This window comes from Chryseobacterium sp. IT-36CA2, assembly GCF_949767875.1.
In the GTDB taxonomy this organism is placed as follows: Bacteria; Bacteroidota; Bacteroidia; order Flavobacteriales; family Weeksellaceae; genus Chryseobacterium.
The window spans coordinates 1-57,671 of the sequence record NZ_CATKPG010000022.1 but is presented as its reverse complement, the minus strand read 5'-3'; the positions used below and the strand labels follow the sequence as shown (position 1 = coordinate 57,671).

At 34.6% G+C, this 57,671-nt stretch carries 54 protein-coding genes and 1 riboswitch (1 of these 55 running past the window's edge); of the genes, 20 read left to right on the top strand and 34 right to left on the bottom strand.

Going from position 1 to position 57,671, the window contains the following annotated elements; all coding sequences use genetic code 11:
• From ACM6F9_RS15160 to dnaA, 5 genes are all read right to left on the bottom strand, one after another.
• Positions 1-296 carry the start of a lytic polysaccharide monooxygenase gene (locus tag ACM6F9_RS15160; RefSeq protein ID WP_414846476.1) on the bottom strand. 1,507 nt of this gene lie to the left of the window's left edge, so the window shows 296 of its 1,803 coding nt (coding positions 1-296); the start codon lies at positions 294-296; its stop codon lies off the left edge, out of view.
• Positions 297-784: 488 nt separating this feature from the next.
• Positions 785-1,483 carry an SAM-dependent methyltransferase gene (locus ACM6F9_RS15155; protein WP_105701542.1) on the bottom strand — a complete coding sequence of 233 codons (699 nt, stop codon included), beginning with the start codon at positions 1,481-1,483 and terminating at the stop codon, positions 785-787.
• A 4-nt stretch (positions 1,484-1,487) separates the two neighbouring features.
• Positions 1,488-1,988 (bottom strand): nuclear transport factor 2 family protein, encoded by a 501-nt coding sequence (locus ACM6F9_RS15150; protein WP_414846475.1) that lies wholly within the window; start codon positions 1,986-1,988, stop codon positions 1,488-1,490.
• 5 nt (positions 1,989-1,993) lie between these two features.
• Complete coding sequence (locus tag ACM6F9_RS15145) at positions 1,994-2,443, bottom strand: low molecular weight protein-tyrosine-phosphatase (RefSeq protein WP_414846802.1); 450 nt, start codon at positions 2,441-2,443, stop codon at positions 1,994-1,996.
• Positions 2,444-2,541: 98 nt separating this feature from the next.
• Positions 2,542-3,996, bottom strand: a complete 1,455-nt coding sequence (gene dnaA / locus ACM6F9_RS15140; RefSeq protein WP_105701539.1) for a chromosomal replication initiator protein DnaA — start codon at positions 3,994-3,996, stop codon at positions 2,542-2,544.
• A gap of 135 nt (positions 3,997-4,131) precedes the next feature.
• On the opposite strand from dnaA, the gene ACM6F9_RS15135 reads away from it, so the two are divergent.
• The 5 genes from ACM6F9_RS15135 (at position 4,132) to ACM6F9_RS15115 (ending at position 9,625) form a co-directional block, all read left to right on the top strand.
• The gene (locus ACM6F9_RS15135) at positions 4,132-4,548 is read left to right on the top strand and encodes an acyl-CoA thioesterase (RefSeq protein ID WP_414846801.1); all 417 of its coding nucleotides are present in this window, start codon (positions 4,132-4,134) and stop codon (positions 4,546-4,548) included.
• 261 nt (positions 4,549-4,809) lie between these two features.
• The gene (gene pheA / locus ACM6F9_RS15130; RefSeq protein ID WP_414846474.1) at positions 4,810-5,658 is read left to right on the top strand and encodes a prephenate dehydratase; all 849 of its coding nucleotides are present in this window, start codon (positions 4,810-4,812) and stop codon (positions 5,656-5,658) included.
• A 364-nt stretch (positions 5,659-6,022) separates the two neighbouring features.
• Positions 6,023-6,733, top strand: coding sequence for a hypothetical protein (locus ACM6F9_RS15125; RefSeq protein ID WP_414846473.1), 711 nt, complete (start codon positions 6,023-6,025; stop codon positions 6,731-6,733).
• Positions 6,734-6,845: 112 nt separating this feature from the next.
• Positions 6,846-9,071, top strand: a complete 2,226-nt coding sequence (locus tag ACM6F9_RS15120; protein WP_414846472.1) for a DUF2339 domain-containing protein — start codon at positions 6,846-6,848, stop codon at positions 9,069-9,071.
• A 116-nt stretch (positions 9,072-9,187) separates the two neighbouring features.
• Positions 9,188-9,625 (top strand): hypothetical protein, encoded by a 438-nt coding sequence (locus ACM6F9_RS15115; RefSeq protein ID WP_414846471.1) that lies wholly within the window; start codon positions 9,188-9,190, stop codon positions 9,623-9,625.
• A gap of 49 nt (positions 9,626-9,674) precedes the next feature.
• On the opposite strand, the gene ACM6F9_RS15110 is transcribed toward ACM6F9_RS15115, so the two are convergent.
• Positions 9,675-10,952: a replication-associated recombination protein A gene (locus ACM6F9_RS15110; RefSeq protein WP_414846470.1), complete on the bottom strand. Its 1,278-nt coding sequence runs from the start codon at positions 10,950-10,952 to the stop codon at positions 9,675-9,677.
• Positions 10,953-11,053: 101 nt separating this feature from the next.
• On the opposite strand from ACM6F9_RS15110, the gene yidD reads away from it, so the two are divergent.
• On the top strand, positions 11,054-11,305 hold the full coding sequence (gene yidD, locus ACM6F9_RS15105) for a membrane protein insertion efficiency factor YidD (protein WP_047423501.1): 252 nt from the start codon (positions 11,054-11,056) through the stop codon (positions 11,303-11,305).
• A 449-nt stretch (positions 11,306-11,754) separates the two neighbouring features.
• A complete protein-coding gene (gene lgt / locus ACM6F9_RS15100; RefSeq protein ID WP_414846800.1) occupies positions 11,755-12,621 on the top strand; it encodes a prolipoprotein diacylglyceryl transferase in 867 nt (288 codons plus the stop codon).
• A gap of 87 nt (positions 12,622-12,708) precedes the next feature.
• On the opposite strand, the gene ACM6F9_RS15095 is transcribed toward lgt, so the two are convergent.
• On the bottom strand, positions 12,709-14,226 hold the full coding sequence (locus ACM6F9_RS15095; RefSeq protein ID WP_414846469.1) for an NAD(P)H-hydrate dehydratase: 1,518 nt from the start codon (positions 14,224-14,226) through the stop codon (positions 12,709-12,711).
• A 246-nt stretch (positions 14,227-14,472) separates the two neighbouring features.
• Here ACM6F9_RS15095 and mscL point away from each other — a divergent pair, with 246 nt between their 5' ends.
• Entirely contained in the window at positions 14,473-14,850 is a 378-nt protein-coding gene (gene mscL, locus ACM6F9_RS15090; protein WP_414846468.1) for a large conductance mechanosensitive channel protein MscL, read from the top strand.
• Between the two features lie 68 nt (positions 14,851-14,918).
• Here mscL and ACM6F9_RS15085 read toward each other — a convergent pair whose 3' ends face one another.
• Positions 14,919-15,878, bottom strand: coding sequence for a D-2-hydroxyacid dehydrogenase (locus ACM6F9_RS15085; RefSeq protein ID WP_414846467.1), 960 nt, complete (start codon positions 15,876-15,878; stop codon positions 14,919-14,921).
• Between the two features lie 86 nt (positions 15,879-15,964).
• Complete coding sequence (locus ACM6F9_RS15080) at positions 15,965-16,375, bottom strand: phosphoheptose isomerase (RefSeq protein ID WP_089695560.1); 411 nt, start codon at positions 16,373-16,375, stop codon at positions 15,965-15,967.
• Positions 16,376-16,703: 328 nt separating this feature from the next.
• Between ACM6F9_RS15080 and idi the strand changes: the two genes are divergently transcribed.
• The 3 genes from idi to gcvT are packed head-to-tail and all read left to right on the top strand — an operon-like array spanning position 16,704 to position 18,772.
• Positions 16,704-17,213 (top strand): isopentenyl-diphosphate Delta-isomerase, encoded by a 510-nt coding sequence (gene idi, locus ACM6F9_RS15075; RefSeq protein ID WP_414846466.1) that lies wholly within the window; start codon positions 16,704-16,706, stop codon positions 17,211-17,213.
• The gene (locus ACM6F9_RS15070; RefSeq protein ID WP_414846465.1) at positions 17,213-17,686 is read left to right on the top strand and encodes a hypothetical protein; all 474 of its coding nucleotides are present in this window, start codon (positions 17,213-17,215) and stop codon (positions 17,684-17,686) included. The genes idi and ACM6F9_RS15070 overlap by 1 nt, the downstream gene beginning before the upstream one ends.
• A gap of 9 nt (positions 17,687-17,695) precedes the next feature.
• On the top strand, positions 17,696-18,772 hold the full coding sequence (gcvT, locus tag ACM6F9_RS15065; protein WP_414846464.1) for a glycine cleavage system aminomethyltransferase GcvT: 1,077 nt from the start codon (positions 17,696-17,698) through the stop codon (positions 18,770-18,772).
• A gap of 56 nt (positions 18,773-18,828) precedes the next feature.
• Here the strand turns inward: gcvT and ACM6F9_RS15060 are convergent, their stop codons facing one another.
• Together ACM6F9_RS15060 and ACM6F9_RS15055 are read right to left on the bottom strand one after the other, a co-directional pair.
• A complete protein-coding gene (locus ACM6F9_RS15060; RefSeq protein ID WP_414846463.1) occupies positions 18,829-19,017 on the bottom strand; it encodes a hypothetical protein in 189 nt (62 codons plus the stop codon).
• Positions 19,018-19,175: 158 nt separating this feature from the next.
• The gene (locus ACM6F9_RS15055; protein WP_414846462.1) at positions 19,176-19,532 is read right to left on the bottom strand and encodes an arsenate reductase family protein; all 357 of its coding nucleotides are present in this window, start codon (positions 19,530-19,532) and stop codon (positions 19,176-19,178) included.
• Between the two features lie 121 nt (positions 19,533-19,653).
• On the opposite strand from ACM6F9_RS15055, the gene ACM6F9_RS15050 reads away from it, so the two are divergent.
• The 5 genes from ACM6F9_RS15050 to ACM6F9_RS15030 all read left to right on the top strand — a co-directional run bounded on the left by ACM6F9_RS15050 (position 19,654) and on the right by ACM6F9_RS15030 (position 24,722).
• Positions 19,654-20,121 (top strand): acyl-CoA thioesterase, encoded by a 468-nt coding sequence (locus tag ACM6F9_RS15050; protein ID WP_414846461.1) that lies wholly within the window; start codon positions 19,654-19,656, stop codon positions 20,119-20,121.
• Between the two features lie 109 nt (positions 20,122-20,230).
• Complete coding sequence (locus ACM6F9_RS15045) at positions 20,231-21,067, top strand: GLPGLI family protein (protein WP_414846460.1); 837 nt, start codon at positions 20,231-20,233, stop codon at positions 21,065-21,067.
• An 80-nt stretch (positions 21,068-21,147) separates the two neighbouring features.
• A riboswitch (Fluoride riboswitch) is annotated at positions 21,148-21,215 on the top strand.
• Positions 21,216-21,246: 31 nt separating this feature from the next.
• A complete protein-coding gene (locus ACM6F9_RS15040) occupies positions 21,247-22,554 on the top strand; it encodes a voltage-gated chloride channel family protein (RefSeq protein WP_414846459.1) in 1,308 nt (435 codons plus the stop codon).
• Positions 22,555-22,744: 190 nt separating this feature from the next.
• On the top strand, positions 22,745-23,620 hold the full coding sequence (locus ACM6F9_RS15035; protein ID WP_414846458.1) for a LysR substrate-binding domain-containing protein: 876 nt from the start codon (positions 22,745-22,747) through the stop codon (positions 23,618-23,620).
• 166 nt (positions 23,621-23,786) lie between these two features.
• Positions 23,787-24,722, top strand: coding sequence for a YeiH family protein (locus tag ACM6F9_RS15030; RefSeq protein ID WP_414846457.1), 936 nt, complete (start codon positions 23,787-23,789; stop codon positions 24,720-24,722).
• Between the two features lie 81 nt (positions 24,723-24,803).
• Here the strand turns inward: ACM6F9_RS15030 and ACM6F9_RS15025 are convergent, their stop codons facing one another.
• From ACM6F9_RS15025 to ACM6F9_RS14990, 8 genes are all read right to left on the bottom strand, one after another.
• Positions 24,804-24,992 carry a hypothetical protein gene (locus ACM6F9_RS15025; RefSeq protein ID WP_105701521.1) on the bottom strand — a complete coding sequence of 63 codons (189 nt, stop codon included), beginning with the start codon at positions 24,990-24,992 and terminating at the stop codon, positions 24,804-24,806.
• A gap of 169 nt (positions 24,993-25,161) precedes the next feature.
• Positions 25,162-26,403, bottom strand: a complete 1,242-nt coding sequence (locus ACM6F9_RS15020; protein ID WP_414846456.1) for an MFS transporter — start codon at positions 26,401-26,403, stop codon at positions 25,162-25,164.
• Positions 26,404-26,476: 73 nt separating this feature from the next.
• Positions 26,477-28,042 carry a ribonuclease Y gene (gene rny / locus ACM6F9_RS15015; RefSeq protein WP_185146783.1) on the bottom strand — a complete coding sequence of 522 codons (1,566 nt, stop codon included), beginning with the start codon at positions 28,040-28,042 and terminating at the stop codon, positions 26,477-26,479.
• A gap of 234 nt (positions 28,043-28,276) precedes the next feature.
• A complete protein-coding gene (locus ACM6F9_RS15010; RefSeq protein ID WP_414846455.1) occupies positions 28,277-28,564 on the bottom strand; it encodes a cell division protein ZapA in 288 nt (95 codons plus the stop codon).
• Positions 28,564-28,953, bottom strand: a complete 390-nt coding sequence (locus tag ACM6F9_RS15005; RefSeq protein WP_414846454.1) for a hypothetical protein — start codon at positions 28,951-28,953, stop codon at positions 28,564-28,566. Before ACM6F9_RS15005 ends, ACM6F9_RS15010 begins: the two co-directional genes overlap by 1 nt.
• 52 nt (positions 28,954-29,005) lie before the next feature.
• Positions 29,006-29,788, bottom strand: a complete 783-nt coding sequence (locus tag ACM6F9_RS15000) for a porin family protein (RefSeq protein WP_414846453.1) — start codon at positions 29,786-29,788, stop codon at positions 29,006-29,008.
• Between the two features lie 3 nt (positions 29,789-29,791).
• The gene (ubiE, locus tag ACM6F9_RS14995; RefSeq protein ID WP_034695974.1) at positions 29,792-30,523 is read right to left on the bottom strand and encodes a bifunctional demethylmenaquinone methyltransferase/2-methoxy-6-polyprenyl-1,4-benzoquinol methylase UbiE; all 732 of its coding nucleotides are present in this window, start codon (positions 30,521-30,523) and stop codon (positions 29,792-29,794) included.
• Positions 30,524-30,526: 3 nt separating this feature from the next.
• Complete coding sequence (locus tag ACM6F9_RS14990; RefSeq protein WP_414846452.1) at positions 30,527-31,096, bottom strand: hypothetical protein; 570 nt, start codon at positions 31,094-31,096, stop codon at positions 30,527-30,529.
• Between the two features lie 101 nt (positions 31,097-31,197).
• On the opposite strand from ACM6F9_RS14990, the gene ACM6F9_RS14985 reads away from it, so the two are divergent.
• Both ACM6F9_RS14985 and ACM6F9_RS14980 read left to right on the top strand, forming a co-directional pair.
• Positions 31,198-32,271, top strand: a complete 1,074-nt coding sequence (locus ACM6F9_RS14985) for a 3-oxoacyl-ACP synthase III family protein (protein ID WP_414846451.1) — start codon at positions 31,198-31,200, stop codon at positions 32,269-32,271.
• A 64-nt stretch (positions 32,272-32,335) separates the two neighbouring features.
• Positions 32,336-33,541: a metallophosphoesterase gene (locus ACM6F9_RS14980; RefSeq protein ID WP_414846450.1), complete on the top strand. Its 1,206-nt coding sequence runs from the start codon at positions 32,336-32,338 to the stop codon at positions 33,539-33,541.
• A 208-nt stretch (positions 33,542-33,749) separates the two neighbouring features.
• On the opposite strand, the gene ACM6F9_RS14975 is transcribed toward ACM6F9_RS14980, so the two are convergent.
• Positions 33,750-34,502: a polysaccharide deacetylase gene (locus ACM6F9_RS14975; protein WP_414846449.1), complete on the bottom strand. Its 753-nt coding sequence runs from the start codon at positions 34,500-34,502 to the stop codon at positions 33,750-33,752.
• An 84-nt stretch (positions 34,503-34,586) separates the two neighbouring features.
• Positions 34,587-35,552 carry an NAD-dependent epimerase/dehydratase family protein gene (locus ACM6F9_RS14970; protein ID WP_414846448.1) on the bottom strand — a complete coding sequence of 322 codons (966 nt, stop codon included), beginning with the start codon at positions 35,550-35,552 and terminating at the stop codon, positions 34,587-34,589.
• 202 nt (positions 35,553-35,754) lie between these two features.
• Here ACM6F9_RS14970 and ggt point away from each other — a divergent pair, with 202 nt between their 5' ends.
• Together ggt and ACM6F9_RS14960 are read left to right on the top strand one after the other, a co-directional pair.
• Complete coding sequence (ggt, locus tag ACM6F9_RS14965; protein WP_414846447.1) at positions 35,755-37,443, top strand: gamma-glutamyltransferase; 1,689 nt, start codon at positions 35,755-35,757, stop codon at positions 37,441-37,443.
• A 186-nt stretch (positions 37,444-37,629) separates the two neighbouring features.
• Positions 37,630-38,910, top strand: coding sequence for a dicarboxylate/amino acid:cation symporter (locus ACM6F9_RS14960; RefSeq protein ID WP_414846446.1), 1,281 nt, complete (start codon positions 37,630-37,632; stop codon positions 38,908-38,910).
• Positions 38,911-39,014: 104 nt separating this feature from the next.
• Here ACM6F9_RS14960 and ACM6F9_RS14955 read toward each other — a convergent pair whose 3' ends face one another.
• The 13 genes from ACM6F9_RS14955 to ACM6F9_RS14895 form a co-directional block, all read right to left on the bottom strand.
• A complete protein-coding gene (locus ACM6F9_RS14955; RefSeq protein ID WP_414846445.1) occupies positions 39,015-39,905 on the bottom strand; it encodes a diacylglycerol/lipid kinase family protein in 891 nt (296 codons plus the stop codon).
• A gap of 4 nt (positions 39,906-39,909) precedes the next feature.
• The gene (locus ACM6F9_RS14950; protein ID WP_414846444.1) at positions 39,910-40,734 is read right to left on the bottom strand and encodes an RsiV family protein; all 825 of its coding nucleotides are present in this window, start codon (positions 40,732-40,734) and stop codon (positions 39,910-39,912) included.
• Between the two features lie 737 nt (positions 40,735-41,471).
• Positions 41,472-42,215 carry a hypothetical protein gene (locus ACM6F9_RS14945; protein ID WP_414846443.1) on the bottom strand — a complete coding sequence of 248 codons (744 nt, stop codon included), beginning with the start codon at positions 42,213-42,215 and terminating at the stop codon, positions 41,472-41,474.
• Between the two features lie 100 nt (positions 42,216-42,315).
• Positions 42,316-43,059 (bottom strand): hypothetical protein, encoded by a 744-nt coding sequence (locus ACM6F9_RS14940; RefSeq protein ID WP_414846442.1) that lies wholly within the window; start codon positions 43,057-43,059, stop codon positions 42,316-42,318.
• 307 nt (positions 43,060-43,366) lie between these two features.
• Entirely contained in the window at positions 43,367-44,056 is a 690-nt protein-coding gene (locus ACM6F9_RS14935) for a hypothetical protein (protein ID WP_414846441.1), read from the bottom strand.
• Positions 44,057-44,899: 843 nt separating this feature from the next.
• A complete protein-coding gene (locus ACM6F9_RS14930) occupies positions 44,900-46,378 on the bottom strand; it encodes a transcriptional regulator (RefSeq protein ID WP_414846440.1) in 1,479 nt (492 codons plus the stop codon).
• A gap of 845 nt (positions 46,379-47,223) precedes the next feature.
• The gene (locus ACM6F9_RS14925; protein WP_414846439.1) at positions 47,224-48,132 is read right to left on the bottom strand and encodes a hypothetical protein; all 909 of its coding nucleotides are present in this window, start codon (positions 48,130-48,132) and stop codon (positions 47,224-47,226) included.
• Between the two features lie 158 nt (positions 48,133-48,290).
• Positions 48,291-49,772: a tetratricopeptide repeat protein gene (locus ACM6F9_RS14920; protein ID WP_414846438.1), complete on the bottom strand. Its 1,482-nt coding sequence runs from the start codon at positions 49,770-49,772 to the stop codon at positions 48,291-48,293.
• Positions 49,773-50,441: 669 nt separating this feature from the next.
• The gene (locus ACM6F9_RS14915; protein ID WP_414846437.1) at positions 50,442-51,911 is read right to left on the bottom strand and encodes a tetratricopeptide repeat protein; all 1,470 of its coding nucleotides are present in this window, start codon (positions 51,909-51,911) and stop codon (positions 50,442-50,444) included.
• A 246-nt stretch (positions 51,912-52,157) separates the two neighbouring features.
• Entirely contained in the window at positions 52,158-52,868 is a 711-nt protein-coding gene (locus tag ACM6F9_RS14910) for a hypothetical protein (RefSeq protein ID WP_414846436.1), read from the bottom strand.
• Positions 52,869-53,157: 289 nt separating this feature from the next.
• Entirely contained in the window at positions 53,158-55,092 is a 1,935-nt protein-coding gene (locus ACM6F9_RS14905) for a transglutaminase domain-containing protein (protein WP_414846435.1), read from the bottom strand.
• Positions 55,093-55,094: 2 nt separating this feature from the next.
• Positions 55,095-56,987: a DUF3857 domain-containing protein gene (locus ACM6F9_RS14900; protein WP_414846434.1), complete on the bottom strand. Its 1,893-nt coding sequence runs from the start codon at positions 56,985-56,987 to the stop codon at positions 55,095-55,097.
• A 425-nt stretch (positions 56,988-57,412) separates the two neighbouring features.
• Positions 57,413-57,671 (bottom strand): helix-turn-helix domain-containing protein (locus ACM6F9_RS14895; RefSeq protein WP_414846433.1); only part of this gene is annotated, 259 nt, incomplete at its 5' end.

The window sequence follows — 57,671 nt, the reverse complement described above, 5'->3', positions numbered from 1 at the left end:
GTCTGGAGATCCAGTGTAGTGTCTCCCCCTATGCTTCCATTAGCGGAAGCAATCTTTCCGTCTATAGGGCCAGATACAGGAAATCCTTTTGGCGCTTCCAGTGAACCTGGTTCATTAATTACAGAACCATATTTTCCAAACGCTACAGAATAGCCAAGTGCAGCCTTATCCAGGCTTCCCTGATATCCTCGTGAGGCCGGGCTCATAACATATCCGTGTGCAGACAGATGCATTAAAGAAGGTACCAGCATAGCCAACATCAGCAATACCGGAAAAAAAATTTTACGTGTCTTCATATTTAAATATTTAGGGTTGATTGTATCGGATCAATTTTCTATAAAGCTAATTTTTCAAACCCCTGCCCTCTAAATCATTAAAGAAACACAAAAGGGATTAGCTTAAATTCAGTAAAAAATTTAAATTATAAACTTTTTAATAAAAATCAAATTAAACAAAATAAATTAGTTAATATTTCAAATTAAAACATAAAATAATAATTCATAACATATTATTATTAACATATAATCACAACATGTTAAAGCATAAAAATAGTGAAAATTAAATAAATTAATCACTTATTATTGAAATAAATTTTATTTGATTCCACATTTAAAAGAATAAAGAGAGAAAATAAAGAGGTAAAGTATTGTTATTGATATGACTGCTAATGAATTACCGAAAATTCTCTTAAATCAAAAAAAGAAAGGCTGAGAGAATATTTAATTCTCTCAGCCTGTAAATTGTAAAGATTCTTAAGATTACGTTGAATCAAAAAGAATAAAGCTTATTTCCCAAGGACAAATACTGCAGGAATTTTATGAAGTTCCGGCTTTTGTTTTTGCCAGTCTTTTATTGTTTTTGTCTTGATAAATTCATGTTCAGGATCGTTGATATTGGCTGCAATACAAAGCTTTGTATTGGGTGATAAAAACTTACATAAATCTTCAAAAAGCTGATTATTTCTGTAAGGAGTTTCCATGAAAATCTGCGAATATCCGGTTTTCTGAACAAGACTTTCGAGATTCATAATATGTTTCTTTTTCTCTCCTTTATCGATGGGAAGATAGCCATGGAAAGTAAATTCCTGCCCGTTGAATCCACTGGAAATCAAAGCAAGAATAATGGATGAAGGACCTGAAATCGGGATCACCCTGATATTTTTCTCATGACACCATTTCACAATCAGGTTTCCGGGATCTGCAATACATGGCAATCCGGCTTCTGACAACAATCCAAAGTCCTGCCCTTTCAGCATTAGTTCCTGAGCCTCTTTGATATCTGCATTTTCCGTGTATTTATCCAATAAGAACAACTTCAGATCAGCCTGCTTTTTTTCCGGAGCAAAAAACTTAACAACCTTTCGTGCTGTTTTCTCATTTTCCACAAAGAAATAATCTGTTTGCATGATATAATCCTTCAAAACAGGTGAAAAGTGGTTGATAGAAGTATTTTCTGATAAGTAAGCAGGGAGTAAAAAAAGCATTGTATTATTTTTTAGTTCTTTCGTTTAATGTAGGTTGTGGGAAATATTTTGTCAAATCCATAGAAAAGGTAACAGAGGTGATTTTCCAGGTTCCGTTGATCTTCATTAATGTCCAGATCTCCTTTCCCCAGTTTTCCATTTTACCGTCGTACCAAAAGCTGTAATCAAAATTGGCAGAGGCTATTGCTCCATCTTCCACAATCTTAATATTGTCAAATTTTTCTTCAGATTTATCATCCTTAAAACTTTTGATAAAAGCTTTATAATCATCGGCAAAATAGTAATCCGCTTTAGGATTTTTCTCAAGACGTTTGGCCTGTGTTCTGTCTTTATAAATACCGGTCCAGAGCACCGGCTCCTGGAACAATGCAAGATATTTGGCTTCATCTCTGGATTTAATACATCCCATGAAGTCATCCATTACTTTACGGATTTCTGTTTCATCTTTGGTTTGAGCAAAGGAAAAATTAATGCTTAATAAAAGCAGTAAAAACAGCTTTTTCATGATTATTATTTTGAAATTTGGTTTCTGATAGCGTCGCATCCTTTATCCAAAAGCTGGAAAACACTTTCAAAATCTTTCATGTCGCCCCAATACGGGTCCGGAACCTCAGCATTTTTGTGATCTCCCAATGTTTCTAAGAATAATGATACTTTCTGGCGTTCTTCTCCATTTTTAGTTTTTGAAACTACATCTTCCAATACATCAATATCCATACAATAGATCTTATCAAAGATTGCAAAGTCTTTCCTTGTGATAGGTCTTGATCTTTGGCCGGATATATCAATATTATGATTGGCTGCAGTTTTAATGGCTCTTTTATCAGGATGCTCACCTTCATGCATTGAAATGGTTCCCGCTGAATCTACCGTATAACCATCCGGTAATTTTGTTTTCATAATTCCTTCTGCCAGCGGACTTCTGCATATATTCCCCAGACAAACCATTAATATTTTCATATGCTGATATTTAAAAGAGTCTTTTGCCATGACAAAACTAAATAAAAAATGAAGAATAAAACTATCCTTCATTTTAATTTATTTTCAGTTCAAACTGTTTATTGTTTGATTCTTTCTGTAAGATCTTTTACGTACTTTTTGATTTCTTTATCAATTTTCGATACGTCTTTAATAGTATCACAAGCATACATTACTGTAGAGTGATCTTTTCCTCCCATCTCCTCACCGATTTTACTAAATGTAGAATTGGTTAATTCTTTGGAGAAATACATAGCAAGCTGTCTTGGTAATGCAATCTCTCTTTTTCTTGTTTTTGACAGTAACTGCTCTTTTTTGATTCCAAAATAATCACAAACAACTTCCTGAATATAAGGAATGTTAATGACTTTCTTCTGGTTAGCAGCAATTCTGTTGATGGTTTCCTTCAATAATTCAAGACTCAAGTCTCTCTTATATACTGTAGAGTAAGCGATCACCGAATTGATCACTCCGATAAGTTCTCTTACATTGGTTTTTGTTTCAACAGCAAGGAAATCAAGCATATCTCCCGGAAGAATGATACCATCTCTACTTAGTTTATCTTCGATGATCTGTCTTCTTGTGGATAGATCCGGAGATTTTATTTCCGCAGAAAGCCCCCATTTGAAACGGGAAACAATTCTGTCCTGAATATCCATAATATCTGCAGGCGCTTTATCGGAAGTAAGGATGATCTGTTTTCCGTTCTGATGCAGGTGATCAAAAATATGGAAGAAACTATCCTGTGTAGCAGATTTTCCTGACAAGAACTGAATATCATCAATAATCAGAACATCTACCATTTGATAAAAATTAGCAAATTCAGTCTGCTTATGAGCTTTAGCAGCAGAGATAAACTGCTGGATAAACTTTTCCGAAGACAAATAAAGAACTACTTTATCAGGAAACTGATTTTTTACTTCAAGACCTACAGCCTGTCCTAAGTGGGTTTTTCCAACTCCATAACCTCCATATAAAAATAACGGGTTGAAAGCTGTTGCACCAGGTCTTTTTGCAATGGATCTGGCTACAGTGGCTGCAAATTTATTGCTTTCCCCCTCTACATAACTATCAAATGAATAGTCAGGCTTCAGGTTAGAATCTATATTTACTTTTCTAATTCCAGGAACTACAAACGGGTTTACAATATTAGCAGAAAAGCCTTGTGGCATTGTTTCCTGTGTTTTTGGAGTAGGAACGCTTTGTCCCTTGATATTCATGGTAACTGGTTTTTCTTCACCTTTTGGTCTGTTTTCCATCACAGAATACCATAATTTCACTCCTTTTCCAATATTTTTCTTCAGGGCAGCAGAAAGTAAGGACAGGTAATTGTCCTCTATATATTCCTTGTAAAAATCACTCGGTACGATCAACGTAAGGTTGTTAGCTACTAATGAAAGTGGCTGAACCTTGTCGAATAACATATCGAAAGATTTTTCAAGTTTTTTCAGGTCAGAATTGTCTTCAGCTGCGTTCAGGTTATCACGCATAAACTGAAGGCATTTCTGCCATATCATCATTAAATTGTCATCCATTTTTATGCCCCGATTATTCTTTGTTTGTACTGTGTTTAGAAGGAAGACAAAGGTCCAATTTTTTCTTTTCAAAAAAAAATATTGCAGGTATTGATTATTTAAAAATATATTTGTATGTATAATTTAAGACCTAAAATGATACACACAACACACTCAATACGAGTACGTTACGCAGAAACAGACCCGATGAAATATGTATACTATGGTAATTACGCAACGTACTTCGAAGTAGCGAGAGTTGAGCTCTTCAGAACCATAGGAATTTCATACGATGAAATTGAAAACCAAGGAATTTGGCTCCCTGTTTCAGACTACAAAATTAAATATATCCGTCCGGCTTTGTATGACCAAAAATTAGAAATTCATACTTATGTAAAAAAAATTCCGGGTGTAAGAATTGAATTTGAATATGAAATTTACAATGAAGAGCATATTAAAATAACAGAAGCTTCTACTACTCTCTTCTTTTTGGATGCGAAAACCAACAAAGTTATCAAGTGTCCGGAATTCCTCATGGAAATGATTGAGAAGAACTGGGTTGAAAGGGAGTAGTTAGTAGGTGGCAGGGATTAGGGATTTGTGAGGTGTTCAACAAAATACAGGTAGAGGCTATTAAAGTCAATAGTGAATTTTGCTTCGCAAGTGTAGAGTGAATTCTTTAATACAGTTAAAATACCTATCTCTACTTAACCCATAACAAAATAAACCAGCAACTCGCAACCCATAACAAAACAAAATCGCAACACATACTCTATTTATGAATTAATTCGCACCTTTGTACCTTTATTTTAATCATCCCTTATATATTATATTATGAAGATTGCATTTTTGGGACCTCATGCCAGTTTCACCCAGCTTGCCACCGCACAGCTTTTTCCTAATGACGAGCTATTACCACAAGCCAGTATTCTGGATTGTTTTAATGTTGTTGAAAATGGAGAGGCAGTAAAAGCGGTCGTACCTTTGGAAAACTCTATCGAAGGAACCGTTTCTATGACGTTGGATTATTTATATAAAACCCCGTCTATTAAAATTGAAGCAGAAGCAGTAATGCCTATTGCCCATCACCTGATGATTCACCCGGAAAACTCCATTGAGAATATTGAAAGAATATATTCACATCCGCAGGCACTAGCACAGAGCTTTCACTTTCTGGATACTCATTATAAAGAGATCCCTAAACAAGACTTCTCCTCTACAGCCGCGGCGGCAAAATTTGTTTCAGAAAATCCAGCCACTACTATTGCAGCAGTAGCCAATCAATTTGCAGCTAATTTATACGGATTAAAGATCATCAACCGTGATATTCAGGATTTTGAACAGAATCACACCCGATTTATCATCATCTCCAAACAACAGAACAAGTACCAAAATGACAAACTGGAAACTTTAGGGGAAAAATCAGGAATGCTGATTACGCTGCCAGAAGATCATCCCGGTGGGCTACACCAGGTTTTATCTGTTTTCGCATGGAGAAAGATGAACCTTAGCAAAATTGAATCCAGAACATTAAAAACCGGACTGGGAAATTATTTCTTCTTCATCAATGTAGAAGGACCCTGGGAAGATATCCTGCACGGAAACGCCCTTAAAGAGCTCGAATCTATTGAAGCTAATATTGATTTTCTTGGAAATTATAAAGAATTCCTCCTGGAAAGCTAATCGAAGTCACCAAAAAATGATAAAAAAACACTGCCATCAGGCGGTGTTTTTTCTTTTATATCCATTAAAAACACAAAAAAATCACAAAATTTTAAGAGAAGCTATTCAAGGGATAACAACTTCATTTCACATCACAATAACCCACCACCTAGGGAGAATTACTTTTTATTAAAACCCTTATAAACAGGATATTAATTAAAAAAGAAATATAATAACTCGTAATTAAATTATGAAGATAAATCAATGTAAATACAAACATATGTTTAAATATATTACATCATATTAATATTAAAAATACAAATATCACAACGGTGGGTATAATTTTTATTGTATATTTGCTAAGCAACTAATTAAAATCTTGATCATGAAAACTAAACTTTACAGCTTAATGTTAGCGTGTGCCACTCTACCATTATTTTCACAAGTCGGTATCAATACGGCTACTCCAACCGCAACGCTGGATGTTAACGGAACATTGAAAGTTAGAGACGTACCAGCAGCCACAGCACTACCAGGATATCAGGTTTTAGCAGTTAACCAGGGAACCACTCAGGTCTTTTCTATGGATCCGGCAATATTAATAGCTGCCTCCGGAACCAATACCACAGTGTATAATGCAAGAAAAACTACAGGTATCAATATCCTGAATTTAGGAGTTTTACCTTCAGATTTCCAGCCTGTCAACTTTTTACAAGCTGACAGAACAATAGGAAGTGCAGCTTTATTTACAAATGCTGACGGTTCTTATAATATTCCATCTACTGGTGTGTATGCTGTTGGCTTTGCATTCAGATATGGAACAGGATTACAGGCTTCATTGCTATCAGGTGCTCCAGGTATCGGAATAGCCAGAACCAGATCTGCAGTAACAACTCTGATAGATACACGCCCATTCAGCGGTATCAACCTTGCATTAGCTATTAACATTACATTTTCCGACTCTAGTATCAACTCCTTATATTCTTTTCAGGCGGGTGATAAAATTTCATTCGGACTTGTTGATACAGGAAATATCAGTGTAGGCTTATTAGGTTCAAGTGTTGCTTCCTTCTATATCTACAAAGTATCAAACTAGTAAAAACATATTGTTAGTTATCTATACCGTTAACCCATCGCTTATACTGTGATGGGTTAATTTTTTTAAATAGCTTTTCAAACATTTCTTTATATTTGATAAAACGAATGAAATGAATGAATTTGTTGCTGTCATAATCCTTATCATAATCTTCATCATTTTCAATAATCTGAATACTAAAATCAGAAAACTTGAAAAGGAAATCTCGGATCTTAATTATAAAATAAATAAGACTCCAGCTCCGGCTGAAGCTATTCATAAAAAAACTTCCACAGAAGAGGCTATGATCCAGCAGCAAATACAACCTCATCAAGTTATTCATGAAGATATAAAACAAAAAGAAAGAACGGAAGAACTCCCTACGCCTGAACAAAAAGACTGGCTTACTCCTGTTTTCGATTTTTTAAAACAAAATGCCTTGACCATTGTTGGTATTTTCACCCTTGTTCTTGGAATAGGTTATTTTGTAAAATATGCTATTGATAAAAACTGGATCGGAGAAACAGCAAGAGCTGCTATTGGATTGTGTACCGGAGCAGGAATTATCATTACGGGACATTTCCTCCGAAAAAACTACACCACATTTGCTTCTATCATAACCGGTGGAGGCATTGCCGTTTTGTATTTCACAGCTACGATTGCTTTCCGGGAATATCATCTTTTCACACAGAATACTGCATTTTTCATTACTGCTTTGATTACCGCAGCTTCTATCCTCCTATCCTATTATTATAAGAGCGAGGTTTTGATTATTTTTTCATTAATAGGCGGTTTCGCTGCTCCATTGATGATCAGCACCGGACAAAGCAACTATCTTTTCCTTTTTATTTACCTCACTCTCTTAAATATAGGTATGCTGACAGCTTCTTTTCTTCAGCATTGGAAAAGCGTAGGATGGACAGCCTATCTTTTCACAACGGCCTATCTTTTTTACTGGACGAATGAGAGTACAGAATTACTAAGCATTACTTTTTACCTGATCAGCTATGTGATTTTCTACGTTTTTGCCCTGCATGATTATTTCAGGAAAAATGTACTCTCGACTTCTGATATTTTAATACTTGCTTTAGCTAATTTTTCGAGTGTCCTCGGACTGCTTTACATTTTTGATACCCTGAATTACGAGCCGCCAATCATCTTCCCTCTTATTTTTGCAGCCGTAAATTCCATTCTGCTATTTAGAGAATATGGTCAAAAAAGCTTCGGTATTCCTTATTCTGTATTTGCTGGACTGGTTACCAGCCTTATCACAACAGCTATAGCTATTCAATTCAAAACACATCTCATCACCAGTATTTGGGCCATAGAAACCACCCTGCTTCTTTTCATCTGGAAAAAAACAGGACATAACATTTTCAGGATTTTCTTTTATATTCTTTTTCCAATGGTCATGATTGCTCAGATTGTAACCTGGACAGAATATTTCGGAACCAATGACTTTACCATTGTTTTTAATCCACCTTTTATCACGAGTTCGTTTACCATAGCTTCTATTATTGCCAATTTATATTTATTAAGAAATACCAAGCAGGAATCAAAACCCAATAACTTCGTTGAAGATCTTATTACCGTTGTCAGCTATGGAGTTATTTATATTACTTTCCTTCTTGAGATTACATACCATATTTCAGACATGCCATGGGAAGCGATTACCAGCATAGGATTATTATTTACGATTTACTATATTTTCATCTTATTACTTTTCAGAAAAACATTAAATATCAGCAGTGATATCCAGACCGTTCTTATCTATCTGCTTTTTATTTTGGCAACCCTTAATTTATCGGTTTCCGTTTCTTCAATTGTTCCCGCTATTTTAACAAAGAGGTTACATTTAAGTTTTTATTTACTGCATTTGCTTCAGTGGATACCTTTTATATATGTATGTTTCAGGATCATTCCTACTTCGGAGTTTCATAAACGTCCGATTTCTTACTGGATCATGTCTTTGGCCGTTATTATTTGTATTAGTTATGAATTCCATCATTCTTATGTTTTAATGGTGTCTAATGATATTCCTCATTCTTATGAAACAAGTGAGCATTTCAATATTCTTTATCTTCCAATCCTATGGACTATCCTTGCCAGTGTTTTTATTTATATCGGTTTGAAGAAAGATATTCAGGAATACAACAAAATTGGTTTTGCACTGGTAGGACTTATGGTATTAAAACTTTATGGTTATGATGTATGGCAAATGGACAATATTTCAAGAATCAGCGCTTTCATTGCACTTGGAATCATATTATTATTAAGTTCTTTTGCTTTTCAACGTTTAAAAAACATTATAAGAAATATGGTTGATAAAAAAGATAAAACCGAAGAAACCACAGACTAACAATCAGGATAAAAGTTTTTATTTCTAAATAAAACGTAAAACAATTCAAGAATTCATTCACATTTTATAAAAAATAACTATATTTATCACGTTTTTAACAGTTACATATTCTGATTATGAAAAAATTACTCTATTCTTTTTTAATACTATCTTCTGCTACTTTATTTGGACAGCAAAAAAATCCTGCTGTGAAGTTTGCAGTTGCTGATAACGCTATTGGAACAGTAGAATTATTCAATGCAAAGAAAAACGTATTACAGGTTTCGAAAGTATACAATTCTCCGGCAAATCTTCCCCAGAGTTTAAAAAAATACAGCTCTGTTTTTACAAAAGGGGTAACTGAATATAAATTCAAAAACGGAGAAAATGTATTTGACAGAATGGCGCTATCCAATATGAATGCCCAATATAATCTTCCGGCAGATAACCCGGTATTTATTGAAGGATATGAATTTACGGACACGAGCACAATGATCTATCCTGAAATCACGAAAAGAGCAGAAACAAAAGATTACAACGGTAAGAAAACATTGTTTATCTACACTACCGAATAATTTGAATCATACAAAAAAGGATGCCGTTTTTCAGCATCCTTTTTTACTTCTAATATTTATTGTTCCATTTTTTCTTAAGCTCTTCGTAAATCTTCTTTTCCGTTGAATTATTACCGGGCTCATAGAGTTTTACATTCCTGATTTCTTCGGGAAGAAAATCCTGTTCCACAAAGTTTCCTTCATAAGAATGGGCATACTTATATTCTTTTCCGTAATCCAGATCTTTCATCAGTTTTGTAGGAGCGTTCCTCAAATGAAGCGGCACCGGAAGGTTTCCTGTTTGTTTCACCAAGGCCAATGCCTCATTAATGGCCATATAAGCAGAATTACTTTTAGGTGAAACCGCAAGATAGACTGCTGTTTCACTTAATATGATCCTCGCCTCAGGATTTCCAATGACATTGATCGCCTGAAAACAATTATTAGCGACCACCAAAGCGTTTGGATTTGCCAGCCCTACATCCTCAGCAGCCAGAATAAGCATCCTCCTTGCAATAAACTTAATATCTTCTCCTCCGGCAATCATTCTTGCCAGCCAATATACCGCTCCGTTCGGATCCCCACCACGCATGGATTTGATAAAAGCAGAAATGATATCGTAATGCTGCTCTCCATTTTTATCATAAAGAGCCATTGTCTCCTGAAGAACTTCCAACACATCGGAATTAATAATTTCCGTTGTATCTGAATTTTTATACTGATTCAAAACCAATTCTACAGAATTGATCAGTTTTCTGGCATCACCACCGGAATATTGGATGAAAGCTTCTTTCTCAAGAATTTTAAAATCGGTTCCTTCATCTTTATTATACCTTTCGGAAGCAATATCGATCAATTCCTCTAGCTTGTCATAACTTAAAGCTTTTAAAATATACACCTGACTTCTTGACAGCAGAGCCGAAACCACTTCAAAACTTGGATTTTCTGTAGTCGCTCCAATCAGGACAATCCAACCTTTCTCTACCGCATGAAGCAATGAATCCTGCTGAGACTTGTTGAACCGGTGAATCTCATCAATAAATAAAATAGGTGACTTTCCTGAAAACAAATTCTGTTTCTTAGCATCATCAATCACATCTCTCACATCTTTCACTCCTGAAGAAACTGCAGAAAGTTTATAGAACTTCCTTCCTGACTGCTCTGAAATAATTTCCGCCAAAGTAGTTTTCCCGGTTCCCGGAGGTCCCCAGAGAATCAGTGAATTCAGGGTATTATTTTCGATCATTTTTCGGATCGTTCCTTTGTCGCCGGTAAGATGTTCCTGCCCCAATACATCGCTCAGGGTTTTGGGTCTCAGTTTTTCGGCTAGTGGAATATTTTGATTCAAAGTAATTCTTTTTTTAAGATCAATGTTCCGGATTTTTGATCACCGAAACTTATAACAAATTTAAACTAATTTTCATTTTTTTACCCTATTTTTGCATTGTTTTGAAACTTACATTCAATAAAATCATTACATTTCCACTGGTAATTTTGATAAAATTCTACCAATGGTTTATCTCGCCTTTACTTCCCAAAAACTGCCGCTATGAACCTACCTGCTCTCACTATATGATTGAGTCACTTCGCGTTCATGGGATCTTTAAAGGTTTCTGGCTGGGATTTAAAAGAATTTTAAGATGCCACCCTTGGGGAGGAAGCGGTTATGATCCCGTTCCACCCAAACATAAATGTCAATAATCAAACTATTAAATCAATAGAAAATGAATACTATTTTTTTCAGAATTTATCTTGTGCTGTTTGCGTTCACCACGCAGCTTCTTTTTGCACAGGAATACCCTGGAGGTTTATCTGACGGAACTTTAGATGTCAACGGAAACAATATCCCAGTAAAAATCTATTCTACTACAGAAATGGGTGACCTGACAGCTTTTCCGGACAGAGAATCAAATAAGAGCTATTCTTTTGTTGTGATCCTTAACGGATCCAGCCTTGAACCAGCTTATTATAATTATGCAGCTTCGGCATTAGGAAGATTCAAGGATTCTAAGTATCAGTTTTTTGATAAAAATTTTAAGCTGATAGATGCTTCTGCTACCCCTGAGAATGTTACCACCTTCAAATATGCAGTAAAATCTGTAAAACCGATCACAGATTCAGATAAAGTAGAACTTAAAACATCCTTTAAAATATGGGATCCTTCAAAAGGAATTCATATCGGTTCATTTACGCTTCACTTTTATAGTCTGATGTTTGTATTTGCATTTGGCTTCGGATATATTTTAATGACCAGAATCTTTAAGATTGATAATATCAACCAGAGATATCTTGAACCTCTTTTCACATGGACATTGATCGGGACTATTTTGGGAGCAAGATTAGGACATGTTATTTTCTATCAGCCGGAATTATTCAAAGAGGATTTCTGGAGTGTATTTTTACCAATCAGCACAAAAAATGGTTTTAAATTCACAGGATTTTCAGGATTGGCAAGTCACGGAGCTACCATTGCTTTGATTTTCACTACGCTTTATTATTCATTTAAAATCATTAAGAAAAATCCTTTCTGGGTATATGACAGATTGGGGATTGTCGTAGCTTTAGGAGGTGCATTTGTAAGAATGGGGAACTTCTTCAACTCTGAAATCGTTGGTAAACCAGCTGATCCCAACTCTCCGTTTGCTCTTCTTTTCCCACAGCAAAGCAGTGAGTATGGTCTTACTGTACCTCGTTATCCCAGCCAGCTATTCGAAGCTGTAGGATATGTTTTGCTATTCATTTTATTATGGATTCTATATAGAAAAACGGATAAAAAATATCAACAAGGATGGTTATTCGGGTTGTTCTTTATTATTCTTTGGGCGATCAGATTCTTTGTTGAGTTCCTAAAAGAGCCACAGGGAGATGAGTTCATCCAGATAGGTGGTTTGAACACAGGTCAGGTTCTTTCTATTCCTTTTATGATTGCAGGAGTAATTATCATGATCGTTTCTAAAAAATTCAAGATCACTCAGGCAGAAAACGAAAAGCCTGAATATATTGAAAAAGCTAAGTAAACCACCGGAAATTGAAAAACCCCGGTTTTAAGATAAAAAAAGGCAAGTTTGTATTATGACAGACTTGCCTTTTTAAATTTATTTTTATTACAAACTTCCCTCTACTTTCCTGTTCAGTTCCTCAAAAACACTTCCGAATTCATCAATAACATCCGTAGGAAGCATAGATTCTTTTGAACATTTTCCAGAAGTAAAATCTGCAGCTCTTCCATGAAGCCATACGCCTAAAATACAAGTTTGTTCCTGAGAATATCCCTGTGCTAACAGTGAGGTAAGAATTCCGGTAAGAATATCTCCACTGCCTCCTTTTGCCAGTCCGGAATTCCCTGTTATATTATAAAATACCTTTCCTTGCGGAGTAATAACTTGGGTATGATGATCTTTGAGCACAATATAAATATCCAGTTCTTTTGCCTTATCCCTTGCCAATTCAAGCCTTTTAAAAGAATTTTCCGTACTTCCGAAAAGTCTTTCAAATTCTTTCGGATGAGGAGTAATAATGGATCCTTTAGGTATTAATTTCAGGTTCTTTGGATCTTTTGAAATAATATTCAAGGCATCAGCATCCAGAATTAATGGTTTTGTATAGTTTTTCAGAAAATTCAAAAAACTTTTCCCTGTTTCCGGATGAGTTCCCAGCCCGGGTCCAATGCCACAGGAAAAATCTTTTTCAATCTCAAAATTTGTAATAAACTCCTCTCCTCCTTTTATAAACATGGCTTCCGGACATGAAGTCTGCAAAATTTGATAACCGCATTCAGGTGCCAGAATAAACGTTAAACCCGCCCCGGTTTTTAAGGCTGATTTTGTTGCCAGCACTGCAGCTCCTATCTTTCCATAGCTTCCACCTATGATGGCTGCCTTACCAAAACTTCCTTTATGGGAAAATTCAGATCTAGGTTTAAAAATAGATTCCACCAGAGAATCATTTATTACAAAATATACTGTTTCAGTATTTTCTGAATAAGATTTACTTAAATCTATGTCCAAAACTTCTACTTTTCCGGTATATTTTCCGGTTTCAGGATGGAGAAATGTTCTTTTCCAAGACTGGAAAGTTAATGTGTAATCTGCCTTCAAAATAACAGAATCATGATCAAACATATTATCAGCAGACAATCCGGACGGAATATCAATGGAAATCTTACTATTCTTTTTAGCATTCAATTGTTCTACAAGCATTTTATAGTCTCCTTCCAGCGGCCTGGACAATCCAGTCCCAAAAAGAGCATCAATAATGATTGTTTTATCATCAAAATTGTACTGTTCAATTTGATCAAATTTCCTTACGGATATTCCTGACAAATCCCTAAGTCTTTTCAGATTTATCGAAGCATCTTCTGAAAATTTCCCTTTTGGATCTCCTACAAATACATCCACATCAAAACCTTTCAGATAAAGGATTCTTGCCACTGCCAAGCCATCTCCTCCATTATTTCCGCTTCCGCAAAATACAGCCAGTTTTTTATGATTTTTACAATGTTCTGAAATCCAGTGTGCCAATACTGCTGAGGCTCTTTCCATCAATTGAATGGAAGAAACCGGCTCGTGGGAAATTGTAAACTGATCCCAACTGCGGATCTGTTCTGCAGTAAAAATTTTCATAGGTAAATCAAACTTTTAAGCAAATTACAAAAGATTTTTCATTATGATGCCACGTCAACAACAAAAATAATGAGACCTCATTAATGAGATAAAGTATCTGTAAAAAGCTGAAATATTCATTAAATCAAATTCTATAAATCCCTCATAAAATTCAATGTTTTGGGAATAAAAAACCATAAAAAGTAGTGTTTTTTACATTTTTAAATTATATTTTTGTGTATATACTAATTAAAAAAAATATAAATTATGGGATTTGTTAAAGAATTTAAAGAGTTTGCCTTTAAGGGAAATGTTCTCGACCTGGCTGTCGGTGTGATCATTGGTGCAGCATTTGGTAAAATTGTTTCGTCATTGGTGGAAGATGTAATCACTCCTCTGATCCTGAACCCAGCATTGAAAGCAGCAGGTGCAGAAAACGTTGCCAAACTTACATGGAATGGCGTTGCTTATGGAAACTTCCTTTCTGCTGTCATCAATTTCCTTTGTATTGCTATGGTTCTTTTCTGGATCATCAAATTAGCAAATAAGGTTAACAAAAAAGAAGCTTCAGCTCCTGCAGGCCCTACAGACGACCAAAAATTACTGACAGAGATCAGAGATTTGTTGAAAAGCAAAAATATCTAATCTGTAACAACAGTTTAAAAATAAAAAGCACCTATGTAGGTGCTTTTATTGTATTATATCATTTCAAATTATTGAATCTGTAAGATACTAGAAATCTGCTCTGCCAGAGAAAGCCCGATTCTATCCTGTGCTTCAAGAGTAGAAGCTCCGGTGTGAGGCGTAAGTGAGATTTTAGAATGATTAAGAATTTCCTTAGACGGAGTTGGCTCATTAATGAAAACATCCAGTCCGGCAAATCTTACTTTTCCGGAATCCAAAGCCTGAATTAAAGCAGCCTCATCAATAACGCCACCTCTTGAACAGTTGACAACAGCTACTCCATTTTTCATCATTTCAAACTCATTCTGACCGATCATATACCCATCTTTCTGAGCCGGAACATGTAAAGTAATGAAGTCTGAATGTTTCAGCACTTCCTGTAATGGCTCCGTTTCGATATCAACATTGATAAACTGATTGTTGTAAAACTTCACTTTGATACTTGCTTTTCCTACATTATTATCAGCGGCTACAACTCTCATTCCAAGGCCTAAAGCAATTCTTGCTACTTCCTGACCGATTCTTCCCATTCCTACGATACCAATGGTCTTTCCTCTCAATTCAATACCAGCAGCATACGCTTTTTTAAGGCCTCCAAATTCAGTATCTCCTACTAAAGGCATTTTTCTGTTGGAATCCTGCAGAAATCTTGCACCGGAAAATAAATGAGCAAAGACAAGTTCAGCCACAGATTCTGAAGAAGCTGAAGGCGTATTGATCACGTGAATCCCTTTTTCTCTTGCATAATCTACATCAATATTATCCATACCTACTCCACCTCTACCAATAATGTCGATGGACGGGCATCCGTCAATAATATCTTTTCTTACCTGTGTCGCACTTCTTACCAACAGGGTACGAATCTTATGTTCATTAATATAATCTACCAAAAACTCCTGTGGAACTTTTGTAGTAATCACCTCAAAGCCTTTTTCTGTTAATGCATCTATTCCAGATTGATCCAGGCCGTCGTTTGCTAAAACTTTCATAAAATATCAAGTATATTAAAAAATGAAAGATTTAAAAATTAAAGGAACTGGTTCACATTTAATTTTTAAATCTTTGAATTATATTTTTATTCTCCGTCTTCTTTGAATACTTCAATGGTCACTTGCTTTTCAACCAAATCCGTAAATCTTCCTTTATATCTTGTAGCTCTTACCAGGTGGTTGTCTATCCAGTGATAATTTCCTCCTCTTGGTTTTCCGCAAAGCACGCTGTGGTATTTGAAGCCATGCTTATCCAGCCAGTCGATCGTGATTTGTTTAAGATTTTCGGTTCTTGAAGTAAAAAAGCAGATCTGGTGCCCTTCGTCATACCATTTGTTAATAGTTTCCAGTGCATCAGGATAAGGTTCGCAGGTAACCATCCTTTCTGGTTCTTCGTTGGGAACGTCATCAGTAATGGTTCCGTCGATATCTATTAAGTAATTTTTTATTCCATCCTTTAGAATAGGACTAATGTGTTCAATGTATTCTAATTCCATTACTAAATATTAAAAAACAAAGTTAGCGTTTTTACAGGTACCAGACCTATCAATCTTCATTAATGTTAATATTTTACTACAAAAACTATTATTTAAAGAATAATATTAATATTTTATTAATCATTTTATCACAAATGGTTAAAATTTTTCGTTTCGATTTTTATCTTTAAACAAATAAATCTAATAATATAAAGAAAGTCAGCTAACGAATTTGCCAATTTACTTCGAAGCCTTCACTACTTCTTCCCCCTCATTAACGGTATTACAAAAAGCATGATGTTTATCTAAAAATTTCCAAAATACATTTATAACTCTTACATTTGTAGGAATGGAAGAATTTGTCGTTTTAGTAAATACTGAAGATGAAGTTTTAGGGCTGATGGAAAAACAACAGGCACACATCAATGGCTTGTTACATCGTGCTTTTTCTGTGTTCTTGTTCAATAGTAAAGGAGAAATGCTTCTTCAGAAAAGGGCGTCAGGAAAATATCATTCTCCCAATCAATGGACCAATGCGGTATGCTCACACCCGAGAGAAGGGGAAACTTATAAAGAGGGAGCAGTACGCAGACTGAAGGAAGAACTGGGAATTGAGGCAGAACTTTCAGAAAAATTCAATTTTATTTACAAAGCAGATGTAGGCGGTGGTCTTTGGGAACACGAGCTGGATCATGTATTTGTAGGAAATCACGAAGCTGATTTCAATCTGAATAAAGACGAAGTGGAAGAAGTACGATTCATTGCTCCGGAAGATCTGGATAAAGAAATCGCTGAAACTCCTGAAAATTTTACAGAATGGTTCAAAATCATCCTGGAAGAATATAAACACCATTTTTAATGATGAAGAAAATCTTGTTTTTTTCTGCTCTTATAACGGGAAACCTGTTCTTTGCCCAAAAAGCAAAAGTATACGAAAGCCCCAACTACTCTATTAATGTGCCTGAAGGATGGAAGTCTACTAATGATAGTGAGATTGTGAACATCTTTCCAACAAGCGAAATTGGAGCCATCACCATTTCCGAGTATCACGGACTGGAACTTCCGAAAGAACAAATGAAAAAATTTGTTCTGGATCTTAATAAATCTGCCGATCCGGAAAATAAAGTAAAAGAAAGCAGAAGCAAAAAAGGATATACAGAATATTTCTACGAATATTTTGATGAAAAAGGAAAGCTGTATTGGATTACCAAAGCTTTCCAAAAAGATAAAGATCTGTATCTGATTACCATCAACTGCGGTCAGAAATTCTGGAACGGAAATTATATGACCCAATTCAATGAGACTTTTAACAGTTTTAAAATAAAGAAATAAAAATTAAATATGAAGAAAACAGCCTTGTACGACAAACATGTTTCTTTGGGAGCGAAGATCGTACCTTTCGCAGGTTTTGAAATGCCTGTTCAATATTCAGGGGTTACAGAAGAGCATTTTGCCGTAAGAGAAAAAGCAGGATTATTTGATGTTTCCCACATGGGACAGTTTTTCATCGAAGGACCAGGTTCAAAAGATCTTTTACAGTTCGTAACGACCAATAATGTAGATGCGCTTGAAAACGGAAAAGCTCAGTATTCTTGTCTTCCTAACGAAAACGGAGGAATTGTAGATGACCTTATCGTTTACAAAATGGAAGATGACAAATATTTTGTAGTGGTAAATGCTTCTAACATTGACAAAGACTGGAATCATATTTCAAAATACAATACTTTCGGGGCTAAAATGACCAATGCTTCTGATGAGATGTCTTTATTGGCAGTTCAGGGGCCGAAAGCTACTGAAATTCTTCAAAAACTTACGGAAGTAAACCTTTCAGAAATTCCTTACTATCATTTCACTGTAGGAAGTGTTGCAGGAGAAAATGATGTGATCATTTCAAACACAGGATACACAGGAAGTGGAGGTTTTGAGATCTATTTCAACAACGGGAGTGCTGAAAAACTTTGGGACGCAGTAATAGAAGCTGGTAAAGAAGAGGGAATTATTCCTTGCGGATTGGCTGCCAGAGATACTTTAAGATTAGAAAAAGGATTCTGCCTTTACGGAAATGATATTGATGATACCACTTCTCCTATTGAAGCTGGTTTAGGATGGATCACCAAGTTTGATAAAGATTTTGTTTCTAAAGATGTTTTCGCAAAACAGAAAGAAGAAGGTGTTACTAAAAAATTAGTAGCTTTTGAATTGACAGATAAAGGAGTTCCAAGACACGACTATCCTGTAGTAGATGCTGAAGGAAATGTGATCGGAAAAGTAACTTCGGGAACACAGTCTCCAATGAAGAAAGTAGGTTTAGGTCTTGCATATGTAGACAAGCCTCATTTCAAATTAGGATCTGAGATCTTCATTCAGGTAAGAAATAAAAATATTCCGGCAAAAGTGGTGAAAGCTCCTTTCGTATAGTTGGAAAAAATAGTAAAAAGAGAAGAGGCTGTGAAAATCACAGCCTCTTTTTTTGTCTAATAACAGATACAGCAGATTTTTCTGTCGGGAGAACAGGCATCACCTACTCCGGGTGTATTGGAAATCACTCCGCCTGCAGGCCAGCATAATGTATTACAGTTAACCGGAAGGGTTTTTCCTCCACCACTGATTTCCTTTAAAGCTGATCTGTTAAGATTCTTTGTTTTTGAAAAGTTTGTTTTCATATTATTAATTTTGGTAATACAAATATAATCATTCACTCCATAAAACTAACTAATATACAAATACTTACAAAAAAATAATTTTTGGAGTATGATATAAAAATATCCGGCTTAATAATAAAAATCATTAAGCCGGACAGATCAACTATATAAAGTTGTATTTATTCATGTACGCCAAAGAATTTCTGCAATTCTTCAACATTTTTCTTATCATTTCCTACAAAAATCTCCTTGTCTGTAATAAAGACAGGTCTTTTCAGGAAAGTATAATGATCCAGCAGTAATTCTTTAAAATCTTTCTCGGTTAAAGACTTCACATCCAATCCTCTCAATTTAATCTGAGTAGATTTTTTACTGAACAATGCTTCGTATGATTTTGTTTTTTTATGCATTTCAGCCAATTCTTCTTTCGTGATCGGCTCTTTTTTAATTTCTCGAAGTTCCCAGCCTGTAAGATCAAATTGGGCTAAAATTTTTCTGCAGGTATCACATGTGTTGAGATAAAATACTTTCTTCATTACTGTTTCTAAATCTGTTATTGGTTAAAATTCCCTTTCATTGAAAGTTTCGTCTTTCAAAAGTAGGATTTAATCTAAAACTTTGGAAATTATTAAATAACTTTATTCAAATTTTATAAAGATGCAGAACAAACCTATTACTTTTCAGTTTATTTCGGAGCCTTCAGATGTTAATTACGGAGGAAATGTACATGGAGGAAGTGTTATGAAATGGATTGACCAGGCTGGTTATGCATGTGCAACCACCTGGAGTGGTAATTATTCTGTCACAGTATATGTAGGTGGAATTCGTTTTTATGATCCCATTAAAATCGGGGAAGTGGTAAAGGTAGACGCTCAGGTGATCTTTACCGGAACATCCAGCATGCATATCGCCATTAATGTCTTTTCGAGAAACCTGAAACAGCCTAATTTTGAGAAAAAAACCCACTGTATTATTGTTTTTGTTGCAGTAGACGAAAATGGAAAAAAACTACCTGTACCGAAATGGATCCCAGAAACAGAAGAAGAAAAGCAGCAGGAATTATATGCTAAACGCCTGATGGAGCTGAGAACACAGATTGAGGATGAAATGAAACCATTTTTGTAGAGACGAGGTACAGGGGTAAGGTGATGCGAGAATTTAAAGTTTAAAGTTTAGAGTTTAAGGTTGTGGGCAAATAACAACCAGTAACTAGTTACAAAACTAACCACATTATATGAAAAGTATTTTCACCTTCGTGGCATTGCTTATTATAGCTTTGATCCAGGCTCAGACGCATCGGTTTATTTATGAACTGCAATATAAGATGGACTCTACAGAGACCACTTATGAAAAACTTCATATGATACTGGACATTACCCCAAAAGAGGTAAAATTTTACGGAAGAAATCTGATCACAACAGATTCTTTAAATAAAAAATTCGGCATGAATACCAGTCATACCGATATGTCCGGACAGGTAGTGAAAAGAAAAGTCAATTCTTTTGATAATGAAAACTATATCAATATTAAAAACGGATATTATTCCTTTAAAACCACTGATAAAGTAAACTGGATTATTTCTAATGAAACTAAAAAAGTAGAAAATTATACGTTACAAAAAGCCACTACCCGATTCGGAGGACGAGATTGGACAGCTTGGTTTTGTAAAGATATTCCTTTTAATGAAGGTCCGTTTAAACTCCGTGGATTACCTGGTTTAATCTTTGAGCTGTCTGATACAAAGAAAAATTTTATGTATCATCTTATCAAAAGCCAGGAACTCAAACAAATCTATCCTACCAATGATTTTCTTGAATCTAATTTTGGAAATAAAGCTGTTCCCATTAATGAAAAGCAAAAATATAAACTGATCATTGATTTTTATAATGATCCCTTTGCTTTTGAAAGGAACAATTTCAGCAAATCCAACAATGATCTTAAAATTAATATCAATGGAAAAGAAATTCATAATGTGGATGAGTTGAATACCCAAACCAAAAGCATGCAGGAAGTCATACGAAAATACAACAATCCGCTTGAGATTGATAAGGCTATTCATTATAAAGAATAAAATTTCAGCACAAAACAAACTAAAATTCAATGTAAGATTTGTATTTATTTTTTTGAAAAATAAATTCTTTTTATATTTGCACTATCAAAGGAAATGGTGTTCTTCCTTACCCAACCGCTTTACAAAAGCTGATGACGCCTGATTAAAAGATTATTAACAAATAACTAATCAGGATTATTATGTCAAAAAGTCAAAGAACACTAGCTAAAAAAGCAGTTTTTCACACCCAATTTTTCTTCAGAAAATTTCCGGCTCTGCCCTATATTTTAAAATGGCTGTGTATCAGTATTCTTATTGGGACTTTAGTTGGAACAGCTTCTGCAGGTTTTCTTCAATCCTTAGAATGGGCAACGAACTTCAGAGAAAATCATCTCTGGCTGATTGCTTTACTTCCTATAGCCGGGTTCCTGATAGGGCTTCTTTATTATTACTTCGGGAAAGACGTGGAAGCAGGAAATAACCTGTTGATTGATACTATTCATGAGCCCAAGGGAATTATTCCTTTTAAGATGGCTCCTTTTGTATATCTGGGAACGATTGTCACTCATTTTTTCGGAGGTTCTGCAGGCCGTGAAGGAACAGCACTTCAAATGGCGGGAGCTATCGCAGACCAGCTTACAAAACCTTTTAAACTTGACAGAAACGAAAGAAAGATACTGATTATTGCTGCTATTGCTGCCGGATTTGGCTCTATTTTCGGAACTCCACTGGCCGGAGCTGTTTTTGGTATTGAAGTTTTTCTGATCGGAAGAATTCGTTATAATGCCATCTTTCCTGCATTTGCTTCCGCAATTCTGGCAGATTGGGCTACCAACCTCTGGAATGTAAAACATACTCATTATCATATTGATTTTATTCCAAAACTTGAATTCCTCCCAATTCTATATAGTATTTTAGCTGGAATAGCCTTCGGAATATGTGCTGCTGCTTTCAGCAAAATGATCCATTGGATGGGCTCTTTTTTCAAATCAAAAATCAAATACCCTCCACTTCGCCCTGTTGTGGGAGGAATTATTATTGCGCTTGCTGTTTTTGCCATAGGTACAACCCGCTATATTGGATTAGGAGTACCTGTGATTCTAGAATCTTTTGATAAACAGCTTCCACTGTATGATTTTGCTTTAAAAATGATTTTTACCATCATTACCCTTTCAGCGGGGTTTAAAGGTGGGGAGGTTACTCCTTTATTCTTTATCGGAGCTACTTTAGGCAGTGCTTTATCTCTATTTATTCCTTTACCGTTTGGTTTACTGGCTGGAATGGGATTTGTAGCCGTATTTGCCGGAGCCACCAATACTCCTTTAGCCTGTATGCTGATGGGAGTTGAATTATTCGGGACAGAATGTGGAGTGTATGTAGCTATTGCCTGTGTTGTATCTTATCTCCTTTCCGGCCACAACAGTATTTATTCGAAACAGAAAATCGGGGAAGCGAAGAACAGAAGATTTGAAAGTCAGCAGGACAGATCTATTTCGGATTTTTTATAAGTTTATTGTTACTAGTTATTTTTTGGTTGCTAGTTGCTAATTATTTTTGTTGGTAGTTACTGGTTAGCTATAACCTTAAACTTTAAATTCCCGAACCACAAAACCCGAATCTTGTATCACATCTCCCTCCCACACTCAAGCTCCCTAACTCTACCTCGCCATTTCCAACTATAATTCGTAATTTTACCCCATGTTCGATTACAGATTAAAAGTTTTCCATACGGTAGCTACCCGACTCAGCTTTACCAAAGCTTCAGAGGAACTTCACATTTCCCAACCTGCTGTTACCAAACACATTAAAGAAATTGAAACTCAGGTAGGAGCCAAATTATTTAACCGTAAAGGAACTTCTATTCAGCTGACTCAAAGCGGAAAAATTCTATTTGAACATGCAGAGAAGATCAGAAATATCTACCGTGACATGGAATTTGAGATTAGCCAGATCAGTCAGCAGCATAAAGGAAAACTGATTATCGGGGCAAGTACAACGGTTGCACAGTATATTTTACCGGAAATTTTGGCCAAATTCAATTCTTATTATAAAGACATTAAGATTGAACTTCTTACTGGAAATACGGAAACCATCTCTACCCTTTTAAAGGAAGAAAAGATTGATCTGGGTATTATTGAAGGAGAGTCACAGTCTTCTTATTTTGAGTATAAAACTTTTAAGCCCGATGAAATTGTTCTGGCTGCAAAATCAGATCATCCGCTTGCCCATAAAATCTTACACTTAAAAGATCTTTATCAACTGGATATGATCTTCAGGGAGCAAGGTTCCGGAACGCTGGAATTTATCCAAAACAGGCTTAAAGAAAAGGAAATCAATCTCCATGACCTGAATACTGTCATGCAGCTGGGAAGCAGTGAAAGTATTAAAAATTACCTTCTCCACTCGGAATGTATGGCATTTCTTTCCATCAGTACCATTTTGAATGAGCTTAAAAATAATGTACTGACCGTTATTGATATTAAAAATTTCAGTATTGAAAGAGATTTTCATTTTATTCTTCCTAAAGGAGAACAATCTGAACTGATTAAGCTTTTCCTGAGATTTGCAGAGTAACTGATTTGTACAATGTATAAAGTATTTAATGTCCTGGCAGATCCTTTAGTTGATTATCCGAAATACATTTTACATTATAACTTTTAGTTATCCAATATAACAAAATACAATTTACTTTGTAATAGTATTTTCCGGAATTTTGATGCAGATTTTAAAAGTTCGCATTATGAAAGATTTCATTCAAAATGAAATGACACGGAAAGTATTTTTTATTATATTGGCAGTTTTGTGTCTTACACCGCTTATATCTTCACCTATAGCCCTTACTTTGGGATTTGGGCTAGCTGTTCTGATAGGAAACCCTTTTGAAAAGCATCTCCATCATTATATTCATTTGCTTTTGCAGATATCAATTGTAGGCTTGGGATTCGGATTGAAACTGGATGAAGCACTTCATGCCGGGAAAACAGGTTTAATGCTAACAATTGTAAGTATTGTTACAGTAATGGTTTTGGGATATTTCCTGGGAAAAGTATTTAAACTGGAAAGACCTTTATCTTATCTTCTCTCTGCGGGAACAGCTATTTGCGGCGGAAGTGCGATTGCAGCCGTTTCTCCTATCATTAAACCCAATACAAAACAGATTTCTCTTGCATTGGCCATTGTATTTACATTAAATTCTATTGCACTGTTTGTATATCCTGCTATAGGACATCTTTTAAATCTTTCTCAGGAGCAGTTTGGACTTTGGTGTGCCGTGGGAATTCACGATACAAGTTCTGTAGTAGGTGCTGCCAGCAAATATGGAGATGAAGCCTTAAAAATAGCAACTACGGTAAAATTGGCCCGTGCTTTATGGATCATTCCTGTTTCTCTGATTACCATGTTTATTTTTAAAAACAAAGATTCAAAAATAAAAATTCCGTGGTTTATCGGTTATTTTATTGTTGCGATTCTACTGAATACTTATTTCCCTATTCTTGACCGTTTCAGTACTTCAATCACTGTTTTGGCAAAATCCGGATTGAATCTGACTTTATTTTTCATCGGTTCTACCCTTTCTATTCAGACGCTGAAGTCTATTGGATTAAAACCTCTAGCAATGGCAATTATCCTGTGGGTAACGATAAGCATTGGAAGCCTTCTTTACATTATCCATTAAAAAGAGCAGAACCCTTTTGAAATCAAAAGGGTTCTGCATATTAAATGTGGAAATGTTTATTTCGTATTGAAATAATTTTCTTTAGATTGCGGCTTCACCACAAGTATATACCTGCGGACAACCGATATACTGTACACAATACCAAGGTCCTGTTACAGATCCTGAGCAGCTGCATCCGCAAAGAGATAAGTCCGGATTACCGCTTACTCCTCCTGTAATATTTTTCAAGTCTTGTTTTCTCAGTTTTTTAGCATTTTTCATAATGTTCATGTGGTTTAGTTTTGATTAAACAATATAGTTTTAGTTACGTTCCAAAGTTAAACAAATATTAAATACTCGCAACAAAAACCAGAATAAAAATTAATAATTTATTGATTATAACTTAATTATTACATTCAAAATAAGGAATACTAGTGTATTATTTATTAAACAATTTAAATTATTCAGTAAATTCAAGATCCTTGTCATGCGTTTCCGAAATGGTAAGTGAGGAATAAAATGCAAGCCCGAATACCACCACTCCTACTATGGCTGCACTTTCTACTACAGGGAAATGACCTTTAAGAGAATCAAAAGCAAAAATCATCACCGGCACAAGTCCTCTTACCATGTTGGGAACGGTAGTTGTTGCTGTATTTCTGATATTCGTTCCGAACTGTTCTGCAGCCAGCGTCACAAACATAGCCCAGTATCCAGTTCCAAAGCCCAGCCATACACAAAACAGATAATATTTTGTTTCCGTATTCGTATTACCAAATAACATTATTGCTACTCCAATCAGGGTAAAGATCAGCATATAAAATATGGCCATTTTACGGGATTTTAAAGCATGGGATATAAAACCACTCAATAAATCACCGACAGAAATTCCTATATACGCCCACATAATTGCTTTTCCGGGGTTAAGATCCTTGATTCTCATTTCAGGAGCAAACTGATTGGCTAAAACAGCCAGAATCCCAATACAGTACCACGTAGGCAATCCTACAGCAATGCATTTTAAATATCTTATCAATCGGTCTTTATTCGTAAAAAAGGATAGAAAATTCCCTTTTGACACATTTTTATGGACAATATTCTTATAAATTCCGGATTCGGATACGCTTATTCTCAGCACTAATAGCAAAATTCCCATTATTCCTCCGATAATGTAAGAGATATTCCACCCTCCGGCCAGTTCTACGGTAAGCTGAGCGACTACAGCACCCATTAATCCGAAACCAGCAACCACGGAGGTTCCGATGGCTCTTAAATTCTTTGGCAGACTTTCAGAAACCAGCGTAATTCCTGCTCCAAGCTCTCCGGCAAGACCAATCCCCGCAATAAACCTTAAACCGGCATATTGATATACTAAATGCTCTTTAGGGAAATAAGGAAGAAAACCACAGGCAATGTTGGCCAAGGAATACACCAGAATAGAACCAAACAAAACGGAAAGTCTCCCTTTTTTATCGCCAAAAATCCCCCAGAAAACCCCTCCAACAAGAAGTCCTACCATCTGGCAGTTCAGAATAAAGGTTCCGTCTGCATCAGGATTCAGCCCCAATGCTTTTAAACTGGGTATTCTAACGATCCCAAATAAAAGGAGATCATAGATATCTACAAAATAGCCTAAGGCAGAAATAATAACAGGAATAGAAAAAATGTACTTCAGCTTTGAAGACAGGGACAGTTCTTGCATTTTTAAGTTTTGATAAAAATAAAAAACCTTTCAATTTCTTGAAAGGTTTTTATCAAATATCTTTTTCTGATTATTATCTGGCAATATTCACAGCTCTCGTTTCTCTGATTACTGTTACTTTTACCTGCCCCGGATAAGTCAGTTCATTCTGAATTTTCTCTGAGATATCGTAAGAAAGCTGAGAAGCTACTTCATCATTTACTTTTCCGCTCTCTACCATTACTCTCAGTTCTCTACCTGCCTGAATTGCATAAGCGCTTGATACTCCATCAAAGCTTAATGCTGCAGATTCAAGATCTTTTAATCTCTGGATGTATGATTCCAATACCTGTCTTCTTGCTCCCGGTCTTGCTCCTGAAATCGCATCGGCAACCTGAATGATCGGAGATAGTAATGATTTCATTTCAATTTCGTCGTGGTGAGCTCCGATAGCATTTACTACTTCAGGGTTTTCACCGTATTTCTCAGCCCACTGCATTCCTAAAAGGGCGTGTGGCAATTCTGATTCCTGCTCAGGAACTTTACCGATATCGTGTAAAAGACCTGCTCTTTTGGCTAATTTTACGTTTAATCCTAACTCAGCAGCCATCGTTGCAGCAATGTTTGCTACTTCTCTTGAGTGCTGTAGTAAGTTTTGTCCGTAAGAAGAACGGTATTTCATTCTACCTACGATTTTGATCAATTCTGGGTGTAATCCGTGGATTCCTAAATCAATGATGGTTCTCTTACCTACTTCAATGATTTCCTCTTCAATCTGTTTTCTTGTTTTTTCTACTACCTCTTCAATTCTCGCCGGGTGAATTCTACCATCGGTTACCAATCTGTGAAGGGATAGTCTTGCAATCTCTCTTCTTACAGGGTCAAAACATGAAAGAAGAATAGCTTCCGGAGTATCATCAACGATGATTTCTACGCCCGTTACTGCTTCTAAAGCACGGATATTTCTACCTTCTCTACCGATAATTCTACCTTTTACTTCATCAGATTCAATATTGAAAACTGATACTGAGTTTTCGATAGCCTGCTCAGTTCCGATTCTCTGAATCGTTTGGATAACGATTTTTCTAGCTTCGTTTTTGGCATTCATCTGAGCTTCCTCCATGATGCTCTGAACGTGTGCCTGTGCTCTTGTTTTAGCTTCCGCTCTCATGGTTTCTACCAATTCTGCTTTAGCTTCATCAGCTGTATAATTAGAAATTTTCTCAAGTATTTCTACTTTCTTGGCGTTAGCTGTATCTAATTCCTGTTGTTTTCTTTCAAGAATTTCGGTCTTCTTAGCATAGTCTCCAATCTGCTTGTCTAAATCTTTTTCAAGTTTTCCGGTCTTGCTAAGTTCATCATTCAGCTTATGCTCCTTGTCTTTCGTTCTCTTTTCAACTTCCTGCATTTTCTTTTCACGGGACTGAATGTCTGCATCATGCTGAGATTTCAGTTCCAGGAATTTTTCTTTTGCCTGAAGGTTCTTTTCTTTCTTTATGGATTCAGCTTGTACGTTAGCTTTTTCTATAAGGTTTTCGGCGTTTTTCTTAGCATCATCTATGATGAATTTTGCCTTAGTATTCAGAGAACTTCTGGAGAAAAACATCCCCACTACAGCTCCAATTACTAAACAAACAACACCGACTATAACTTCTATCATAATTTATATTGAGTTTTAATTGTATTCATATCCTTGTTAAATAAAAAAAGCCCACAATAATCCAGAGATTGAGAGTAAACTCCTAATCAACACGATTTGAACTGATTTCCACTGTCTGTAATCCGGAAATCCGGCACGCCATTCGATGGACATTTGTTCGGTAATTGTTTAGCGTTGAGTTTACCTTTAATGTGTTAGAATTATTGTAGGCAGTAATTTTTCAGGAAAAAAAATCTATTTCCCGATTTCATTCAACGACTGGTTAATCTGCGTTAACCTTTCGTTGGTAGAATTAATATTTTTTTCGTAGTTCACAGAAACTACTTCTGCATTGGTTCCCAGTTTCAGGGCACACATTGCCAAAGCATCCTGTTTATCTCTTACATCGAAGTTCTGTTCAAAATCTTTAATCATATTCTCGATCTGCTTCCCTACTTTACGCAAAGTTTCTTCCTCTGCTGCCGGTACGTTCAGCGGATATACTCTTCCTGCAATGTTGACGGTTATTCTCCTTATCTCCATTATAATCCACTGTTTTGAAGCTGAGCAATACAGAAATCAATTTCTTTCACCAACCTGTTGATATGGTTTTTCATTAATCTATTGTGTTCAGGATTTCCTGATATTGCTGAATAAAGTTTTATATTTTTTTGTTCTTCTGCTAATACCTGATTTTTTCTTCTTTCCTCATCATATTTCTTCTTCAATTCTTCATGCTCAATATTTAATTCTTTTAAATTTTCCGTAAGATTTTTATAGTTCTTTTGCAGAGTCGAAATCTTTCTCTCTAATTCTGAAAAATTGTTTTCTAAATCTTGAAGCATTTCAGGTTTGTATATTCTAACTAAAAGCAAAAATAAAAAAATAATAACACTAACAAAAATAAAACGCTCTATATTTTGATATAACAATAAAAAAGGAGGTGCTAATGCACCTCCCGTCTATTTTTGAATGAAATATTTTTTACTCAAATTTCAGAACAAACATTACGGCTCTTGTCTGTAATGTAGAAATAGCAGATGCCCAGTAAGGAGGTGTAGTAGCATTATCCGCCACTTTCTCATTGTTCATAAAGAAGGTTCCTCTTACCGCAGGAGTCAGTTTAAATTTGTTGAAATAAAACTGAATTCCCATTTCTGCAGACCACGCAAAGTTGTGCGTTGTAGATCTGTAGATTCCCTGCATGTTATCATCTGTAGAAGTTGCATTAGACTGAAGGTTTACTACATAGTTCACCCCAGCGGCAACGTAAGGCCTTGAATTGTACCATCTCTGACCGTGAAGTTCCAAAAGTACCGGAATATCAATCAAAGTAGATTTAATTTCTCTTACTCTATCCTTCTCCTGTAAAGGGATTGGCATAAAAGGAGGATTGGTCAAAGACCCACCTGCATAAATGTCATTGGATTGAGTATTAAAAGTCAACTGTCTTTGTGCAAACTGTAAACCTGGTTCTATTCTTACGTCAAGATAGTCATTCAGTCTCCATTTTGCAATAAGCCCGGCACCGAAACTATAACTTTCCTTAGAGGTAACAAGGTTTTCATTATCATTCATCCCGTACTTCGGATGTAGAACAATGCGGTAATCCAGTCTGTTCCCGTTCAAATAAAACCCCCAACTGAATTTCTGTTCGTCGAAATCTTCCAACTTATCCATTCTGTTTCGGGTTCTGAATTGCGCGTTTGCAAAGACGGCAACATTTACTGAGGTTAAAACCAGTGCTTTTAATAGAAATTTATTCATAGGTTACTTTGTTGCTTTATAAATTGTGGCTATACCTAAACTTAATTTTTTATATTCAACTTTCTTAAATCCCGTATCTAAAAGAATTTGCTTCATCTTCTCCCCGAAAGGAAAAGCATTTACAGAATCCGGAAGGTATGTATACGCCCTATTATCCTTAGAAACCAATCTGCCGATGGCAGGTAATATATTTTTAAAATAAAACATATAAAATGGTCCCATGAAACCCTCTACCTTTGAAAACTCCAGTATATAAACACTTTTGTTATCTTTAACTACTCTTCTTAACTCTGCCAAACCTTTGGTAAGGTTTTCAAAATTCCTTACTCCAAATGCAACGGAAACAGCATCAAATCTATTGTCCTCGAAAGGTAAATTTTCTGCATCTCCTTTTTGCATGGAAATTTTGCCGTCTAATTTAAGTTTTTTTATTTTAATAACGCCAACATTCAGCATTTGTTGTGATAAATCTAATCCAACTACTTTAGAACCGGTTCCTTTTTCAATCGTAATTGCCAGATCTCCCGTTCCTGTAGCCACATCCAGCACTTCCTGCGGATTATCATTTTTCATCCATTTTACCAGTTTATTTCTCCACAAAATGTCAATTTTCATGGATAAAACACGGTTCAGAAGGTCGTACTTCGGTGCAATATTGTCGAACATATCCTCTACCTGGCTCTTTTTTGTAGCCTCTGAATTGTAGGGAGTAACTTTGGTGATATCTTTTGTCAAAACTTAAAACTTGTAATATTCTTTATAATAATTTAGGTAATCCTGCTTTCTGAAGATTTTGGATCTTGATTCCACTTGCTGGATATTCTTGATCACTTGGTCATAGTCTTCATCTACATTGTAATAAAAATCTTCTGTGTAAAGCTTATTGAAGCGTTTCGCTCCTCCGTAATAATCCTTTCCGTCAATAACGGTTTTATCAAGTGCTGACAGCAACGAATCTTTTTTAAGATTGTATCCGTAATACTGATCATTCACATAGTAATCCTGGTGGGTAATATTAATCAGGCCACGAAGTTTATTTACTTCAAATGCTGAATCATAAAGCATTTTTTTGTTCTGATCAAAAACCTGAATAGAGTTTTTCCCTTTATTCAAATCCACATGCACATACTGCCCCGCTGAAATAATTCCTTCAGATCCGTTATTGATCTTAAAGTAATACGTATTCGGGGTAGGATTATCTACCACATAATAATTCTTCTTGGCTAAAAAAAGGAAGTAGATCCCAAAGGCAACGATAAACGCCACAGCTGCAATAAGTAAGCCTTTTAAGGATGAGTTGTTTTTCATAGATTGTAAAGTACAATTTTTGCAAATTTAATAATATTTTTAATTCTCTGTTATTAATATTAATTATTAACTTTGCATCTTTAAAAAAATCATATAAACGAATGCCGAATACGATCATTATTGGCTCTGGATCTTATATTCCGAACAGAGTTATTGGTAGAGATTACTTCATGAATTCCGAGTTCTATACTGAAGACGGAGTAAAGATTGAAAAGCCTGTGGAAGAGACCATTGCGAAATTTGTAGAGATTACAGAAATCGAAAACAGGAGATTCATTGAGGATGATCTTTCCAACTCTCAAATCGGTTATGAAGCTGCAAAAGTTGCCCTTGAAGATGCAAAAGTAGACGGCGAGGAATTAGATTATATCATCTACGCAAGTAATTTTGGGGAAGTTACTGAAAACGGATACGCTGATTTCATGCCAACTATGGCAGCGAGAGTAAAGAATAAGCTGGGAATCAAAAACAGAAAATGCGTAACATATGATATGGTTTTCGGATGTCCTGGGTGGGTAGAAGCTATGATTTTGTCTGATAATTTAATTAAAGCTAAGGTTGCTAAAACTATTCTTGTGATTGGGGCTGAAACATTAAGCAGAGTAACAGATCCATATGACAGAAACAGAATGATCTTTGCTGATGGTGCCGGAGCTGTAGTAGTAAAAGCAACTGACGAAGAAAATGTTGGAATTATTGCCCACAACACTATCTGTGACAACGGACCAGAACTAAACTACCTTGAAAATCAACCATCTATCAACAAAGAAGCAGATCAAAAGCGCCTTTATGTAAGAATGCTAGGAAGAAAGATTTATGAATATGCTCTTAAAAATGTACCTGATGCTATCAAGGATACTATTACAGATGCAGGTCTTTCTATTGAAGACATAGATAAAATCTTAATTCACCAGGCAAACGCTAAAATGGATTATGCTATGATTGAGAGACTTCACAGGCTTTACGATGTGAAAGAATATGATCACGCAATCTCTCCTATGACCATTCAGGATCTTGGAAACACTTCTGTAGCAACAATTCCTACAATGTATGATATCATAATTAAAGGAAAAATGGAGGGTCAATCGTTTAAAGATAATGGTAACATTGTGATGACTTCGGTAGGTGCCGGAATGAATATCAATGCTATCGTTTATAGATTTCCTAAAAAATAATATTTAAACAATTAAAATATAAAAGCACAGGGAAGTTATTCTTTGTGCTTTTTTTGATCAGAACATGCAAAAGAATCTTTTAATCATCGCCGGAATCTTCCTGTTTTTGGAAGTGTACATTTATCAGGCTATCAGAACGCTTACCGATAATTTCTGGATCAGAATCGGATATTGGGTAATATCATTAACCGTTTACGCCATTTTCGCGTATGAGGTCACTCATTACCAAAGGTCAGACCGAAGTATGGTAAGGGCTCAGATCATGATTTCATTATTTTTGATTTTCATCATGCCTAAAATTTTCGTGGTTCTGTTTTTATTAATTGATGATCTTATCAGAATCGGAGGTTATCTGATAGGCTTTGCCAAACCTTCAGAAAATTTCTTCCCGGAAAGGCGAAAGTTCCTGAGCCTTGTTGGACTGGGGATGAGTGGCGTTCTTTCTGCTCTTTTCATAGACGGAATTACGTTTGGAAAATACAGGCATAAGGTAAGAAGAGTAAGAGTCAACTTTGCCAATCTTCCCAAAAGCTTTAAAGGGTACAAAATCATCCAGATTTCCGATGTTCACAGTGGAAGCTTCTCAGATCCGAGTAAGTTACAGCACGCTATCGAACTAATCAACGAACAGAAGCCTGATCTGGTATTATTTACCGGAGATATGGTCAATAACGTGGCGGATGAATTCAAACCTTTCATTCCTTTATTTTCAAAAATTCAGGCAAAAGATGGCAAATTGGCCGTATTAGGAAACCATGATTACGGAGATTACGTAACCTGGGAATCACCTGCAGCCAAAAAAGAAAACCTTGACACCCTGATCGACTATGAAAAACAGGCCGGTTTTGATATGTTGAGAAATGAACACAGAGTCATTGAGAAAAACGGAGAGAAACTCTACATTCTGGGTGTTGAAAACTGGGGATTGAAGCCATTTCCTCAATTCGGAAAAATAGATGATGCATTAAAGAACGTACCAGAATCTGCAACTAAAATTTTAATGAGCCACGACCCTACCCATTTTGATTATGTGGTTAAAAAACACCCTTCCAACATCCATTTGACCCTTTCGGGACACACACACGGAATGCAGTTTGGTCTGGATCTTAAAAATGTAAAATGGTCACCAGTACAATACAGATACCCAAAATGGGCCGATTTATACGAAAGCGAAGGAAAACTACTGTACGTTAACAGAGGATTTGGGGTATTAGGATATCCGGGAAGAGTGGGCGTATTGCCGGAGATTACTCTTTTTGAACTGAGCTAGAAGTGCGGGATACGGGTTGTTAGTTGTTTAGTTGCGAGTTTATTTTATTACGGGTTTCAAGATGCGAGTTGCTTGCCGTGAGTTTATTTTGTTTCGAGTTGCAGGTTGTTTTTGTTCCTGATTACCCACAACGCTAAACCCTCAGATACTCCCACTCTCAAACTCCCTAATCCCTAAAACCTGCTACCTAATATCTACAACCTTTCACCTAAAAAATATAATCTTTCATGCGGGAAGTAGCCATTTCCCTGTCATTAAGAAAAGTAAGGAGGGCATCTAATTTGTCCTCCATTTTTTTGCCCGAAAATAAGCTTCGGTAGAATGGTATTTCAAAGCGGTATTTCTTGAAATCGGTAAACTGCCATGTATTTAAATAGATCAACACAAACTCTTCATTCTGCAGAGTCTCCAGCACCATATTCTGATAATACTTCATCGGCAGGATCTGAAATACAAAATCATTGTAAGGGAGCTGACTGTACGGGGAAATACTTTCCGGGACAATACTCAGTCCGTCTTCTTCGGTAATCACTGTATCTCTTTTGAGTCTTTTGAAAGGAAAAAGAATATTGGCATTATCAATATTGGAGACGTAATTAAATTCCATCAGCTTCAAAATCTCCTGCGAAACTTTTACATCTTTCTGACGAATTCCCCTGATCTGTTTTTCCAAAAGTTCCTGAATATTCTTCTTGGCATTTTCAATTTCTTCCGGATTGGACCCTTTATTATAAAAAGCAATTTCATGCCCTTTGGATGAAATTGCTTTTATTAAATTCTGAAGTTTTCCGGTAAGAGAAACCTCTACAAAAAAACTTGATTTGATATCATGAATATCTAAAATTCTAAGAATTGCTCTGGTATTATCTTCTGTAATTTTCAGTCTTTCATCAGCGGTAATTTGAACACCGTTTTTTACTTCAGCTTCAATTTCCGTGATGTTAAAAGTTAATAATACCATTTAAATTAAATTTTATATAAATACTTTAAAATATTAAAAATCAGATGTTAAATCAATTATTAATTAAAGTAATACTTCACATTATTAATCCTTTCCTAATTTTACCTTCAGATTCTTAATCATATCTCTTGTCATTTCAGAAATTCCGAAATCATAAGACAGACCCCAGTCTTTTTTTGCTACAGAATCATCAATCGAAGCCGGCCATGAATCCGCAATTGCCTGTCTGAAATCCGGGTTGTAATCAATCGTAAAATCTGGAATTTCTTTCTTGATTTCATCTGACAATTCTTTCGGAGTAAATGACATTCCACCCAAATTATAAGAAGAACGAACCGTTACACTTTCTTTGGGAGCTTCCATTAATTTCAGAGTTGCATTGATGGCATCATCCATATACAACATTGGCATTCCTGTATTCTCGGAAATGAAACTTGTATACTTTCCATCTTCAATTGCTTTGTAGAAAATCTCAACCGCGTAGTCAGTAGTTCCACCTCCTGCCGGAGTTTTCCATGAGATCAATCCAGGGTATCTGATACTTCTTACATCTACCCCATATTTGTCGAAATAGTATTCGCACCACTTCTCCCCTGCCATTTTTGAGATCCCATAAACAGTTGTTGGGTTCAACACCACATCCTGCCCTACATCATGTTTTGGAATTCCTTTTCCAAATACAGCAATAGAACTTGGCCAGAAGATCTTTTTAAGAAGCCCTTCTTTCGCCATTTCACAAAAATGAAGCAGTGGTTCAAGATTCAGTTTCCACGCAAAAATAGGCTGCTTTTCCGAAGTTCCGGATAAAAGTGAGGCAAGGTGATACACTGTGGTGATGTCGTAATCTTTAATTACCTGTCTTACCAATTGGGTATTGGTAACATCCATTCTTTCATAGTGTCCGGCAGAAGTAATTCCTTCCTGCCATCTGTCTAATCCTGAAGCAACCACGTTTTCAGCTCCGTGAATTTCAACAAGTCTGTTCGTAAGTTCGGTACCAATTTGTCCCAAGGCACCTGTAATCAGTATTCTTTCCGTATAGGATTCCATTTTCACATTTTTTTAGGATTGTACAAAAGTAAAAAAAACATGCCAACCATAATAAAAAAGGTGTAGTTAAAAATATCCTCCTGATAAACGACATATATCTTCAATTTAGATAACCTCAATGAAAGAAAAAATCAAATGCTATAATCATCAGGCTGTGATTAACTGAAAATTCAATAATTTTGTTTCAAAGAAAAACAATCATATGAAGAAGATTTTAATTGCTTCGATGCTGTTGGCGGCTCAGCTTAGCTGGGCTCAGTATACAGATATCAATATTATCAAAGAGGTACAGGTAAAGAATAAAGGTGTTGTAGTTTCTGCACATCCATTAGCCAGTGAAGCAGGAGCCAAAATCTTAAAAATGGGAGGAAATGCCTACGATGCAGTTACCGCGACACAATATGCTCTTGCTGTAGTATATCCTCAGGCAGGAAACATCGGAGGTGGCGGATTTTTGGTAGGCGTGAAAAGTAATGGTGAAAAATTCACACTGGATTATAGAGAAACCGCTCCCAAAAAGGCCTCCAGAGACATGTACATTGATAAAAAAGGAAAAGCAGATACGGATCTTTCTCAAAACGGAAGACTGGCTGTAGGCATCCCCGGAAGCGTAGCTGGATTCTTTGCCACTCTGAAATACTGTAAACTTCCTATGGAAAAGATTATTCAGCCTGCTATTGATCTTGCTGAAAAAGGATTTGCTATCACCGATAAGGAAGCAGACATGCTGAATAATCAAAGGGAGAAATTCCAAAAACACAATAAATCTTCTATCCTATTTGTAAAAGATGCTCCATGGAAAGCCGGAGATCTTTTGGTTCAAAAAGACTTAGCCGAAACACTGAAACTTATCCAGAAATTAGGTGCTAAAGGTTTTTATGAAGGAAAAACAGCTGATCTTCTGGTTGCCGAAATGAAAAGAGGCAACGGAATCATCACGCTGGAAGATCTTAAAAATTACAAAGTTGCAGAAAGAAAAGCACTGGAATTTGATTATAAAGGAAACGATGTTGTCACCATGCCTTTACCCTCAAGCGGCGGGGTTCTTCTTGCTCAAATGCTAAGAATGGCCAGTTTTGAAAATCTTGAAAAATACCAGCAAAACTCTACAAAAGCTGTTCAGATTATGACTGAAGCAGAAAGAAGAGCCTATGCAGACAGAGCAGAATATATGGGTGATCCGGATTTTATTCAGGATAAAACCTCTTACCTGATCTCTGATGACTATCTGAAAGGAAGATGGAAAAGCTTCAGTTTTGATAAAGCTACTCCAAGTGCTGAAGTAGGAAAAATCATAGAACAACCCAAAGAATCTATGCAGACTACTCATATTTCAGTATTGGATAAGGACGGAAACGCAGCTTCTGTAACCACAACTCTTAATGGTTATTACGGAAGTAAAGTTTTAGTTTCAGGAGCCGGATTCTTTTTAAATAATGAAATGGATGATTTCTCTATAAAACCGGGTGTACCGAATATGTTTGGAGCTGTGGGCGGAGAAGCCAATTCTATCCAGCCTAATAAGAGAATGCTTTCCTCTATGACTCCTACCATTATTCTTAAAAACGGAAAACCTTATATGGTAGTGGGAACACCTGGAGGTACTACAATTCCAACATCAGTATATCAGTCTATCGTAAATGTGGTAGATTTTAAACTGAATGCCAATACCTCAGTGAATGCACCAAAGTTTCACCATCAATGGCTGCCCGAAACCATTACCGTGGAAAATAATTTCCCGGAAAGTACTATTTCTGAGCTGAAAAGCAAGAATTATGTGATTGAAAAGACCAAATACATCGGCAAAACAGAAATGATTGTCCTTGATGAAAAAGGAAATATTCATGCTGTAGCAGACGGTCGTGGAGATGATTCTGTAGCTGTGGAATAATAACATTTACGATTAATCAGAATTATATATAGCTCCGGGTTGATTTTTAAAGGATAAAACCTTTAAAAATCAACCCGGAGCTTTTGTATATAAAGCCAGTGTAAAAGATTCTTTTCAATGACTTTTGTCATGTTTTTAGATAAATTTTCTTAATTTTCGCCCTTAAAAAAACAAAACGACTGTTCTTTGAAAGCAAAAAAAATATACAATCAGCTTTATTTTCAAGTAATTATAGCCATTGTTGCAGGTATTCTTCTTGGAAAATTTTACCCTGAATTGGGAGAAAAGATGAAACCATTAGGAGACGGATTCATCAAATTGGTGAAAATGATTATCGCTCCGGTCATTTTTATTACCCTTACTTTAGGAATCGCCCATATGACCGATTTGAAAAAAGTAGGAAGAATTGCCATCAAAGCAATGATCTACTTTTTTACTTTTTCAACCCTTGCTCTGATCATCGGATTAATAGTTGGAAATATCTTACAGCCAGGTCATGGTTTAAATATTGATCCTTCTACCCTTTCGGGTGATGTTTCGCAGTATCAGGCAAAAGCTCATGAATCAACGCTTACGGGCTTCATTATGAATATCATTCCTGAAACTTTGTTCAGTCCTTTGGTAGGTGAAAATATTCTTCAGGTTCTTTTGGTGGCTATTTTGATGGGAGTTGCTTTGGTTTTAACAAAAGAAAAAAGCCAGAAAGTCACAGATTTTTTACAGGATCTGTCTACTCCGGTATTTAAAATTGTTCATATGCTCATGAAGTTGGCTCCAATTGGAGCTTTCGGAGCTATGGCATTTACGATTGGAAAATATGGGCTTCATTCTGTGCTGAACCTTATATTTTTGGTAGCCACATTCTATATTACCTCTATTCTTTTTGTTGTTCTGGTGTTGGGAGCGGTAGCATGGTATAATGGATTTAATATTTTTAAACTCCTTTTCTACCTTAAAGAAGAACTTCTTCTTGTTTTGGGTACAAGCTCTTCAGAGTCTGCCCTGCCGGGAATCATGGAAAAACTTGAAAAAGCAGGCTGTTCAAGAGCTATTGTAGGTCTTGTGGTTCCTACGGGATATTCTTTTAATCTCGACGGAACCAATATTTATATGACGCTCGCTTCTCTTTTTATTGCGCAAGCTTTAAACATCCATCTTCCGATTGAAAAGCAACTGATGCTTCTTTTAGTGGCTATGTTAAGTTCAAAAGGCGCTGCAGGAGTTACAGGTGCAGGATTTGTTACATTAGCAGCAACGTTGGCAGTAGTTCCTGAAATTCCGATTGCCGGAATGACTTTGATTCTTGGAATTGACAAGTTTATGAGTGAATGCAGAGCTCTGACCAATGTAATTGGGAATTCTGTGGCCACTGTAGTGGTTGCCAATTGGGAAAAACAGCTTGATAAAAAGCAACTTCAATACTGCCTGGATCATCCGGCTGAAGTTGAGAAAAAGCTGGAGATGTAAATAGGATGCAGATGACAGGTTTTAGGTTGCAGGAATTAGGGAGATAATTCAATGTTTAAAGTTTAATGTTAACTAGAAACAAAACTAACTCGCAACTCGCAACCTTAAACCAAAATATTCAAACTCGCCGGCTGTACTTTCACATGAATAGGTGATTTGATTTTATTGAATTCACCATCCAGATGCCAGTTTTTAGTATTCACTTTAAATGATATTTCGGAAACCGGAAGATAGGTTACATACTCATCATCTTTTAGCCTTTTGGTAAACATTCTGAAAGCAAAGAGTGCGGAATAAGTCAATGGAAACTTTTTCACCAAAACCATATCAACCAATCCATCGCTTTTACTTGCTTTTGGGGCAATATAGGCATTGTTTCCAAACTGACGTGTATTCGCGATGTTCATCATCAGATAACGACCGTTGTACTGCTGATACTCTTCATCTATAAACTTCACTTTGATTGGTTTATAATTAAAGAATGTTTTCAGAGAAACTTTGATGTAATTTTTGAATCCACGACTAGTTTTTTCAAATTCTTTGACTACTTTACCGTCAAATCCTGTTCCTGAAACATTAATTGACAGCCTATCGTTCACCGTAAATGTATCAATCTTTCTGGAGTTTTTGACTTTTATTTTTTCTAAAAGTTCGTCCAGATTTTTACTGAATTGTGTTTCATTGGAAAATCCGTTTCCTGAACCTGCCGGAAAAATCGCCAGAATTTTATCGGTATTAATAAGGTTTTTTGCCACCGTGGAAATGGTCCCATCTCCTCCTATCGCTACAAAGATATCTACTTCATCAAAATGATCTTTGATAAACTCATCGGTTCCCAGAATAGATTCTGAAACGTAATATAATGGATCTTCAACCTTATTTTTAAGCTCATTCAAGAATGGCTGATAATTTTTTTTGGCTGAAAATGGATTGATAATAAATGCTACTTTTTTCATCAACGCAAAAATAGAAAATGCTTCCTGAACTGGAAGCATTAATTTACTTAATTTTCATTCTTTCTTTAAATTCTGTATTTAAAGTTCCTTTTAGGTCCTCCCACGAAACAGGAATGGTAATATCTCCTGCTGCAAATGCTGCAATTTCATATGGGCTGTAGTGGAAATACAGGTTCTTATTATCAAAATAAAAGTTATCCGATGCCGGAATTTTCTCTACCAACAACATCTCCGAGTTTTTCACTTCACCGTCCCCATCCATTGTTCCGCTGTTCATTTTATCAATATTTTTCATCAGAATGACCTCAATTTTATTTTTAGGCATTGAAGTGATTTCCTTCAGTTCTAATTTTTTGCTGTTTTTAAGATCAAAAACCCTTTCAGAGAAACCATAATTATCATGTGCTCCTCCCTCATATCCGCTTCCTACATATTGTATGTGCATATATCCATTCGTATTAGAAATCAAATTCATGTATGAGCTTGAATACCAATTCTGTGCATAAGTGATATCTGAAACCCAGTCTTTATTATTACTTTTCACAGATTGGAAATAATTATTCTTTTCGCTATCGAGATATGCCTGAAGTCCGGCTTTAGAGAAATCCGTAATTTTTTCATTCTGGAAATAGATACTATCTAACAACTTCCTATCTTTTAAAGCAGGGAAAACCAATAGCTTAGAAGTAAAAGAAAGCTTTAATGAATCTGTTATCTTCACAGAATCATTTACTTTTACAGAGTCTACAACCAATTCTTCGGTAGTTTTATTTTCTGTTTTTTCCGCAAGGACTGCCTTTTCATTTTTTTTACAGGCAATAACAGCTAAGAAAGAAGATAATGCTATAACAGCAATTGTATTTTTCATAAATCTAATTTTAGAATATCATATACAAAAACCATTCAAAAAATTGAATGGTTATATAAATACACTTCTTAATAATGAAAATTATATCATTATCAAAACACAAGAATGAAAACTAATGATCTGGGACCATTATTCTCTCCAGCCTTTACCATTACAAATTCGAGGATTTGTCTGATCATTTTTTCCAAATATGGAGGCCGTTATTTTTTTATAAAATATTTTTAAAGTTCAAATTGAAACTGTTCTTCATTGTTTTCCATCTGCAAATACGTTTGTAAAAATTTCATATTGTAAATTGACAAAAAATAACTTTATCTTCAAAAAATTCATCTATCACAAATATGCTACAAAAAACACAACATACTGAAAATCAATACAAAATAAAACAATTCATAAGTTTATCAAATCATATTAATTAAAACTTATACATATAAATTCAAACAGCCAATAGCCGTTTGTACTCTATCCTCTATTGCAGGCTTATATCAGAATTATTGGATTTTGGAAATAATGCAAAGGGTAAATCATACTTTTAAAATAATCAATCTATTATAGATCTGATTTTTAAAACAGGATATAAAAAACCATTTAAAAAATTTAAATGGCTTAAGAAAACATTCCCATTATTAAGAATAAAACTATTGATCTGAGACCATTATTCTTTTCACTTTTTCCAGATACATTACTATATAAAGATTATACAGCAAAGGACTTTTATTAACTCTTTATCTTAGTATTTAATAGTTCTCGCAAATCTGAGAGATATAAAAGTTATTATCTTTTTGTATTCTCGTCACTTCATAGCGATAATATTTATTTGAAGTGGTATCAAGGATTCTGATCACAGCTACCATTTTCGCTGTATCACTACCATAGGTGTTCCCTGGTATTGCAGTAAATTTGATACTCTCGGCAATTCCATCTGTAGCACCTGTAGTGGAATAATTAGGGGTAACACCTGGTTCCCATTGAATATTAGTTAATGTCAAATAGCTTCTGGTTCCTGTTCCGGTAAACCGGATATCAGCATACATTGTTCCTGCTGCTATTGACCTTACACGAAACTCAAAATCTCCTATACTTAAGGTAGACGTATTAGTATTGGTATTTTTAGCAAGTATCTCTACAGGCCGCTTAGCTACTGTACTTCCTGTAGTTGCACTTTGGGTTACTAGTTTATTCCAATCAGTTCCATTAAATATATAGTAACCGGGACTTGTCACACTGATCGTTTGCCCTGCCGGTGCCGTATCTGCAGCTGTAACATATACTGTAGCACCTGTTTGTGCTGCTGTATAAGTTTTTGCTCTCAATTGTACTCCTGTAATTCTTGGAGGGATAAGACCATCCAGAACTGACGTTGTTGTTGGCTTACCTGTTACATCTAATGTTGCAGCGGGAGAAATTGTATTTACGCCCACTTGGGCATTAGCCCAAACCGCACTTACCGATAAGGCAAGGGTAATAATTATTTTTTTCATCTGTTTAATGTTTTTAAATTTTTTATTATTCTTTTCTAACCTTTTCCAGAACACATTACTAGTAAAGTTTACGGAAGGATTTTATTAATTCCCTATCTTATTAATAGTTCTCGCAGATCTGAGAGATATAAAAGTTAGTACCATTTTGTATTCTCGTCACTTCATAACGATAATATTTATTTGAAGTGGTATCAAGGATTCTTATCACAGCCACCATTTTGGCAGTATTACTTCCATAGACATTCCCTGGTATAGCAGTAAAGGTGCTAGTAGCGATTCCATCTGTAGCACCTGTAGTGGAATAATTTGGTGTACTTCCTGGTTCCCATTGTAGATTTGTTAATGTTAAATAACTTCTATCTCCTGTTCCGGTGAATCGTATCTCAGGATTCATTTGCCCTCCATTCACAGTATCTGAATTAATACGAAATTCAAAATCCCCTATACTTAATACAGAAGAATAAGCATCAACACCTTTAGCAATTGTTTCTACCGGTCTTTTAGCTACTGTACTGCCACTCGTTGCGCTTTGAGTTACGAGTTTATTCCAGTCTGTTCCATTAAATATATAGTAACCGGGACTTGTTACACTGATCGTTTGCCCTGCCGGTGCCGTATCAGCAGCTGTAACATATACCGTAGCACCCGTTTGTGCCGCTGTATAAATTTTTGCTCTCAATTGTACTCCTGTAATTCTTGGGGGAATAAGACCATCCAGAACTGAAGCTATTGTTGGCTTACCTGTTACATCTAATGTTGCAGCGGGAGAAGTTGTATTTACACCCACCTGAGCGTTAACCCAAATAGCACCTGCCATTAAGGCAAGGGTAATAATTTTTTTCATTTGCTTAGCGTGTTTTTAAATTTTGTACTGCAAAGTGACAGAAAACCTCTTTATCTTCAAAAAAAACGACTACAACAAATTTACATCATGAAAATAAACTATTGAAAATCAATTATTTAATAATCAATCAAGGAATTATATAGATTTAAATAAATTGTATCAAGTAAATCATTTACCATTTAAAGATTAATTCCTTTTCTTCAATTAGGATTTTTTGATCTTTTTTATAAATGTATTAATAAAAAAACCGGAAAACTTTTCCTTCCGGTTTCTTTAATTTAAAATAATTGCTTCATTAGGGACTAAATTAATTCCAACATAAATAAGAATAAGTTATTCTGTCATTATTATCTATTTTAGAAGTAGTACCAGCCTGCACTCTTATAGTATGATTTCCGGCCGTTAGACCAACAGGTGTCACATAACTATAAGGTACTACTATGTGTAAATTATTTGGAGAAGTCGTTGCCGTCACAACTGTAGCTACAGGTGTACTGTTGGTATCTACATAATCCACATACAGCCTTGTTCCTACACCGGTATTTGTACTGGCCCAAGTACTTGGATAGATATCAAGTTTACATTTTGCGGCTGAAGGTAGGTTAAATGAAAACTGAAAATAGCCAGTTCCATCAACTGTACTACCAGGAACTGTTGCGGCACCAATCTTTTGTGGTGCTTCAGCATCTACAGAACCTCCTGCCAATACAATATTTGAAGATGCTGCAGTAGCAGTTACGGGAGACTTCCATGTTGGAGAAGCGGGAGTACCATAATTAAATTCCAAACCAGCGGTTGTGGTATTAAAAATAACAGCCCCTGTTGGTGGTGCTAAAAGAAGGTTTCTTTGTGCGGTAGTCATTCTGGGTGGGATAAATGTACCGGAAGTACTTACGACATCCAGAGCTCCCTGAGGGCTTGTTGTATTGATCCCCACTTGTGAATAGGCCAACGATGAAACAAGCAAAAAACATCCAAAAATTAGATTTTTTTTCATTATAAAGGATTTTTTTAAGGTTAATTGATTTTCAAAGATTTTGTAATCTTAATCTGATTATATAACAGTAACATCTGAAGAGCAAATGATGCCTGTCTGGAAAATGTATTCGAGAAACTGTAATGTTAATTTATATATTATTTAAACGTAAAATGTTTTCATTTTTCTACCAGTAAGATATTGCTGCAGATAACTACATTTCTACGTCTGTATATATCTGTACCTATTTGTAGAGGTGGTTTGGGAAATCATATATTCGCTGATCACTTCCGATTTTGTCATTTCACCATTCATGATCCTTTCCAGGATAAATTCAATGATATCTTTCTTGTTTAGACTTTTGCGGAAACAGGACGTGCAGACTGCATTTTTCCTTTTTGGATATATCCCAACAATTCATCAGTATTTCTGTATCTAAAGATTGAGATTTATAAATTGTCACAACCTCTTCTTCAGTACTCATTAAAAAATTACAGATACACTGCATCTTTATCCTGCTTTTGCCTGCGATATCTTTAATAACTGATCTGATATTCAGATTTTTGAGATTCATACTTAGATCATTTTTAACTATGTGGTAAAGTGACAAAAAAACGAACTCATTTTCAAAAAAAATATCTACAACAAATTTACAACACGAGCATAAGCAATTGATAATCAGATAAAAATTATCAAACCTACAAATTCATCAAGTTTAACAATATTATTAACTGTACTTAATTAAAAAACCTCCTGCTACCTCAATATCGAAGTCAGCAGGAGGAATTTTATTATTTATGTTAAAAAGTTTAAATCCGAATCAAAAAAAGAGATTCAACTCATAAGCATGGACAAAATTATAATTTAAAGATTCATCATCCATTTATTAAGATCTTCAGAAGATGAAATATTCAATTGCTTACGAAGGCGGCCTTTTTTTATTTCTACACTTCTGTTCGCTATATTATTATAATAGGCAATTTCTTTAGTAGAAAAATTGAGCCTTAATAAGGCACAGAATTTTAGTTGCCCGGGCGTAAGATCCGGGTAAGCCAGATTGAGTTTCCGGATAAAGTCAGGATACACTTCACTAAATCTTGTGAGGAAAGAAGAATCATCTTTTTTAGCCAGCTCCAATACTTCTTCAAAGGCATTGTTTACCTTTTGTTTCAGTTCTGTAAGCTGGGACTCTTTTTCTTCAATGATAATTTCTTTATGTTCGATTTTTTTTCTTTCCTGTCTGTAACTAACTAATGATTTATAACCAAAATACCCTATAAGAACTGACAGCAAACAGATCCCTGCAATAAGGAGATAAAGTTTTTCTTTTTCATCAATGAATCTTTCCTGTCTTTCCAGTGCTATTTTTTGAACAGAGGTCTCTCTCAGAGACTTGTCATTCCTTGACAAACTATCAGTAAGGGCATCATATTTATTGATATATTCCAGTTCTTTTTCTTTATTCCCCAGCTCCTTGTATGCCATTTGTATCCTCTTATAGGAAGATTGCAAAATATTAACCTCGTTCGATTTTTTAGAAAGAGGAATAAGTTTTTCCAAATAAATAATAACTTCCTCGTATTTTTTCTGCTTTCTTGATGTGTATGCTAAATTATGAAGTGCAATACATTCATTGTGAAGACTTCCATCATTCTTAGCCATTTCTAAAGCTTTATTCGAATAATAATATGCAGAATCATACATTTTTTTTTCAGTATAAAACTGGCCTAAGGTTGAATATGCAAAGCTTAAATAATTATTTCTGATTTTGGTATTTTTAATTTTTGAAAATGCATTTGCTGTTTTTTTAGCATAATCTAAATATTCAGGAAGAGTCATAGGATTTGTTGCACTATAAAGAGACATCTCTATTCTTGTATTGTACAAATTTCCTTTGGTTTCATAAAAATCATCAGAATCAGTTATTTTATCTAAAACAGAAAAGGCTTTCGCGAACATTTCCTTTGCATCCGAATGTAATCCCAGCAAGGAATATATCAGTGCTGATACTCGCAGCCCATTAGAAATATTCTTGTAATCATCTATTTCTGAAGCTTGTTTCTCAGTCTGCTGGGCATAAGAAAGACCTGTCTGATAATGCCCCACACTTAAGTGTGATATAGAAAGCATGTACAGACTTTCTATCATGCCTTTAGAATAACCTGCTTTTTTAAATATTTTATAATTTTTTTCATTCAGCGGAACAGCATTATTCGGAGTTTTCATAAAAAAATCCTGGGCATGAGCAAGCAAGCTATCCAATTGTATTTTATTGTATTCCTGCGATTTATAAAAGGATAGGCTTATTACAAAAAAAACAATAAAAAGGATTTTCTTTTTCATAATCAAATTCAATATTGAATAATTGTAAACTTTATCAAAAATTAATTATTCATTAAACAAATAAATATCCATAATAAAATTAGTCAATTTTATCAACAACAAATAAGTTTTATAGTAAAATAATTATTAATGTTTAACAAAAAAAGCAAGCAGAAAGGTTTATCTGCTTTTAAGTATCGAAGGATTAAGAATATAAGTCTGTATGAGAAACCCGAGGAATAGCAGAATGCTGACAGTAAAGTTGTTGTTTGTGTTCATTAATGTGTTTTTAAAGTTTTGCGATGCAAAATGACAACAAAAAATTAATTATAAAACAAAAAACAGATACAACATATATACAACATTGCGTTATCAACTGAAAAACAGCACATTATTAATCTTTTTTATATTTAATCAGAGCTAAAACAACAGAACAGTAAAGTTTTCAATACTATAAATAAAAAAAGACTTCATTTCTAAAGTCTTTTTTTATTTTTTTAGAATTTACTTAGATGGTATGAGATATTTACATTTACGAATCTACTCTACTTTTCAAGCGATTAATTTCCTATATTTTCTGAGATTGAGCGGCTATTTTGCTTCATTACAGGTGATACTAACAGTAATGGTATTTTTCATAATTCTGATTTTAGAATATGAAATACAAAAAAAACCATTCAAAAAGATGAATGGTTAAACATAACAAAAAGACTCTACATCTAATAATAGATATTTTTCTTATTATTAGAATAAAATCAATGACTTTAGGTCATCACTCTTTTTCTAATCATTCTCAGCAAAAACTACTGGAATCGGGATATTTATTAATGATTATTTAAATCTATATAGAGTTTTAAAAACTGTGTTTACTTCAAACGCTTAACAGAGAAAAAAGTCATTGGAGACGGAGATCCTGAAATTGTGTTTACTCCTCTCATTAGCAAGATTCCTGTGTTACTAGATTGAAAAGCAACATACAATGAATAATTTTTACCGCTCAATAAATCGATACCTGCCAGATAGGCAATATTTTTTAGCTGCCCTACAGATAAATTATTAATTGTATCCAAACTATAAGCTTCCCATTTGTTATCAGTTATATTATATACACCATAATAAAAGTTACCAGATAAAGGTCCCCCTGAAGAGCATTGCAATGGGAAATTCATATTCACCAGATAAGTTCCGCTTGCGTTTACAGTAAATGAGTTCGATCCACCTATTGAATATGTGTCAGGTGCCGTAACCGTCCCATCTGTTCCCGTAAAAGCATTAAAATTATCTATATACTCATCAGTCAAATTTCCAATCGCCTGTTTATTAGTAGACGCTGCCGGATTTGAATTATTAAAAGGAACTTTCCAGTCATTACTTAATTTCGCAGATATTTCCTGAGCAATCTGCTGCTGCCCGTTCACATAAATAACGGTACCAGTGCCAACAGGAGAAGAAGGAGGAGGAGTACTAACAACCCGCCAAACACTCCCATCAAAAGAAAAAAGCCCTGTGGATGTTACATTTACAGTCTGTAATGCAGGTGCTGTATCAGCAGCTGTTACATATACCACAGCTCCTGTTTGAGCAGCGGTATAATTTTTAGCTCTCAATTGTGCTCCGGTAATTCTTGGAGGAATGATACCGTCTAACGTTGAGGTAACCGTAGGTTTTCCTACTACGTCTAATGTTGTTGCCGGACTTGAAGTATTAACACCGACCTGAGCACTAACCCATATAACGGTTGATAATAAAAAGAGGGAAATTATTTTTTTTTTCATAATCCTGAATTTTTTTAATTCATTCACCAAAGTGACACAAAACTTATCTTATTTCAAAAAAAACAATTACAACAAAACCACATCGCACAACTACAACAAATCTACAACACACAGTTAACAATTTAAAAATCAACTAATTTGCACCAATCATTTATTATCTAATCTAAAAGATTCATCCATTTATTGAGATCTTCGGAGGATGCTATATTCAATTGTTTACGCAGGCGTCCTTTTTTTATCTCAACGCTTCTGACAGAAATATTAGTATAATCAGCAATATCTTTAGTAGAGAAATTAAGTTTTAATAAGGCACAGAATTTTAGCTGTCCGGGAGTAAGATCTGGATACGCAAGGTTTAGTTTCCGCATAAAGTCAGGGTATACCTGACTAAATCTTATTAGAAAAGTCGGATCATTTTTTTTAGCCAGCTCCAATACTTCCTCAAAGGCATTATTTATTTTTTCTTTTAGATCAGTAAGTTGAGATTCTTTTTCCTGAATAATATTCTCTTTATATTGTTTTTCTTTTTTCTCCCGCTTATAATTTCTGAAAACCAGATATCCAAAATAAAAAACCAAAAAAGAGAATAAACAAATGACAGTAATTAGTAAATAAAGGTCTTTTTTTTCATCAACATATTTCTTTTCCTTTTCTTTTACAAGCTTTTGAACAGCTATGTCATTTTTTAGATTGGTAACTTTGACCAGACTATCATTTAATTTAGCATATTTAGCAAAATACTCTAACTTTTTTTCTTCATTTCCAATTGCCTCATAAGCTTTCCCCGCACCGCGATAAGAAGAAATTAACATAAATTTTTCATTAATTTTTTTGGAAAGCGGTATCAATAGTTCCAAATAACTGATTGCTTGTTGATAATCTTTCTTCCCTTTTAATGCTGCAATCAGAGTATTTAATGCAACACACTCATGATATGTACTACGATCCTTTCTAGCCAGTTCTAAAGATTTATTTGCATAATAAAATGCTGAATCATACATTTTCTTTTTATTGTATGCATATCCTAAATTTGAATTGGCAAGTGCCAAAAATTGATTGCGTTTTTTAATTTTTTTAATTTTTGAAAACTCATTGATTGATTTTTTAGCAAATTCAAAAACTTCAGATGGAGAGGTAACACTTTTATTAGTATAAGCCAGCATATCTATTTTGATACAATATATATTCCCCCTTACTTCATAAAAGTCGTCCGGATCTTTTATTTTATCTGCAATAGAAAAGACATTTTTTATTGCTACCTGTGCATCTTCATCAAATCCCAATAAAGAATTGATCATTGCATAGGTAAGCAACCCTTTGCACATGCCTTTATAATCATTGATTTCCGATGCTTTTTCTTCAGCTTTTTGAGCATAATAAAGAGCCTCATCCAGGTTGTTCATATTCAAATGACTTACAGCCAGCAAATTCAAACTTATGACTTCTCCTTCAGGATAATTAGCTTCCTCCGCTATTTTATAGTTCTTTTCATTAAGCGGAACCGCATTATTTGGAGCTTTTCGTGAAAAATCTACAGCATAGCCAATTAAGCTATCTATCTGTTTTATAGTATAATTTTGCGACTTGTAAAATGACAAACTTATCACAAAATAAGTAATAAAAAGGAAATATCTTCTCATAATCGATCCTAAATTGAATAATTATTAATTTCATTACAAATCCATCCTTCTACCGAACAAATAGACAACTATAATAAAATTAACAATTTATTTCAGTGATAAATAAAGTTTATTATTAAATAATCATTGATTTTTTAACAAATAAGCAATTAAGTCTATTTATATATCAGTATTGCATGACTTGCCAACGGGCCTTATATAAGGACATGGGATATAGCATAATGCTAATAGTAAAGTTATTGTTTATCATTGTGTATTTAAAAATTGCAAGTACAAAGTGATAGCAAAAAAAATGAATTAAAAACAAAAAACACCTACATCAAATCTACATCATTAAATTATCGCTTGAAAAACAGACAGTTAGTATTGTTATTTTTTATTCAATTAGAGCTTAAACAACAGAATAGTAAACTTTCTAATGGAATTAGTATAAAAAAAAGACTTCATTTCTGAAGTCTTTTAAGATTATTTGTTAGAATTTATTTAAATTATGTAACTCTTGCTTAAAATAACATGGATTGAAAATCATTTTCCTTCCTGCTCTATCCATAAGGTTTGAGGAAGAGAATTACATACTGCTTTCAAAATCTTCATTTTTCAATACTACTGAATTTATATCTGAGAAATCCGTTGAGAAGTTTTCCTTGTATATAATCAATATTAAATCATTTAAAAATTCATCATCCAGGTATTAAGATCTTCTGACGATGAAATTCCTAATTGCTTACGAAGACGGTTTTTCTTTATTTCAACACCTCTCGTAGTAATACTGGTATAATATGCAATTTCCTTAGTAGAAAAATTAAGTTTAAGTAATCCACAAAATTTTAATTGCCCAGAAGTAAGAACAGGACATGTAGTAATTAGTTTCTCAATAAAATCCGGATAAACCTCAGTAAATCTTGCAAGGAATGAAGGATCATTTTTTCTAGCTAATTCTATAACCTCCTCAAAAGCATTGTTTACTTTTTTGTTCATCTCCGTAAGCCTGGATTCTTTTTCTGCAATTACATTTTCTTTCTGCAATTTTTCTTTTTTTTCTTCATTATACTTTCGCAATGCTTTATAGGCAAAGTACGAAATCAAAACTAATAATAAAAAAATAGAAACAATTAGAAAATAAAGGTTCTTTTTTTCACCAATAAACCCCTTTTCATTTTCTGTTATAATCTTCTGAACAGATCTGTCTTTTGTTAATTCTTCAGATTTAACCAGACTATCATTTAACTTGGTATATTTTAATAAATATTCATATTTTTTTTCATTATTCCCTAAATGTTCATAGCATTCTTGCATGGTTTTGTATGCCAGTTTCAAAAGAAATTGTTCATTAATTTTTTTACAAACTGGTATAACTATTTCAAGATAACCGATTGCTTTTTGATATTCTTTATTCTCGCAAGCAATAGATGCTAAGCCATATAACGCAATACTCTTATTAACTGTATTACCGGAAATTTCAGCTAAATCTAAAGATTCTTTCATAAAGTAATTTGCTGAATCAGGCATTTTTTTTATTCTATAAAAAAGTCCAAGATTCGCATAAGCTACACTCAAAGTATTATTCCGGGTTTTATTATTTTTTATAGGGATAAACTCACCAATTGCATTTTTAGATTGTTTAAAAAATTCAGAAAGTCTTAAATTTTTACCGTAAAATATGATATCTGCTTTGGCTAAATATAAATTTCCCTTTGTTTCATAAAAATCATCCGGATCAGCTATTTTATCAGCAAAATAAAAAGCCTTACTCATTTTTTCTTCAGATAACCGATCAAGCCCTAAGTGTAAATAACACACTGCGGAAATACGCAGTCCTGTGCACATGCTTTTATAATCCTTGATCTCCAGGGCATCTTTTTCAGTTTGCTTTGCATATTGAAGCGCTTTTTCATAATTTCCACGAGACAAATAACATACAGAGAGCGCACTCAGGCTTTTTACCATTCCGATAGGATAATTTGCTCTTTGAGCAATTTTATAATTCTTCTCATTGAGTTGAATACCATTAGCCGGAGCTTTCTCTGAAAAATCTGTACCGTAAGAAACTAAGCTATCTATCTGTTTTATACTATACTCCTGTGCTTTGAAGAATGAAAGACTTATTCCCCAAAAAATAATAATAAGAAAAAATTTCATAATGGGTTAATAGTTGTCATGTAAATATACCACATCTATTATAATATTTCACAGATAAATCAATAATGGCTTATTATATTCCAAAATAAACCATAAAACATGCATTATAATCAAACACACAATAATTATTACAAAATATTTAATTTACGAATGGTGTCTTACCAATGTTTCTATTATTACTAAAAAGTAATACAAAGCCCGTAGATGAAATTACGGGCCTGCAATTAATGGTTTATTTTAATATGACTATTGAAGAAGCTTAACCACTAATGTTGAATAATTAGCCTGAGTAGCAAGAGAAGGATTAGGGAAAATATTAGATAAATAGACACTTATCTTGTCACCCGCAGCTAAATCAGCAAAACGAGTAACAGATGTACTTGTACCTAGATTTGCAGAAGGGGAGACATAATGAGGAGGCGATGCAAATAGAGCAACATCATTTTTCCTAATATCCCATGTCGTTAAATAATTATTTGCAGTACCGTTTGACCAAACACTAATTGTAATTTCATAGAGACCGTTTGCAGGAACAGTGATCTCATCCGTTGTCGCATTTGCAGAACCTCCTACTCCAATTACTGTCCCGGATGTAAAGTTAAGAATGCTTGGATTTACAGTTGTTTTTCCATCTCTTAACATAGCAGTCCATCCAGCTGTTGGGTTCTGCCAAGATGCTAATCCGTTTGCATCACTGGTAAGCACTTTATTTGCACCTTGAGAACCATCTTTTATTTTTATGGTTCCGGCTAAATCCAGTTTTGCTGAAGGAGCAGTTGTACCTATCCCAACATTACCAGTATTTGTAACAGTAAAATCATTTGATTGCTGGGCAGCATTAGGAACTCCAGTTGTAGGATTATCCTTAGCTCCATCAACGTTGAAAACACCTTGAGGATTTACTGTATTAACTCCGACCTGGGAATGCGCTAAAGCTGAAATAACAATAAGACACAATAGGGTAAGATTTTTTTTCATTTTGTTAGTATTTAATTAATTTTATTAATAAGTCTTAGACCGCAAATTTTTAAAAACAATTCTTAAAAAAGAAAAAAAACACTACGACAAAATTACCACACGGCACCTAATCAACTAGAAATCAACAACATTAATTTCACACATTTGAAAATCTATTTATAATTTTTTAAAATCTATTACACCAAAAATTATATTTTGCTTCATGAAAGGTCAAAAAAAAGACTTCATTTCTGAAGTCTTTTACTATTATCTTACGTTATCGTAAGCATTATTTTTTAATAAGGCTGATCACCTGATTTTCAAATTTCGATGCTACTCCCCAGATCTGTTTGAATGCAGGATAGTATTCTTTTGGATAATCTGAGCTGCCAATTTTTGTAGTCGTGGTAATTTCCAGTTTATTTCCTTTTTGTTCAATAGAATAGCTATATGATATTTCTTTATCTTCTGTAACGATCTTTTTTTCTTTAGGCATTTCCTCAATCACATATCCTTCCGGAATTTCAAGTGTGACTTTTTTAACTTTGGTGGTAGGTGACCCAAAATCAATTGGATACCTTCTGACTTCAGTCTGATCAAACTCATTGGAACTCTTGCTTAAAAATAGCATAGGATTGATAATCATTTTCTTTCCTACCCTGTCAATAAGGTTTGAAGAGGAGAATTTCATACTGCTTTCAAAATCTCCATTTTCTAATACTTTTGAATTGATATCCGTAAAATCCATGGAGAAGTTTTCCTTGTACTGTTTTTTATATTTTTCTGCATTATCATCATAGCTATCTTTCACATACATTGCATAAGCACCAGTATCTCGGTCTGAATATGTACCTGAAATACTTCCGTCATCATTAATTTTAGCATTAGCTGTAAGGAAGGTATTGCTTGATTTTAAATTAGACATTTGAATCTGCAGGGTCTTTTCTTTAGTCACCAGAATTCCAAATTGATTCCAGTTTTTAAGAGGAATTTCATCCAGTGAAGACTGTTTCGAGGTTGCATCATAAATATGCAGCTGATTATCAAGGTTAACAGCAGCTAATACAAAATTCATGTTGGAAATATTGGGTGACACCAGATTAATTATCCCGTTTTCCACCGTAGAAATAACTAGCGGATCAGCTTTAAGACCTGCTTCACGAAGCATCATCACCAAAAAAAGATTGATTTCTGCCGCATTTCCAATTTTCGTTTCCACTAATTTTTTAATTCCATCTTCAGTGTAAACTCCTCTGTCTTTATTCCATGTAAAAGTTTTCTGAACATATGAAAAAATAGCATTTGCTTTTTCAAGATCGGTTTTCATTCCTGAAACTGCTGCCGGCATGTTTTCCTTTGCCAGTTTTGTTCTTTTCAGTTCTCCACCAAAATCATCACTTTCATAAAGTCTTTTACCAATCTGATCCCACGAAGATGAATAGAGCTTAAGCTCTCCAAAGTTGGTAGAGTTCAGCTCCGCCCCTATCTTCGTTCTGAAATTCCTATCATTTCTTACAAATTTTTCAGTTTTAAAACCTTTTATATTTTCAAAGGCAAATCTGTATGTTCTATACTGAGCTCCATATAGATTCCTTTCTTCCATTTCCCTGTATTTAGGGGTCATTTCACCGGTATAGTTTACATTATAGGACATATTTATAGGAGCATCCAACACATATTCTGTATTGAGTGAAGGGGTATCGGATTCTATTAATACTTCCGGAATAATGAATCGGAACGGAGATACAATTTCATATTGATACTCTAAGACAGATCCGTTTTTCACACTTGGAAAAGCAAATTTGGTCAGCGTAACATATTTATTCTCTTTACTTTTATACTGGGAACTCTTCTCTACTTTTACGGGAACTACGTTTCCATTTTCAAGATTATAGGTAAAAGCCTTAAATTTACCGAGAGACTCCCTATTAGTTCCTACATTGTAAATTGGAATTTCAAGATTCAACCAATCTTCAGCTTTATCTTTATCGTAAATTTTAACTCTGTAATAATATCTTTTATGAAGATTACCCGTATTGGCGTCCACCATAAAGTACGCTGATTTATACAAAATCTCAGCTGGAGCGTTTTCATCTAATAATGATTTCACTTTAGACAGATCCGCATCATTGAATTTAGGGGGATTCAGAAATTCGTACTTTTTCTGAGCATTCAGCATGATTGCATTGGCAGCGCAAAGCACCAATACTATTATTTTTTTCATGGTTATATTTTAGTTATTAAGATTTTTGAGTTATCCATGTTCAGAATTTTTTTTCTGAAACTTATGTAATCATTATATTTTTCTTTTGGATACAATCCTTTATTAATCTGCATTTTTCTGATCACTTTTACCTGATCATCACTTTTAACGAAGCTTAGCTTATAAGATCCAAATTCTGAAGTGATATTGGAATTATCAGGAGTTTCGTCAATTTTGTAACCTTGAGGAAGAATAAATGCAATTTCATATTCATCTTCATAAGACATCCCTACCTCAAAAGGAAGTTCCCGGCTTTCATCGGTTTTAAAAACAGCATCCGTAAAAATAGGGACAGATCTGAACAAAAGACTGTTTCCTGCTTTTTTAGAAAAATTATTTGTCTTAAAATCCAGATCATAGGTAATGGCAGCATTGTCTCTGTCATTATTAAAGTTTTTCATTTCAACCTTTTCAAAGTTCAAAATATCAAATATCCTTTTTACTGCATCATTTTTTTCTTTAGGGTTAAGATTAGCCAATCTTAAATTATAATCATACTGATTTCCCGTATAGTAAAAATTTCCAGTTCCTATAATACTGTTATCCTCATGAAGGTTAATTTTCAATGTCTGTTTTTCTTTATTCTGTTCTGCTTTATATACAGGTGTATTGATCAGCTCTATTCCTTTTTGAGTCACAGCCAGTACATTTCTATCAGTTGTACTGTAACTTAAATGGTTAAAAGCTATTTGCTGAGACGTGTTTTCAAGCCAGATATTTCCTTTTTCAGTAGGAACCATCAGAATAACATGGTTTCCACCCATAGATGGAAATTCAGGATCAAAAGAAACCTGTGAACGGCTAGAATTGATAATACAATACGTGGATGGAATTCCTGCCTCGGTCAAAAGAATTCTCATATAATTGGTAAGCCCTTTACAGTCTCCATATCCTTTTTTCTGAACCTCATCCGGCAACATAGGCTGCCAGCCTCCTATTCCTAGAGATACAGCTATATAACGGCTTTTATTCTGCATGTATTGGTAAATTTTCTTTACTTTATTCTCTACCGATCCCTGCAGTTGTAAAGAGGCTACTTCAGCTTTAATAGCAGGAGTAGATCCTGAAACGGGTATCAAAAGATCATTATAAATCCACGTTCCGAAATCTGTCCAGTTATTCAAAGTTCCCTGTTTTCCTGCCAGGCTGAATCTTGCCAGAGCAAAATCTACTGCAGGCAAAATCTTAACAGGCTGTGGTATCATAAAGGCATCATCAATAGCAGGCACATTTTTGTATGCATAAGTCTTATCATTTCCGCTACCGCTTTCTATTACTGATGCATAATTATATTTTGAAGGATAAATCTTGGTTCTCAATTCAATTCCTGAATTATTAATGATTTTGAACTGTGCTTCTTCCAAAGATGTTTTCACAGAGTTAAAAGGCACAAAATCAGGAATAAAAACTGTATTTTCATCATTCGTTTCATAAGAAAAATCTACAGTATAAGGATACTGAACCGGTGTATATGAATATACCAATGTTCTGTTGTCAGAATAAAAAACTCCCTGAGAGTTATTTGATATATCCTGAAAATCAGATTTCGATACACTCTTGATCTTTTTCCCGGCTTCATCATAAATTGTAACTTTTATGTTTGAAATACGTCTTTGTTTATCATAGGGAATATAAATGACAGCCTGTTCGTTACCATCTTTATTTAAAACTGTAGTAACGGTATTATACTGGTATTTTATTTCATCAACTTTATTGATCTGAGCAGTCGTGAAATCCTTTCTTACAACGACGTTAGCATTTTTCTTTAAATTCTCAGGAATAGCAGAGGCAGGATAGCTCTGTGCAAAATGTAATGAGGCGATAGATAAAGCCCCTAAAACTAATATTTTCATCATAGTCATTAAGATTATGCAAAAATAATAAAATCTTAATAACTGTTAAAAAAAATATAAAAGGCTTCAACATGTGAAGCCTTAACCTAATACTTAAAAAAGTACTATCCTAAATGCACCTATAAGGTTATGAACACATTACCAACTTTTCATCATCAAATTCTGAAAAGTTAAAACAGAATATTTATACTCATTCTATATTGGGAGAAGGAAATATTTATTCTGTGTTATGAAGGGATAAACTTCATATTGTCTGCGTTTCAAATTTAAAATAAATTATAATTCAGATATTTTAGTTGCTGTAGAATTAATAATAAGGGGAAGTACAATAAATTCTACAATTAAAAAGACATCGTAAAAAAAGAGCTCATTTCTGAAGTCTATAAGATTTCACATACAAATATTTGGAATCTTATAGCATTGCCTATTTAAACAAATCTCTTTTTCCAACTCGCAATTGTATTTCTGCTTATTTTAAAATATCGGGCAACCTCACTGTTGCTATAATTATGTTCCTTTTGGTAATCAAGTATTTTCAGGATAGATTCCTTATCAAAAGAATGAAGTTTTTGATTAAATACAAAAGTATCTTCATCTTCTTTACCCACAAGCATCTTACTGCAGTTCATCACATCAAGTAAGGAAAAGTCTTTTTTAGAGAATATAATTTTAAATTTTTCTTTTTTT

Excerpts from the sequence above, each read along its gene's own strand:
- ACM6F9_RS15155 (WP_105701542.1), bottom strand. The coding sequence starts at position 1,483 with ATGCTTTTTTTACTCCCTGCTTACTTATCAGAAAATACTTCTATCAAC.
- ACM6F9_RS15150 (WP_414846475.1), bottom strand. The coding sequence starts at position 1,988 with ATGAAAAAGCTGTTTTTACTGCTTTTATTAAGCATTAATTTTTCCTTT.
- ACM6F9_RS15145 (WP_414846802.1), bottom strand. The coding sequence starts at position 2,443 with ATGAAAATATTAATGGTTTGTCTGGGGAATATATGCAGAAGTCCGCTG.
- dnaA (WP_105701539.1), bottom strand. The coding sequence starts at position 3,996 with ATGGATGACAATTTAATGATGATATGGCAGAAATGCCTTCAGTTTATG.
- ACM6F9_RS15135 (WP_414846801.1), top strand. The coding sequence starts at position 4,132 with ATGATACACACAACACACTCAATACGAGTACGTTACGCAGAAACAGAC.
- pheA (WP_414846474.1), top strand. The coding sequence starts at position 4,810 with ATGAAGATTGCATTTTTGGGACCTCATGCCAGTTTCACCCAGCTTGCC.
- ACM6F9_RS15125 (WP_414846473.1), top strand. The coding sequence starts at position 6,023 with ATGAAAACTAAACTTTACAGCTTAATGTTAGCGTGTGCCACTCTACCA.
- ACM6F9_RS15120 (WP_414846472.1), top strand. The coding sequence starts at position 6,846 with ATGAATGAATTTGTTGCTGTCATAATCCTTATCATAATCTTCATCATT.
- ACM6F9_RS15115 (WP_414846471.1), top strand. The coding sequence starts at position 9,188 with ATGAAAAAATTACTCTATTCTTTTTTAATACTATCTTCTGCTACTTTA.
- ACM6F9_RS15095 (WP_414846469.1), bottom strand. The coding sequence starts at position 14,226 with ATGAAAATTTTTACTGCAGAACAGATCCGCAGTTGGGATCAGTTTACA.
- mscL (WP_414846468.1), top strand. The coding sequence starts at position 14,473 with ATGGGATTTGTTAAAGAATTTAAAGAGTTTGCCTTTAAGGGAAATGTT.
- ACM6F9_RS15085 (WP_414846467.1), bottom strand. The coding sequence starts at position 15,878 with ATGAAAGTTTTAGCAAACGACGGCCTGGATCAATCTGGAATAGATGCA.
- ACM6F9_RS15080 (WP_089695560.1), bottom strand. The coding sequence starts at position 16,375 with ATGGAATTAGAATACATTGAACACATTAGTCCTATTCTAAAGGATGGA.
- idi (WP_414846466.1), top strand. The coding sequence starts at position 16,704 with ATGGAAGAATTTGTCGTTTTAGTAAATACTGAAGATGAAGTTTTAGGG.
- ACM6F9_RS15070 (WP_414846465.1), top strand. The coding sequence starts at position 17,213 with ATGATGAAGAAAATCTTGTTTTTTTCTGCTCTTATAACGGGAAACCTG.
- gcvT (WP_414846464.1), top strand. The coding sequence starts at position 17,696 with ATGAAGAAAACAGCCTTGTACGACAAACATGTTTCTTTGGGAGCGAAG.
- ACM6F9_RS15060 (WP_414846463.1), bottom strand. The coding sequence starts at position 19,017 with ATGAAAACAAACTTTTCAAAAACAAAGAATCTTAACAGATCAGCTTTA.
- ACM6F9_RS15055 (WP_414846462.1), bottom strand. The coding sequence starts at position 19,532 with ATGAAGAAAGTATTTTATCTCAACACATGTGATACCTGCAGAAAAATT.
- ACM6F9_RS15050 (WP_414846461.1), top strand. The coding sequence starts at position 19,654 with ATGCAGAACAAACCTATTACTTTTCAGTTTATTTCGGAGCCTTCAGAT.
- ACM6F9_RS15045 (WP_414846460.1), top strand. The coding sequence starts at position 20,231 with ATGAAAAGTATTTTCACCTTCGTGGCATTGCTTATTATAGCTTTGATC.
- ACM6F9_RS15040 (WP_414846459.1), top strand. The coding sequence starts at position 21,247 with ATGTCAAAAAGTCAAAGAACACTAGCTAAAAAAGCAGTTTTTCACACC.
- ACM6F9_RS15035 (WP_414846458.1), top strand. The coding sequence starts at position 22,745 with ATGTTCGATTACAGATTAAAAGTTTTCCATACGGTAGCTACCCGACTC.
- ACM6F9_RS15030 (WP_414846457.1), top strand. The coding sequence starts at position 23,787 with ATGAAAGATTTCATTCAAAATGAAATGACACGGAAAGTATTTTTTATT.
- ACM6F9_RS15025 (WP_105701521.1), bottom strand. The coding sequence starts at position 24,992 with ATGAACATTATGAAAAATGCTAAAAAACTGAGAAAACAAGACTTGAAA.
- ACM6F9_RS15020 (WP_414846456.1), bottom strand. The coding sequence starts at position 26,403 with ATGCAAGAACTGTCCCTGTCTTCAAAGCTGAAGTACATTTTTTCTATT.
- rny (WP_185146783.1), bottom strand. The coding sequence starts at position 28,042 with ATGATAGAAGTTATAGTCGGTGTTGTTTGTTTAGTAATTGGAGCTGTA.
- ACM6F9_RS15010 (WP_414846455.1), bottom strand. The coding sequence starts at position 28,564 with ATGGAGATAAGGAGAATAACCGTCAACATTGCAGGAAGAGTATATCCG.
- ACM6F9_RS15000 (WP_414846453.1), bottom strand. The coding sequence starts at position 29,788 with ATGAATAAATTTCTATTAAAAGCACTGGTTTTAACCTCAGTAAATGTT.
- ACM6F9_RS14990 (WP_414846452.1), bottom strand. The coding sequence starts at position 31,096 with ATGAAAAACAACTCATCCTTAAAAGGCTTACTTATTGCAGCTGTGGCG.
- ACM6F9_RS14985 (WP_414846451.1), top strand. The coding sequence starts at position 31,198 with ATGCCGAATACGATCATTATTGGCTCTGGATCTTATATTCCGAACAGA.
- ACM6F9_RS14980 (WP_414846450.1), top strand. The coding sequence starts at position 32,336 with ATGCAAAAGAATCTTTTAATCATCGCCGGAATCTTCCTGTTTTTGGAA.
- ACM6F9_RS14975 (WP_414846449.1), bottom strand. The coding sequence starts at position 34,502 with ATGGTATTATTAACTTTTAACATCACGGAAATTGAAGCTGAAGTAAAA.
- ACM6F9_RS14970 (WP_414846448.1), bottom strand. The coding sequence starts at position 35,552 with ATGGAATCCTATACGGAAAGAATACTGATTACAGGTGCCTTGGGACAA.
- ggt (WP_414846447.1), top strand. The coding sequence starts at position 35,755 with ATGAAGAAGATTTTAATTGCTTCGATGCTGTTGGCGGCTCAGCTTAGC.
- ACM6F9_RS14955 (WP_414846445.1), bottom strand. The coding sequence starts at position 39,905 with ATGCTTCCAGTTCAGGAAGCATTTTCTATTTTTGCGTTGATGAAAAAA.
- ACM6F9_RS14950 (WP_414846444.1), bottom strand. The coding sequence starts at position 40,734 with ATGAAAAATACAATTGCTGTTATAGCATTATCTTCTTTCTTAGCTGTT.
- ACM6F9_RS14945 (WP_414846443.1), bottom strand. The coding sequence starts at position 42,215 with ATGAAAAAAATAATTATTACCCTTGCCTTATCGGTAAGTGCGGTTTGG.
- ACM6F9_RS14940 (WP_414846442.1), bottom strand. The coding sequence starts at position 43,059 with ATGAAAAAAATTATTACCCTTGCCTTAATGGCAGGTGCTATTTGGGTT.
- ACM6F9_RS14935 (WP_414846441.1), bottom strand. The coding sequence starts at position 44,056 with ATGAAAAAAAATCTAATTTTTGGATGTTTTTTGCTTGTTTCATCGTTG.
- ACM6F9_RS14930 (WP_414846440.1), bottom strand. The coding sequence starts at position 46,378 with ATGAAAAAGAAAATCCTTTTTATTGTTTTTTTTGTAATAAGCCTATCC.
- ACM6F9_RS14925 (WP_414846439.1), bottom strand. The coding sequence starts at position 48,132 with ATGAAAAAAAAAATAATTTCCCTCTTTTTATTATCAACCGTTATATGG.
- ACM6F9_RS14920 (WP_414846438.1), bottom strand. The coding sequence starts at position 49,772 with ATGAGAAGATATTTCCTTTTTATTACTTATTTTGTGATAAGTTTGTCA.
- ACM6F9_RS14915 (WP_414846437.1), bottom strand. The coding sequence starts at position 51,911 with ATGAAATTTTTTCTTATTATTATTTTTTGGGGAATAAGTCTTTCATTC.
- ACM6F9_RS14905 (WP_414846435.1), bottom strand. The coding sequence starts at position 55,092 with ATGAAAAAAATAATAGTATTGGTGCTTTGCGCTGCCAATGCAATCATG.
- ACM6F9_RS14900 (WP_414846434.1), bottom strand. The coding sequence starts at position 56,987 with ATGATGAAAATATTAGTTTTAGGGGCTTTATCTATCGCCTCATTACAT.